Source organism: Pseudonocardia halophobica, from assembly GCF_050948485.1.
In the GTDB taxonomy this organism is placed as follows: domain Bacteria; phylum Actinomycetota; class Actinomycetes; order Mycobacteriales; family Pseudonocardiaceae; genus Pseudonocardia; species Pseudonocardia halophobica.
Genome location: NZ_CP192046.1, coordinates 3,567,253 through 3,624,030, shown reverse-complemented (window position 1 = coordinate 3,624,030; position 56,778 = coordinate 3,567,253). Strand labels below are relative to the sequence as shown.

Below are 56,778 nucleotides of genomic sequence, written 5' to 3'. Positions count from 1 at the left end.
CGGGTAGCCGTGCTGCCCGTATCCCTGGCCGGGCTGGCCCGGACCTCCCCCGTAGCCGGGCGGCGGGGCCTGCCCGTACCCCTGCGGAGGCGGCCCCTGGGCGTGTCCCGGTGGCGGGTAGCCGCCCGGCGGCTCCTGCCCGCCCGGCTGCGGCGGTGCCGAGCCGGGCTGCGGGGCGCCCTGCTCGCCGTGCTGGTGGCGGTCGTCACCCGACGGGTTGCTCATACCGCGCAAGGTAGAGGGTTTGCCCACGTCGGTCACCGGGTCGGAAGTCCTGTGATCGGTGTGCAACCTGATCGAGTCCGTCCCACCAGCTGGGAAGTCGTTTCCGGATCGCAGGACACGGGCGCAGTATCGGGACGGGCGCCGGTCCACCCGATCCCGCGCCCGTGCTCCGCGGACGACCCCCGCGGGACGGCCCGGCCCTCCCGGTGACCACCGGGAGCGCCCGGGCCCCCGCCCTTGATCCCCCTCTCCGCGAGGCCCACATGCCCGACACCGATCTCCGTCCCGCCCCGCCCGCCTCGTCTGCACGACCCCCGGTCGCGCTGGCCGCCCGGCTCGCCGGGATCCGCGGCTCCGCGATCCGGGACCTGCTCACCCTCACCGCGCGCGACGACGTGCTGAGCCTCGCCGGCGGCCTGCCCGCCGCCGACCTCATGCCGCGCGGGCGCATCGCCGCGGCCGCCGACCGGGCGCTCCGGTCCCCCGCCGCCGTGCAGTACTCCGAGACGGCCGGGCTCGGCCGGCTGCGCGAGGTCGTCGCCGCGCACGAGACCGGCCGGACGGGCCGCGCCGTCGCCCCCGCCGACGTCGTCGTGACGAGCGGGTCGCAGCAGGCCCTGGACCTGCTCGCCCGCGCCCTGCTCGACCCCGGCGACCCGGTGGCCGTCGAGGACCCGGTGTACGTCGGGGCGCTGCAGGTCCTGCAGGCCGCGGGCGCCGACGTGCACCCGTTCCCGCTCGACGCCGACGGGCTGCGCGTCGACCTGCTGGAGGAGCGGCTCGCGGCCGGGTTCCGGCCCCGCCTCGTGCACACCGTGTCCAGCTTCCACAATCCGCGCGGCGTGACGATGAGCCAGGAGCGCCGCCGGGCCCTGTGCGGGCTCGCCGAGCGGTACGGCTTCCTCGTCGTCGAGGACGACCCCTACGGTCTGCTGGCCTTCGACGGCGCGCCGCCGCTCCCGCTGGCCGCGCACGGCGACCACGTCGTGCGGCTGGGCAGCGCGTCGAAGGTCCTGGCCCCGTCACTGCGCGTCGGCTGGCTGGTCGCGCCGCCGGTGCTGGCCGCCGCCGTCGAACGGCTCAAGCAGTCCACGGACCTCTGCGGCTCCTCGCTCACCCAGATGATCACCGCGGAGCTGCTGGCCGACGAGGAGTGGTTCACCGCGCACGTCGACGGTGTCCGGCGGGAGAACCGGGGCCGGGCCGCGGCGCTCACCGCCGCGGTCGACGCCGAGTTCGGGTCGTCCGTCACCCGGTCCACCCCGACGGGGGGCATGTTCTGCTGGCTGGAGTTCGCCGACGGCACCGACACCGCGGAGCTCCTGCCGAGGGCCCTGGAGCACGGGGTCGGGTTCGTGCCCGGGAGCGCCTTCTCGGTGGACCCGGCCGCCGACGGCGGAACCGGCCTGCGGTCCGCCGCGCGGCTCTGCTTCGCGACCTACCCGCCCGATCAGCTGACCGAGGCCGTTCGGCGGCTCGCCCGGGCCGCCGACGGGCGGATCGCTGAGTAGGGTCGGGGACCGTGCGCGAGATCCTGGAACTGCTGGAGCGGGACGCGTCGCTGAGCCACGACACCCTGGCCACCATGACCGGTCGGCCCGTCGCGGAGGTGTCGGCCCAGATCGCGGCGTGGGAGAAGGCGGGCGTGATCCGCCGGTACAAGGCGGTGGTCGACTGGGAGAAGGTCGACGGCTCGGAGTCCACCGAGGTCACCGCGTTCATCGACGTGGCGGTCGCCCCCGCGCGGGGGGTCGGGTTCGACGACGTCGCGGAGCGGATCTCCCGGTTCGACGAGGTCCGCAGCTGCTACCTCGTCTCCGGGGGGCACGACCTGCGGTGCACGGTCGTCGGGCAGAACATCCGGGCGGTCAGCGACTTCGTGAGCCGCAAGCTCTCGACCATCGACCGGGTCACGGCCACCGCCACGCACTTCGTGCTCCACACGCACAAGCGCGACGGCGACACCTTCTTCGAGCCCGAGCCCGACCACCGGCTGCGGGTGACCCCGTGAGGACCGCCCGATGAAGCCGCTCAACGACGTCATCGCCGCCTGCCCGCCGTCGGGCATCCGGCGCTTCTTCGACATCGCCGCCGAGATGGATGACGTGATCTCCCTCGGCGTGGGCGAGCCGGACTTCGTCACGCCGTGGCGGATCCGCGAGGCCGGCATCTTCGCCCTCGAGCACGGCTACACCACCTACACCTCCAACGCGGGCCTGCCGGAGCTGCGCCGGCTGATCTGCGAGGACCTGGAGAAGCGCTACGCCGCGCAGTACGCGTGGGACACCGAGTGCCTGATCACCACCGGCGTGTCCGAGGGGCTGGACCTGGCCCTGCGGGTGCTGCTGAACCCCGGCGACGAGGTGATCGTGCCGGAGCCCTGCTACGTGGCCTACGAGCCGTGCGTGTCCTTCGCCGGCGGCACCCCGGTCCGGGTGGCCACGCGGTGGGAGGCGGACTTCGCGATCGACCCCGACGCGGTCGAGGCCGCGATCACCCCGCGCACGAAGGCGATCCTCATCGGCTCCCCCGCGAATCCGACGGGCGCGGTCCAACCGCGCGCGGCCCTGGAGGGCCTGGTCCGGCTGGCCGAGCGGCACGACCTCTACCTGATCTCCGACGAGATCTACGACCGGCTCACCTACGACGACACCCACGTCTGCCTGGGCGCGGTGCCCGGGGCGCGGGAGCGGACCGTGGTGCTGGGCGGGTTCTCCAAGGCCCAGGCGATGACGGGCTGGCGCGTCGGCTGGATCTGCGCGCCGCAGGCCGTGGCCGAGCTGTGCGTGCGGGTGCACCAGTACACGATGCTGTGCGCCCCGCACGTCTCGCAGATCGCCGCGGTGGAGGCGCTCAAGGAGGCCGAGGGCGACGTCCGCGAGATGGTCGCCGACTACGACCGCCGGCGCCGGGTGTTCGTGAAGGGCCTGCGCGAGATCGGGCTGGAGTGCCCGGAGCCCGGCGGCGCGTTCTACGCCTTCCCGTCCATCCGCTCGTCGGGGCTGGACTCGGAGACCTTCGCCGAGCGGCTGCTCCACGAGGAGAGCGTGGCCGTGGTGCCCGGCGACGTGTTCGGGCCCTCCGGCGAGGGGCACATCCGGTGCTCGTACGCCACGGCGCTGCCGCTGCTGGAGGAGGCGCTGGTGCGGATGGAGCGGTTCCTGGACTCGCTCCGGTAGCGGTATCGCGATCACAACAGTCGCCGGATCGCAACACTGTGCGGCGTGGCGTTCACAGCACGGCAACGCGACCGGTGCATCCTCCGGGGGCATGGACGGCACACCTGTCACCGCCCGCACCCTCCACTCCTGCACCGCCTGCGCCTGCCCGCGGACCGCGGCCGACGTTCGTGGTCTGGCCTGGAGCAGCCACCACGTCGACGGCGTGGTCGGCTGGCTCTGCGGGCCCTGCACCCGCGCGCACTTGTTCGAGATCGAGACGGGGCCACCGGTTCGCCCCGCCTCGCTCCCCCGGTCCGCCTAGGGAGGCTCACCTGCTCCGGTCAGGCGGCCCGCGCCCGCCCGCCCGTGAGCAGGCCGTGCAGGATCACCGGGCCCAGGTCGCGGCCGCGGCGCACCAGCCAGGGGGTGCCGCGAACCACGATCCACGCGGCCCGGTGGAACGCGGTGATCTCGCGTCCACCGCCGCAGGCGGTCGGCACCGGCGCGGGCACCGCGAAGCCCGCGCCCGCGAGCAGCTCGCCCGCGGCCCGGGCCAGCAACCGGTGCCCCAGCTCGGAGGGGTGCAGCCGGTCGACGCTCCACGCCGCGCGCTCGTAGCCGCCGGGGAGCAGGTGCAGGTCGAGCACCCCCACGGCCGGCCCGCCCGCGCCCGCGATCGCCCCGTCGATCGCCGTGTCGATCGCCGCGTTCAGGGCGGTCACCCGGGTCCGCAGCGCGGCGCGCAGCCGCCCGGGCAGCCGGAACACCCGGGTGTGGTCGTGGTAGCGCAGGACCACCGGGAACGTGCCTGCCGCGGCGAGCTCCGCCAGCGTCGCGGTGAGGTCGGCGCGGATGCCGTCCGGGTCGAAGTCCGAGCGCAGGGTGTCGTTCATGCCCGCGCAGATCACCGCGGCCTCGGGCCGGGCGGGCAGCACCGCGGCGAGCTGGGCCCCGCGGACGTCGGCCATCCGGGCGCCGGTGCGGGCGGGGTTGAGCAGCCGGGTCTCCGCGCCGAGGGCGTCCCGGAGCAGGACGGGGAAGCCCCGCCAGCCGCCGCCCGGCAGCGGGTCCCCCAGCCCGACGGCCGTCGAGTCGCCGAGTGTGGCCAGGTTCGAGACGGTCCGGGGCGTCGGGAGGGTCGCGGGGGTCGGGAGGGCACGGACGGGTCGCACGCTCTGCACGGACACGAGCGCATGATCGGGTCGCGAGGCTCCGTCGGGGTGTGCGCGTGGTGACGCGTCGCCGACGGCTCCGCGAACTCCACACCCTCGAACGCGTTATGGATCCACACTGCGCCCGAACCCGTCCTTCGGACGCGTCATGGATCCATGGTGCGACCCTGTCAGGCCGCTCAGACCCGGCTGCGGAAGGCGGGATAGACCGGTAGCCGGCCCGTGCCGTTGTCCGCCGGGTCGTCGAACCGCTGCTGCAGCGCGCCGGCCATCCGGTCGGCGAGCTCGACGGTGGCCGGCCGCCCGCCGTCCGCCGCCGCCCCCGCGAGCCGCCGCCAGTAGTCGGCCAGCGCGGCGCTGATCCGCGGCGACCGGCCGGGGTCGATCCCGATGCGCGACTCGCCGGCCACCGCGCGCGGCAGCAGCCACCACGTGCACAGCCAGACCCACAGCAGCTGGGCGTCGAGCAGGCGGGCCCGCAGGAGCGCAGGGTCGTCGAGGTCCGGCCACACCGTGGCGATCTCGTTGCGCCAGGCCTCGAGCATGGCGTCGGCCATGCCGTCGGGGAGCGCGAAGCTCGACTCGCAGGCCGGGAACGGGACGCGGAAGTACGCGGCGTCGAGCGCGACGTCGCGGAAGCAACCCCACTCGAAGTCGACGAACCGCACCCCGCGGCTGGTCACGAGGTTGTTGTCCGGGCAGGTGTCCGACGGGCTGAACGCGCGGTAGCGGGTGCCGCCCAGCAGCCGCGCGGTCTCCCGGGCCTCCGTCTCGGCCGCCGTGCTGACCGTCACGCCCAGCACCTCGGCGACCAGCTCGGGCACGCCCGCGAAGGCGGCGCGCGCCTCGTCCGCCACCGGATCGCGGCGGGCCTTCTCCCCCAGCCGGCGCAGCAGCGCGCCGAAGTCGTTCTCCCGGCCCGCGGTGGCGGCCTGCATCCGGCCGAGCGCCCGCGCCCAGCTCAGCAGGCACCGCTGCGCCGCAACGGGATCCGGCGCGAACAGCATGTCGGCCAGCGTGGAGCTGCGGCCCAGGTCCTCGAGCACCAGCAGCCGGGCCGCGGGGTCGTGCGCGATGAGCACCGGGCTGGGCCGGGCGTCGGCCGGGAGCGCGGTGAACAGCTGGCAGCTCGCGACCTCGAAGTGGAAGGGATCCGGCCGGTTCGCCTCGGGCTCGCCCACGTACTGCTTCACCACGAGGGTGCGCGGCAGCGAGAACGGGTTGCGCGCCACCCGGGCACGCGCCACCACCGACCGTTCGCTGCCACCGAGGTCCTCCGGGTCCGCGAGGACCACGGTGGCCCCGGCCCGCCGGGTGAGCAGGCGTTCCGCCGCGGCCAACGCGGTGAGCACGGGCCTGGGGAAGTCGGCCAGGTCGCGTGACATCAACCTCGACCCTACCCCGACGAGAGCGCCCGGCCGGCGTCCCTGCGCCGCCGGGAGCGTCGGGCCACGAGCAGCGCGAGGGCCGCCGCGACCACGATCCCGACCAGGTTCACCGCCAGCTGCAGCGCCGACAGCCCCGCCTCCCGCCACCGGCCCTCGACCGCCGCCACGGAGGCGAACGCGGCCGCGGGCACGGTGGTGACCGAGATGAACACGCCGACCAGGCTCGCCGCCTTCGCCGACGTGAGCGCCAGGATCCCGGCGAGGCCGGCCAGCACGGCGACGATCAGCGAGAACGGGCCGACCTCGTAGATGAACTCGACCTGGTCGAGGTGGTCGAGCGTGCTGCTCGACAGCAGCCCGGTGGCGTCGAACAGCAGCGTCGCCAGCGCCGTGATGGCCATGCCGAGCGGGAAGCCGACGAGCAGGGCGAGGCCGCCGCGCCGCAGGAGGTCGCGGCGGCGCAGCACCACCCCCACCGCCACGGCGGCCAGCGGACCGAACTCCGGCCCCAGCACCATCGCCCCGACGACCAGCACCGGCGAGTCCGTGATCGCGCCGATCGCGGCGAGCAGGCAGGCGATGGTGAGGAAGGCCTGGAAGGAGAAGCTCAACCGGGACTCCTCGCCGGTCCGGGCGATCAACTCGTCCCAGACGACGGCGTCGGAGCCCTCGCCGGGCGCGGCCTCCTCCGCCTCGTCCGCGGCGTCGGACAGGACGGTGTCGAGGACCTCGAGGGTCACCGCGCCGTCGTGGTCCAGCCCGAGGTCGCGGAGCCGGCCGAGCAGGGCGTCGGCGCACTCGCGGGCGACGTCCGCCTCGAGCACGTCGCCCGCCGGGCGCACCGCGGCGCCCGGCAGCACGATCAGGTGGGCGACGCCCGGTTCCTCCGCCAGCACCGCCCGGACCGCGTCCGTGCGGTCCGGCGGGCCGATCACGCGCAGGTGCAGCACGACCGGGACCGGGTCAGGCCCCGCCGCCCTCCGCGTCCTTCGCGGCGGCCTTCGCGTCCACCTTCTGGTCGGCCTGTGCCGCCGGCTTCGGCGGGACGGCGTCGACCCCGGCCTCCTTGCGCTGCTCCGGGGTGATCGGGGCGGGCGCCGCGGTGAGCGGGTCGTAGCCGCCGCCGGTCTTCGGGAAGGCGATGACCTCGCGGATCGAGTCCTCGCCGGCGAGCAGCGCGGTGATCCGGTCCCAGCCGAACGCGATGCCGCCGTGCGGGGGCGGGCCGTAGGCGAAGGCGTCGAGCAGGAAGCCGAACTTCTCCTGCGCCTCCTCCTCGGACAGGCCCATGATCTCGAAGACCCGCTTCTGGACGTCCGCCCGGTGGATACGGATGGAGCCGCCGCCGATCTCGTTGCCGTTGCAGACGATGTCGTAGGCGTAGGCCAGCGCGTTGCCCGGGTCGGACTCGAACTTGTCGATCCAGTCCGGGGTCGGCGAGGTGAAGGCGTGGTGCAGCGCCGTCCACTTGCCGTGCCCGACGGCGACGTCGTCCGTCTCGTCGGCCGCCTCGAACAGCGGGAAGTCCACGACCCAGACGAAGGACCAGGCGTTCTCGTCGATGGCCCCGATCCGCCGGGCGATCTCGCCGCGCGCGGCGCCGAGCAGGGCCCGGGCCTCGTTGGGGCGGCCGGCGGCGAAGAAGATGCAGTCGCCGGGGTTCGCCCCGACGGCGGCGGGCAGCCCCGCGCGCTCCTCCTCCGACAGGTTCTTGGTCACCGGGCCCTTCTCGGACACGGTGCCGTCCTCGTCGACCAGGACGTACGCGAGGCCGCGGGCGCCGCGCTGCTTGGCCCACTCCTGCCAGGCGTCGAGCTGCTTGCGCGGCTGCGAGGCCCCGCCGGGCATGACGACCGCGCCGACGTACGGGTTCTGGAACACCCGGAAGCTGGTCGAGGCGAAGTACTCGGTGAGCTCGGTGAGCTCGATGTCGAAGCGCAGGTCCGGCTTGTCCGAGCCGTAGCGGGACATGGCCTCGGCGTAGCTGATCCGCCGGATCGGGCGCGGGACCTCGTACCCGACCAGCGCCCACAGCGCGGCGAGGACCTCCTCGGACAGGGCGATCACGTCGTCCTGCTCGACGAAGCTCATCTCGATGTCGAGCTGGGTGAACTCCGGCTGCCGGTCGGCGCGGAAGTCCTCGTCCCGGTAGCAGCGCGCGATCTGGTAGTAGCGCTCCATGCCGGCGACCATGAGCAGCTGCTTGAACAGCTGCGGGCTCTGCGGCAGCGCGTACCAGGAGCCGGGCTTGAGCCGGGCCGGCACGAGGAAGTCCCGGGCGCCCTCGGGCGTGGAGCGGGTCAGCGTCGGCGTCTCGATCTCGACGAAGTCGTGCCCCTCGAGCACGGTGCGCGCGGCCTTGTTCACGGCGCTGCGCAGTCTGATCGCCGCGGCGGGCTCCGGGCGGCGCAGGTCGAGGTAGCGGTACCGGAGCCGGACCTCCTCGCCGACGCCGGTGTGCTCGTCGATCGGGAAGGGCAGCGGCGCGGACTCCGAGAGCACGACGAGGTCGGTGACCGTGACCTCGATGGCGCCGGTCGGCAGCTCGGGGTTCTCGTTGCCCGCCGGCCGCGCGACGACCTCGCCGGTCACCTGCAGGCAGAACTCGGAGCGCAGCCGGTGCGCGCGCTCGGCCATCTCGCCCTCGCGGAACACGATCTGGGCGGTGCCCGAGCTGTCCCGCAGGTCGACGAAGATCACACCGCCGTGATCGCGGCGACGGGCCACCCATCCGGCGAGGGTCACGGTCTGGCCGGCGTGCTCGGCACGCAGGGTGCCGACGGGGTGGGTTCGCATCACGGTCGTCGAGGTTATCCGGCCCCCTCCGGGGTCCGGCCAGCAGGTTTCCCTCCCGCGGTCGCAGTCCGCGGCGCGGCGGTCACCGCGGGGCCGGCGGGCCCGGGAGCGGCGCGGGGAGCGTGCGGCGACGGACAGACCGACGAGGCGATCAGAGCAGGGTGAGCTGCTCGACGACCGGGGCCGCCAGCCGTTCGGCGGGCGGTGCGCCGTGCGGGAAGCCGTCCCCACCGGTGCGCTGCACACCTGCGCTGCGGTCCAGCCCGTGCCGGCGCAGCAGCGGGCGGACCCGCTCGGCCAGCGCCCGCCGGTACTCCGGGTCGACGTAGGCCCCGCGCCGGTACAGCCGCTCGTACGCCGGCACGAGCGCCGGGTACTCCCGCGCGAGCCAGTCCATGAACCACTCCCGCGTGCCCGGGCGCAGGTGCAGGGCGAGCACGCTGACCCCGGACGCGCCGGCCGCCCGGACCCGCTCCAGCAGCGCGTCGAGCGCCTCGGCGGAGTCGGTGAGCAGCGGGAGCACCGGCGCGACCATCACGCCGCAGTCCAGGCCGGCGTCGGCGATCCGCTTCACCAGGTCGAGCCGGGCCGGCGGTGAGGGTGTGCCCGGCTCGAGCCGGGCCTGCAGCGCGCGGTCGGCGAGCGCGAGCGACACCCCGAGACCGACCGGCACCTCCCGCGCCGCGGCGGCGAGGTCGGGCAGGTCGCGGCCGAGCACGGTGCCCTTGGTCAGGATCGAGAACGGGGTGCCCGCCCGCGTGAGTGCCCGGATGATCTCCGGCATCAGCCGGTACCGGCCCTCCGCGCGTTGGTAGGGGTCGGTGTTGGTGCCCATCGCCACCGGTTCGCGGGCCCAGCTCGGGCGGACGAGCTCGCGCGCCAGCACCCGCCCGACGTTCACCTTCACCACGATCTGCGAGTCGAAGTCCGCTCCCGCGTCGAGGTCGAGGTAGGTGTGGGTGTTGCGCGCGAAGCAGTAGACGCAGGCGTGCGAGCAGCCCCGGTACGGGTTCACGGTCCAGCCGAAGGGCATCGGCGAGCTCCCCGGCACCCGGTTCAGCGCGGACTTCGCCTCCACCTCGTGGAACACCGTGCCCGCGAACTCCGGCGTGCGCACCGACCGCAGCAGGCCCCGCAGCCCGGGCAGGGCCGCCGCCTCCCCCACGCCGTCCGTCAGCACCTGCTGCCCGCTCCACCGCATCGACCTAGTCGAACACATGTTCGAGTTGCCCGCAACCGCCCTCGCCCATTCGGCGGGATCGGCCGCCGTCGGCCAGGCTGCCCCCATGAAGGCGAAGACGACGACGCTCGTGGTGACGGGGGTGTCGGGGGTCGGCAAGTCGACCGTCGCCGAGGAGCTCGTGCGGCGGACGGGCTGGGTCTTCGCCGAGGGCGACGACCTGCACCCCGAGGAGAACCGGCGCAAGATGGCCGCCGGCCACCCGCTGACGGACGACGACCGGTGGCCGTGGCTGCGCCGCGTCGCCGGCTGGATCGGCGAGCAGGAGGCGGCCGGCCGCAGCGCCGTCGTCACCTGCTCGGCGTTGCGCCGGAGGTACCGGGACGTGCTCGTCGAGGGGCACCCCTCCGTCCGGTTCGTGCACCTGCAGGCGTCGCCCGACGCCCTGGCCTCGCGGCTGGCCACCCGCCGCGGCCACTACATGCCCGGCTCGCTGCTGCAGAGCCAGCTGGACACGCTCGAGCCCCTGGAGCCCGGTGAGCCGGGCCGGGCGGTGAGCGGCGAGGGCGACCCCGGCGCCGTCGTCGACCGGGTCCTCGCCGAGCTCGCCCCGACCGGAGGTGTCGCATGACCACGTCGCCGGTGCTCGCGCAGGCCCAGGAGACCGCGCCGGCCGCGGGGGCGACGCAGCTCGTGATCGCCGCCCTGCTCGGGATCGCGGTGATCGTCCTGCTGATCACGTGGCTGCACGTCCACCCGTTCCTGGCGCTGATCGCGGGCACCGCGGTGCTCGGGGTCGTCGGGGGGCTCGGGCCCGGGAAGACCGTGGACAGCTTCACCGACGGTGTCGGCTCGACGGTGGGCGGTGTGGGCGTGCTCATCGCGCTCGGCGCCATGATCGGCGGCCTGCTGCGGGACTCCGGCGGCGCCGACCGGGTCGTCGAGGCCGTGACGAGCCGGGTCGGCCCCAAGGGGATGCCCTGGGCGCTCGCCGGTGTGGCGGCCCTGATCGGCATCCCGCTGTTCTTCGAGGTCGGCGTGGTGCTGCTGGTGCCGGTCGTGGTGCTGGTCGCGGCGCGCACCCGGCTGTCGGTCATCACCGTCGGCATCCCGGCCCTGGCCGGTCTGTCGGTCCTGCACGGGCTCGTCCCGCCGCACCCCGGCCCGCTGGTCGCGATCGACGCCCTCGGCGCGGATCTGGGCCTGACCCTGCTGTTCGGTCTGCTCGTGGCCATCCCGACGGTGGTCGTCGCCGGCCCACTGTTCGGGCGCGTCGCCGCGCGCTGGGTGCCGCTGCCACCGCCCCCGGCGAGCGCGGCGGTCGAGGGCGGGTCCGGCGTGGAGGGCCGGCCCGACCCGCCGGCCGACCGCGACGCCCCGGCGGACCGGGCCGACGGTGCCGACGGTCCGGCCGGGAGCAGCGGGACGGGGACGCGCACCGGCGAACGGACGGGCCGCCGGGTCAGTGTCGGCGCGGCGGTCGCCGTCGTGCTCACCCCCGTCGTCCTCATGCTCGTCCGGGCGATCGCCGAGATCGCGCTGCCCGAGGACAACGCGGTCCGGGGTGTCCTCGAGGTGCTCGGCGAGCCGATCGTCGCCCTGCTCGTCGGCGTGGTCGTCGCCATGCTCGCGTTGGGGCTGCCCTCCGGGATGGACCGGCGGGGGCTCACCGCCTCGGTCGGCGGCGCGCTGCCCGCGATCGCCGGGATCCTGCTCATCGTCGGTGCGGGCGGCGGGTTCAAGCAGACGCTCGTCGACGCCGGCGTCGGCACGCTGATCGGCCAGTGGGCCGGCGCGGCCAACCTGTCCCCGCTGATCCTCGGGTGGCTCGTCGCGGTCGCGATCCGGGTGGCGACGGGCTCGGCGACGGTCGCCACGATCACCGCGGCCGGGATCGTCGCACCGCTCGCCGCCGGGCTGCCGCCGGCGACAGTGGCACTCCTGGCCCTCGCCATCGGCGCCGGGTCGCTGTTCTTCTCGCACGTCAACGACGCCGGCTTCTGGCTGGTCAAGGAGTACTTCGGGCTCACGGTGGGGCAGACGATCAAGAGCTGGTCGGTGATGGAGACCGTCATCTCGGTCGTCGGCCTGCTGCTGGTGCTGCTGGTGTCGGTGTTCGTGTAGCGCGTCGGGAGCGGAGGGCGGTTGCCCGGCCCGCAGCGCGACGGGTGAGGATGCCGGGGTGGCCCCGCGCGACCCGTCGTCCGACAGCGGGCGGCATCGTGCCCCGGTGCAGGCCCCGGTCCGGGCCTCGGTCCGGGCTCGGGTCCCGCCGGAGACGGACGCGGAGCGCACCACCCCCCTCGCGCCGGTGGCGGCCGAGCCCACTCCCGCCCCACCCGCCGGGGCCCACGACCCGGAACCCGGCCACGAACACGACCGGGGACACGACCGGGGACACGGCCACGGGCACGGTCACGGACCCGCCACGCCCGCGGGCCGCCGCGTCCGGCTGCTGCTCGTCGGGCTGCTGGTGCCCTGTGCCCTCGCCACCCTCGTCGGGCTGGTGCTGCTCTGGCCCAGCGGCCCGTTGCCGCACAGCACCCAGCCGGCCGGCGAGGTGTTCGACGCCGAGGTGGTTGCCGCCCAGGCCAGTGACTGCTCCCCCGGCTCGGGCGACGGCGGCTGCGCGGGGCTGACCCTGCGGATGGACGGCGGCCCGCTGCCGGGCCGGGACCTGGTGCAGGTCGTGCCGGTCGAGCCGTCCACGCCGCGGTTCGCGGTCGGCGACCAGGTCCGGGTGGCGTACTCGGGCGGCGCGGCGACGGACCCGGGCTCCTACCAGGTCGTCGACTTCCAGCGCTCCGGCCCGCTGATCGCCCTGGCCGTCGCGTTCGCGCTGGCGGTGCTGCTGCTGGGCCGGTGGCGCGGGCTCGCCGCGCTGGTGGCGCTCGGGATGAGCCTGGTCGTGCTGGTGCTGTTCGTGCTGCCGGCGATCCTGGGCGGCGCGAGCCCGGTGTGGGTCGCGGTGGTCGGCGCCTGCCTGATCATGTTCGTGGTCCTCTACCTCACCCACGGCCTGTCGGCCCGGACCTCGGCCGCCGTGCTCGGCACCCTGGCGTCGCTCGGCCTGATCGCCCTGCTCAGCACGATGTTCTCGGCGCTCGCCCGGCTCACCGGCCTCGACGACACCACCGCCAGCCTCATCGCCACGCTCGGCGCGCCCGTCGACGCCCGGGGCCTGCTGCTCGCCGGGATCGTGATCGGCGCGCTCGGCGTGCTCGACGACGTCACGGTCACCCAGACCAGCGCCGTCTGGGAGCTGCGCGCGGCGAACCCGGCCCTGGGCGCCCGGGCGCTGTTCAGCGCCGGGATGCGGATCGGGCGGGACCACGTGTCGTCCGCGGTGAACACCCTCGTGCTCGCCTACGCGGGCGCGTCGCTGCCGCTGATGCTGCTGTTCACGGTGGCCGGGCGCGGCCCGGGCGATGTGCTGACCTCGCAGGACGTCGCCACCGAGATCGTCCGGACGCTCGTCGGCAGCATCGGGCTCGTCGCCTCCGTGCCGATCACGACGGGGCTCGCCGCGCTGGTCGCCAGCCGGGAGGAACCCGGTCGCCCACTCGGCCGCCGGACCCGCCGCGCCCGCTGAACCGCCTCAGGGCCGACGGGCCAGCAGGGTCGCCTCGCCGTCGCCCTCGCGGTGGTCGAGGATCTCGAGCTGCGGGAACGCCCGCGCCAGCTCGCCCGGGACCGCCCGGAAGCGACCGCCCTCGTCACCGACCTCGGACAGGACGGTGAGCACGAGCAGGCCGCCGGGCACGAGCGCGGCGGCGAGCGCCGGGTACAGCGCGGGGTCGCGGTAGCGCTGGCACACCACGAGGTCGTAGGGCCCCGCGAGGGGCAGCCCGGCCTCGAGGTCGGCCTCGAGGCCCCGCACGTTCCCTACCCCCTCGGCCGCGGCCAGCGCCCGGGCCGACGCGAGTCCGGCCCCCGAGACGTCGACCGCGTCGACCGTGAAGCCCTGGTGCGCCAGCCACACCGCGACCGCGCCGCGCCCGCAGGCGACGTCGAGCGCCCGCCCACCCGCCGGCAGCCCGCTCCGGTCCCTCGGCTCACCCCCGCCCGGGAGCAGCCCCAGCCGGCCCCGCAGCCCGTCCGGCGGCATCGGCGCGCCGACCCCGACCGCCGCGTGCCGGGCGTCCCACCGCTCCCGGTCGGTCGCGCTCATCCGCGCCCCCCGACGGGCGAACGGCGCTCTCGCTCACACGGGGCGAGCGAGAGCGCCGGTCGTCCGGGCATCAGGCCAGCTTCGCGACGAGCTCCGTCACGACGGAGTCGAGCGGCACCGCGCGCTGGTCGCCGGAGGCGAGGTCCTTCACGCCGACCGTGCCGGCCTCGAGGTCCCGTTCCCCCAGCACCAGCGCGAACCGGGCACCGGAGCGGTCCGCGGACTTCATCGCGCCCTTCAGGCCGCGCCTGCCGTAGGCCAGGTCCACGCGCACCCCGGCGCGGCGCAGCTCCGCCGCGATCACGACGAGTCGGCGCTTCGCGGCGTCGCCGAGTGGCACGCCGAACACCTCGGCGCGGGCCTCCGACCAGGGCTGCACGCCCTCGGCGCGGCAGGCCAGCAGCGTCCGGTCCACGCCGATGCCGAACCCGACGCCGGACAGCGGCTGGCCGCCCAGGGTCTCCATCAGGCCGTCGTACCGGCCGCCGCCGCCGATCCCGGACTGGGCGCCCAGGCCGTCGTGCACGAACTCGAAGGTCGTCTTGGTGTAGTAGTCCAGCCCGCGCACCATCCGCGGGTTGATCGTGTACGCCACCCCGAGATCGTCGAGGTGCGCCAGCACCGCGGCGTGGTGCTCGGCCGAGGTCGCGGACAGGTGGTCCAGCAGCAGCGGCGCGTCCTCGAGCTGCCGGCGCACCTGGGGCCGCTTGTCGTCGAGCACCCGCAGCGGGTTGATCCGCGCCCGGGCCCGCGTCGGCTCGTCCAGGTCCAGCCCGGCCAGGAACTCCTGCAGCCGCTCGCGGTAGGCCGGCCGGCACTCGGCGTCGCCCAGCGAGGTCAGCTCCAGCCGGTACCCGGTGAGCCCGAGCGCCTTGAACCCCTCGTCGGCGACGGCGACGACCTCGGCGTCGAGCGCCGGGTCGTCCACCCCGACGGCCTCCACGCCGACCTGCTGCAGCTGCCGGTACCGCCCGGCCTGCGGCCGCTCGTAGCGGAAGAACGGGCCGGCGTAGCGGAGCTTCACGGGCAGCCCGGCGCGGTCGAGGTTGTGCTCGATCACCGCCCGGACCACGCCCGCGGTGCCCTCCGGCCGCAGCGTGACGGACCGGTCGCCACGGTCGGCGAAGGTGTACATCTCCTTGCTGACCACGTCCGTCGACTCGCCGACGCCGCGCGCGAACAGTCCGGTGTCCTCGAAGATCGGCAGCTCGACGTACCCGTACCCGGCCCGCTCGGCCGCGCCCGCCAGCGTGTCCCGGACGTGCACGAACCCGGCCGACTCCGGCGGGTAGTACTCCGGGACGCCCTTGGGCGCCGCGAAGGCGCTGGTGCGCTGGACGCCCTCCTGCACCGCGCTCACAGCCCGCGCCCCGGGGCCGGGGTGGCGGCGGGATCGACGTCGGCGCCGCCGATGGTCTCGCCGAGACCCTGCAGGAACGGGTTGGACACCCGCTCCCGGCCCACGGTCGTCGTCGGGCCGTGGCCGGGGAGGACGACGCCCGAGTCCGGCCGGCCGAGCAGCCGCTCCCGGATGCTCTCCAGCAGCTGGCGGTGTGAGCCGCCGGGCAGGTCCGTCCGCCCGATCGAGCCCGCGAAGAGCGTGTCGCCCGCGAGGATCACCTCGGTCCCGTCCTCCGTCTCAGTCGTGAACACCACCGAGCCCTGAGTGTGGCCCGGGGTGTGGTCGACCCGCAGCCGCATTCCGGCGAGCTCCAGCTCGCTGCGGTCGCTCAGCGTGCGCACCTCGCGCGGCTCCTTCAGCTCCAGCCGGCCGCCGAAGAACGCGGCGGACTCCGACGAGATGCCCTTCATCGGGTCGGCGAGCAGCTCCCGGTCGTCCGGATGGATCCACGCCGGGATGTCCGAGCCGTCGCACACCGGCTGGACGCTGAAGGTGTGGTCGAAATGGCCGTGGGTCAGCAGCACCGCCACCGGGGTCAGCCGGTGCTCCGCGAGCACGGCCTCCAGCGGTTCGACGGCGTCCTGCCCGGGGTCGACGACCACGCACGCCTCGCCGGCGCCACGGGCGACGACGTAGCAGTTGGTCTGGAACGCTCCTGCGGGGAATCCTGCGACGAGCACGCGACCAGCCTAGACGTGCCTGCACACGGCCCTCTCAGGAACGGTCGATACCCTCCCCCGGCGATCCATTCGACCGGGAGGACGACGCACACCGTGGCCACGAACCAGATGCGGCGGGAGGCGGCCAAGCGCAAGCTGGCCAATCAGCAGGCGCGGCGCGCCGAACGGGCCCGCAGGCAGAAGCGGGTCGCCGTGATCAGCTCCGCGGCGGCCGTGGTGGTCGTGGTCGTCGCGGTGGTACTGCTCACCACCGCGCCGTGGAAGTCCGACCCGGCCCAGCCGGCCGCGCAGGCCGCGGCCCCGCCCGGCACCGTGAACTGCCAGTACCCGTCGGACGGCGCCGCCGCGAAGCCGGCGAACGCCCCGCAGGCGGACGCGGTCAGCAACCAGGGCACCGTCCCGGTCTCCCTGACGACGTCGGCGGGCCCGATCGGGCTCACGCTGAACCGGGCCGAGGCGCCCTGCACCGTGAACAGCTTCACCTCGCTGGCGAGCCAGGGGTACTTCGACGACACCCCCTGCCACCGGCTCACCACGAGCGAAGGCCTGAAGGTGCTGCAGTGCGGCGACCCGAGCGGCCAGGGCACGGGCGGCCCCGGCTACACGATCGCCGACGAGCCGCCGACGAACCTGGCTCCGGCGGGCCAGTCCGGTGCGGTGATCTACCCGCGCGGCACGATCGCGATGGCCAAGACCTCCGCCCCGAACTCGGGCGGCAGCCAGTTCTTCCTGGTCTACGCCGACTCGACGCTCCCGCCGGACTACACCGTGTTCGGCACGATCGACGAGGCCGGCCTGGCGACCGTCGACAAGGTCGCCGGGGCGGGCACGGACGACAGCAACGGCCCCGGCGACGGCAAGCCGAAGACCCCGGTCACCATCCAGACCGCCACGGTCGCGGCCTGACCCACCTGATCACCGGGAGCTGAGGGCTCCGCCGGACCTCCGGCGGGGCCCTCAGCTCCTTCTCGGCGGGATCAGCTGGCGCTGGTGACGCGGTAGACGTCGTAGACGCCCTCCACGTTGCGCACGGCGTGCAGGACGTGCCCGAGGTGCTTCGGGTCGCCCATCTCGAAGGAGAAGCGCGACACGGCCACGCGGTCCCGCGAGGTGGTGACGGACGCGGAGAGGATGTTGACCTTCTCGTCCGCCAGCACCTTCGTGACGTCGGACAGCAGGCGGTGCCGGTCGAGCGCCTCGACCTGGATCGCCACCAGGAACACCGATGCCGGCGACACCGACCACGCGACGTCGACGAGCCGCTCGCTGCGGGCCTTGAGGTCCGCGGCGTTGGTGCAGTCCGTGCGGTGCACCGAGACCGCACCGCCGCGGGTGACGAACCCGAGGATCTCGTCCCCGGGGACGGGCGTGCAGCAGCGGGCGAGCTTGCAGTAGACGTCGCCCAGCTGCTTGCCGTCCTCGCCGGTCAGCACCACACCGGCGTCGCCCGAGGGCCGCCGCACCCGCACGGTCGACGGGGTGGCCCGCTCGGCGAGCTCCTCCTCGGCGTCCTCCATCCCGCCGAGCAGCGCGACCAGCCGCTGCACGACGTGCCGGGCGCTGGCCTGCCCCTCCCCGATCGCGGCATAGAGCGCCGAGATCTCGGAGTAGTGCATCTCGCGGGACAGCGCGGCCATCGCGTCGGCGGACACCAGGCGCTGCAGCGGCATGCCCGTGCGCCGGGCCTCCCGCGTGATCGCCTCCTTGCCCTCCTCGATGGCCTCCTCGCGGCGCTCCTTGGCGAACCACTGCTTGATCTTGTTCTTGGCGCGCGGCGACTTGACGAAGCCCAGCCAGTCCCGGCTCGGCCCGGCGCCCTCGGCCTTCGACGTGAAGATCTCGACGACGTCGCCGGACTCCAGCGTGCGCTCGAGCGCGACCAGCCGGCCGTTGACCCGGGAGCCGATGCAGCGGTTGCCGACCTCGGTGTGCACGGCGTACGCGAAGTCGACCGGGGTGGACCCGACCGGCAGCGTGACGACGTCGCCCTTCGGCGTGAAGACGAACAGCTCCTTGGCCGCGAGGTCGTAGCGCAGCGACTCCAGGAAGTCCCCGGGGTCCGCGGCCTCGCGCTGCCAGTCGAGCAGCTGCCGCATCCAGGACATCTCGTCGATCTCGACGGTGCCGTTGGCGCCGTTCTGCCCGCGGGTCTCCTTGTAGCGCCAGTGCGCCGCGATGCCGTACTCGGCCGTGCGGTGCATCTCGTGCGTGCGGATCTGCACCTCGAGCGGCTTGCCGTCCGGCCCGATCACCGTGGTGTGCAGCGACTGGTACACGCCGAACCGCGGCTGGGCGATGTAGTCCTTGAACCGGCCGGGCATCGGCTGCCACAGCGCGTGGACCATGCCCATCGCCGCGTAGCAGTCCCGCACCTCGTCGACCAGGACGCGCACGCCGACGAGGTCGTGGATGTCGTCGAACTCGCGGCCCTTGACGATCATCTTGCGGTAGATCGAGTAGTAGTGCTTCGGCCTGCCCTCGACCGTGCCGCTGACCCGGGCGGCCTCCAGCTGCCGCGACACCTCGTCGATGACCTGCTTGAGGTAGGTGTCCCGGGACGGGGCGCGGGTGGCGACGAGCCGGACGATCTCCTCGTACTTCTTCGGGTGCAGGATCGCGAAGGACAGGTCCTCCAGCTCCCATTTGATCGTCGCCATGCCCAGGCGGTGTGCCAGCGGCGCCATGACCTCGAGGGTCTCGCGCGCCTTCTTCGCCTGCTTCTCCGGCGGCAGGAAGCGCATGGTGCGCATGTTGTGCAGCCGGTCCGAGAGCTTGATCACCAGCACTCGGGGGTCGCGCGCCATGGCCACGACCATCTTCCGGATGGTCTCGGCCTCCGCCGCGGTGCCGAACTCGACCTTGTCCAGCTTGGTCACGCCGTCGACGAGGTGCGCGACCTCCTCGCCGAAGTCCGTGCTGAGCCGCTCGAGCGAGTAGTCGGTGTCCTCGACGGTGTCGTGCAGCAGCGCCGCGACCAGCGTGGTGGTGTCCATGCCGAGCTCGGCGAGGATCGTGGCCACGGCCAGCGGGTGCGTGATGTACGGGTCACCGGACTTGCGCTTCTGCCCGGCGTGCTTCTGCTCCGCGACGTCGTACGCGCGCTGCAGCAGCACCAGGTCGGCCTTGGGGTGCAGCGCCCGGTGCACGCTCGCCAGCGGCTCGAGGACGGGCTTGACGATGGCGACCCGCTGCGGCGTCATCCGCCGGGCGATGCGCGCCCGGACCCGGCGCGTGGCCGAGGGGCGGGCCGGGTCCTGCGCCGCCGTCTGGACGGCGGTCCGCGACGCGCCGGAGGGCGCCTCCGCGGGTGCGGGTGCGTTCTGCTGGACGTCCGTCACCGGGCCTGCTCCGCTCCTGTCACCACCTACCGAAGGATAACCCTCCGGTAGCCCGGAGGAATGCTCGCCTAGTAGGTGAGCAGGGCGTGCACGTCGATCCCGGTGAGCCGCTCGCGGCCCCTCAGCGCCGCCAGCTCGACGACCGTGCCGAAACCCGTGATCTCGGCCCCGACGTCCGTGAGCAGCCCGCAGGCCGCCGCGGCGGTGCCGCCGGTGGCGAGCACGTCGTCGACGACGAAGACCCGGGCCCCGGGCTCGACGGTGCCCGCGGGCAGCTCCAGCGTGGCCGTGCCGTACTCGAGCTGGTAGGTCCGCGACCCGGCGACGGCCGGCAGCTTGCCCGCCTTGCGCACCGGGACGACCCCGGTGCCCGCGACCAGCGCGACCGCGGCACCGATCAGGAAGCCGCGGGCCTCGACGCCGGCGATCAGGTCGGCGGCGCCCGCGGAGGCCGCGAGCTCGGTGGTCAGGATGGCGAACGCCTCCGCATCCGCCAATGCCGGCGTGAGGTCGCGGAACAGCACGCCCGGCTCCGGGTAGTCCGGCACCGCCCGGACCAGCTCCCGGACCTTCTCGAGCTCCAGCACGGACTCGTCGACCTCGAGCGGGTCGGCCGGGCGGTCCGACGCCGCGCTCACCGGCGCCGCTTCCCGCTCGGCCGCCCGGACGCCGCCCGGTTCTGGCCCGCCCGGTTCTGGCCCGCCTTGCCCTGCGGCCGGCCCGGCCGCGCCCGGTCCGGGGCGCTGGCCGCCGCGGCCATCGCGCGCTCGCGGCGCAGCTCGCGGGCCAGGGCCTCGTCGTCCGTGGTGTCGAGGTCCTCGTCGCCGGTGTCCCCGGACTGCGCGGCGGCGGCCCGGGCCCGGCGGGCGGCGACCCGCTCGGCCTGCTTGCGGAACCGCGGGTCGCGCATCTTGAGGTCGACCAGCAGCGGGGTGGCCAGCAGCAGCGAGGACAGGGCGCCCGCGATGATGCCGACCAGCTGCACCAGCGCCAGGTCGGCGAGCGTGCCGACGCCGAGCAGCCCCACGCCGACCACCATCAGCCCGATCACCGGCAGCACCGCGATCAGCGACGTGTTGATCGAGCGCATCAGCGTCTGGTTGACGGCCAGGTTGGCCTGCTCGCCGTACGTCCGGCGGGTCAGGTTGAGCAGCCCGCGGGTGTTCTCCTTGACCTTGTCGAACACCACGACCGTGTCGTAGAGCGAGAAGCCGAGGATCGTCAGCAGGCCGATGACCGTGGACGGGGTGACCTCGAAGCCGATCAGCGAGTAGATGCCCGCAGTGACGACGACGTCGTGCACCAGCGCCACGAGCGCCGCGATCGCCATGGCCCGTTCGAAGTAGAAGGCCAGGAAGATCGTGACGAGCACCAGGAACACGGCCAGGGCGATCAGCGCCTGGCGGGTGATCTCCCCGCCCCAGGTGCCGCTCACCGCGCTGTCGCTGATCACCTGCTCGGAGGGCTGTCCGCCGGCGTCGAGCGGCTGGAGCTGCTGGAACACCGCGTCCTTGAACGAGGCGATCTGCGCCGGGTTGAGCGGCTCCGACCGGACGAGGATCGTGGCCGAGCCGCCGGCGCCGGCCGACTGGGTCGACGCCGGCTCCTCGCCGACCGAGGACCGGAAGACCTCCTCGACCTGCTGCGTGGTGATCGTGCCCTTGGCCCCCGAGGCGGGCATCTGGAACTGCGAGCCGCCGGTGAAGTCGATGCCGAGGTTGAAGCCGCGGATCGCGATCGACAGCACGCAGACCAGCACCAGCACGCCGAAGGAGACGTACCAGGTCTTGCGGTGGCCGACGACGTCGAACGCCCCGGTGCCCGTGTACAGCCGGCTGAGTACCCCGCGCTTGCGGGCGGCGCCGGCCCCGTTCGTCCCGACCATGCCTCAGGCCCCCTTGCTCGTGCCGGACCCGCTGCCGGCGGTCTCGCGCGGTTGCCGCCGCCGCTGCGCGCCGATCTTCGCCACGGCGCCGAGCCCGGACAACGTCGGGCTGCCGAAGATCTTCGAGTTCGACGCCAGCGCGACCAGCGGGTGCGTGACCAGGAAGACGACGACCAGGTCCAGGACCGTCGACATGCCGAGGGTGAACGCGAAGCCCTTCACCTGCCCGACGGCCAGGATGTACAGCACTGCGGCCGCCAGGAAGCTCACGGCGTCGGCGGTGAGGATCGTGCGCCGCGCCCGCACCCAGGCCCGCGGGACGGCCGAGCGGAACGAGCGGCCCTCGCGGACCTCGTCCTTCAGCCGTTCGAAGAAGATCACGAACGAGTCCGCGGTGATGCCGATCGCGACGATGAACCCGGCGACGCCGGCGAGGTCCAGGGTGAACCCGATCCAGCGCCCGAGCAGCACCAGCACCGCGTAGACCACGAGGCCGGACAGCACCAGCGACAGGATCGTGAGCACGCCCAGCACGCGGTAGTAGAAGAGGCAGTAGACGAACACGAGGACCAGGCCGATGGCGCCCGCGATCAGGCCGGCCTCCAGCGAGGCGAGCCCGAGCGTGGCGGACACGGTCTGCGCGTCGGACGCCTCGAAGGACAGCGGCAGCGAGCCGTACCGCAGGATGCCCGCGAGGTCCTGCGCCTGCTGCTGGTTGAAGTTGCCGCTGACCTGGGTGTTCCCGTACAGCGCACCCTGGATCGTCGGGGCCGAGACGACCTCGCCGTCGAGCACGAAGGCGGCCTGCTCGCCGATGTGCGCCGCGGTGTAGTCGCCCCAGGCCTTCGAACCGTCCGCCTTGAAGCTGAGGTCGACGACGTAGCCGACGCCCTGCTGGTTCTGCGAGGCCTGCGCCGACGCGATCTGGGTGCCCTCGACGACCGTGGGCCCGAGGATGTACTTCGCGGTCTTGTCCTGGTCGCAGGTCACCAGGGGCAGCGACGAGTCGTCGTAGCCCCGCAGCGGGTCCGGCGCGTTGCAGTCGAGCGCGAGGAGCGCCTGCTGCTGGATCACCTGGTCGGTGCTCTGCCGGGTGGCCTTCGCCTCGGCGATCGCGGCGGCCTTCGCCGGGTCCTCGCCGCCGCCCGGCGGCGGGGTCGGCTGCTGCTGCGCCGGCGCCAGAGCGGTGCTGTAGGAGACCGGGGCGACCGCGCCGTCGACGACGGGGCCGGTGCCCTGGCTCTGCGGTTGGGCGCCGCCGCCGGACGGGGCCGGGGCGGTGCTCTCCCCGCCAGGCGGGGTCGTGCCGCCGGTGTCCTGCCCGGCCGGCGGCGTGGTCGCGCCGCCGGTGCCCTGCCCGGCCGGCGGCGCGGCGGGGGTGGCGGCGATGGGCTGGCCGACGACCGGGCGGATGCGCAGCTGCGCGGTCTGCCCGAGCGAGCGGGCCTGCTCACCCTGGTCGCCGGGCACCGTGATGGTGATGTTGTTCCCGTCGAGCACCACCTCGGCGCCGCTCACGCCCAGGCCGTTGACGCGCTGCTCGATGATCGCCTGCGCCTGCACAAGCTGGTCGCGCGGCGGGACCTGGCCCGACTCCGTGCGTGCGGTCAGGGTGACCCGGGTACCGCCCTGCAGGTCGATGCCCAGCTTCGGGGCGAAGGACCGGTCGCCGGTGAAGGCGACCAGCGCGTACAGCACCACGACGATGCCCGCGAACCCCGCGAGGTACCGCCAGGGGCGGATCCGCCCCGGGGTCGTTGCCACTCTCTCTGCTCTCCTGGCGTCACGGCCCGGTCACGCGTCGGCGGACGGCCTGTCCGGTCCCGTCCGCGGCTTGGCCGCGGCCCGGTGTTCCCGCACGATGCTGCACCATCCGGCGCAGCGGGCCGACGGCGGCCCCGCCGTGGGCGATCCGGTTACTTCTTCTCGTCCGCGGTGGAGTCGGCGGGGGTGTCCGAGACCGTCCCGTTGGCGCTCGGCGTCCCGTTCGCGCTGGTGACGCCGCCCGCCGGGAGCTCGCCGGTGGTCGCGGCGCCGGTCGCGGCCGGGGTCTCGCCGGCCTCGTCGGCGTGCTCGGCGTGGTCGTCCTGGGCGACCTTGTCCCGGACGGCCGCGCGCAGCCAGGTGGTGACGACGCCGTCGGCGATCTCGAGGTCGATCGTGTCCTCGTAGGAGGCGTCGACGACCGTGCCGCGCAGCCCCGAGGTGGTGGTCACGACGTCGCCCTCGGCGAGCGCGCTCTGCATCGCCTGGGTCGCCGCCATCTGCCGCTTCTGCTTGCGACCCGACAGGAAGATCGGGATGAAGAGCAGCAGGATGAGGATCGGGAACAGCAGGCTCAGGTCCATGATGTCGTGTTTCTCCGTTTCTCGGGCAGGTCGGACGGCCGAGTCTGCCAGTCGGGTCCGACACCCGGTCGGTCGACCCGGCGTCGTGACGGCCCCGTGACGTGCGGTTTCCGTGCGGGGCCCGCCGGGTGCGCCCCCGGCGCCGCTCCGCCCCCGATCGAGACCGCGTTCAGAACAGCGCCGGCGGCACCTCGCCGCCGGACTCCGGCGGCCGCAGGCCGAGATGGCTCCAGGCCGCGGGCGTGGCGACACGACCCCGCGGCGTCCGGGCCAGCATCCCGGCCCGCACCAGGTAGGGCTCGCAGACCTCCTCGACGGTACCGGGTTCCTCGCCCACCGCCACTGCCAGCGTGGACACGCCCACCGGGCCTCCCCCGAACGTCCGTACGAGTGCCCCCAACACGGCCCTGTCGAGCCGGTCGAGGCCGAGCTCGTCGACGTCGTAGACCGCGAGCGCGTCCCGGGCGACGGACCGGGTGACGGCTCCGTCGGCGCGAACCTCGGCGAAGTCCCGGACCCGGCGCAGCAGCCGGTTCGCGATGCGGGGCGTGCCGCGGGAGCGCCGGGCGATCTCGGTGGCGCCGTCCGGCTTCAGGTCGACGTCGAGGATCACGGCGGCCCGGCGGAGCACGAGCTCCAGCTCGTCCGGCTCGTAGAACTCCATGTGCGCGGTGAAGCCGAAGCGGTCCCGGAGCGGGCCGGTGAGCGCGCCGGCCCGGGTGGTGGCGCCGACCAGCGTGAACGGTGCGATGTCGAGCGGGATGGACGTGGCGCCCGGGCCCTTGCCGACCACGACGTCCACCCGGAAGTCCTCCATCGCGAGGTAGAGCATCTCCTCGGCGGGGCGGGCGATCCGGTGGATCTCGTCGATGAACAGCACGTCGCCGGGGACGAGGTTGGACAGCATGGCCGCGAGGTCGCCGGCGCGCTCCAGCGCGGGGCCGCTCGTCAACCGGATCGCCGCACCCATCTCGGCCGCGACGATCATGGAGAGGCTGGTCTTGCCCAGGCCCGGCGGGCCGGAGAGCAGGATGTGGTCGGGCGGGTCGCCGCGCCGGCGGGCGCCCTCCAGCACCAGCTCCAGCTGCTCGCGTACCCGCGGCTGCCCGATGAACTCGGCGAGCCGGCGGGGACGCAGCGAGTTCTCGACGTCGAGGTCCTCGGGGACCGCCTCGGCGGCGACGTCCCGCAGGTCCCCCGGCTCGTACTCGGTCACCGGCTCGGTCACCTGCTCCGGCCCAGGCCGGCCAGCGCCGCGCGGAGCAGCTGCGAGGCCTCGGCCTCGGGCCTGTCGGCGAGCACGGCGTCGACCGCCTGCTCCGCGGGCTTGAGCGTGAAGCCGAGGCCGACCAGCGCCTCGACGACCTGGTCGCGGACCGGCGAGGCACCGTTGCCGGCGGTGGCCGGGAGGGCGGCGCCCGCCGCGGTGACCGGTGCGGGTGCGACGACGACCTTGTCCCGCAGCTCCACCACGAGCCGCTCGGCGCTCTTCCTGCCGACGCCCGGGATGCGGGTCAGCGTGGTCAGGTCGCCGTCGTGCAGAGCGCGGCGCAGCACCTCCGGCTCCAGGACGGCGATCGTGGCGAGCGCGAGCCGCGGGCCGATCCCGCTCACCGTCTGCAGCAGCAGGAACAGCTCCCGCTCGTCCGCGTCGGCGAAGCCGAACAGGGTCAGCGACTCCTCGCGCACGATCAACGTGGTGGACAGCCGGGCCTCGGTGCCGCGGCGCAGGCCCGCCAGCGTGGCCGGGGCGCAGAACACCGCCAGCCCGACGCCGCCGACCTCGACCACGGCGTGGTCCAGCCCGATCTCCAGCACGGGCCCGCGCACGGACGCGATCACGGCACTCCCCCGCTCCTGCGAACAGTCGTTCGAGGCCGAAGGCTACCGGGACCCACCGACACCCCCGCCCGCTCCCCCGCCCCTCGGCGTGTCCCGCCCGCACCCCCCGGCGAGTCGCGCTCTCACCCTCCGCGAGTCGCGAGCTCTGGCACCGCGAGTCGCGAGCTCTGGCACCGCGAGTCGGCACTTCCGGCTGGCCGAGTTGCACATGCCGGGTCTCCCGGGATCGCACATCCGCTCGCTGCGGAGTGCCGACTCGCGGGACGGGGGGTCAGCGGCGTGGGCGGGCGGCGGACTCGGCGAGCCGCTGCTTCTCCAGCTGCTGCAGCTGCTTCCGGCGCTCCTTCTGCGCCGCGGCGAGGCGGGCCTTGTGCGCCTTCGCGATCTCGGCGGCCCGGCGCTCCGCCTCCGCCATGCGGGTCATCATCGGAGCCCGCCAGCAGTGGCAGATCGCGAGGGCGAGGGCGTCGGCGGCGTCGGCCGGCCTCGGCGCCTCGGCCAGCCCGAGCACCCGCGTGACCATGGTCGTGACCTGCGCCTTGTCCGCGCGGCCCGCCCCCGTGACGGCGGCCTTGACCTCGCTCGGGGTGTGGAAGGCCACCGGCAGCCCGGCCCGGGCGGCCACGAGCGCGACGACGCCGCTGGCCTGCGCGGTCCCCATCACGGTGCGGACGTTGTGCTGGCTGAACACCCGCTCGACGGCGACGACGTCCGGCCGGTGCCGGGCGATCCAGCGCTCCACCTCGTCGGCGACCACGAGGAGCCGCCGGTCCACCGGCAGGTCGACGTCGCTGCGCACGACGCCGACGTCGACGCACGCCACCTGGCGGCCGCCGTCGCCGTCGACCACGCCGAGGCCGCACCGGGTCAGCCCCGGGTCGACTCCGAGCACCCGCACGCGCGCTCCCCTCACCGGTCCGCGCCGCACGCTACCGGCGCGGCACCCGGCCCCCGCGTGCGGCGCGCCGCCCCGCGGCCGAGACGGTCACCACGGGGCGGGAGCTCAGGCCGGGTGCCGCTGGCAGAGGCTGAACCAGTTGCCCGAGTCGTCGACGAACACGGCCTCGATGCCGTACGGCCGCTCGGCCGGCGGCTGCAGGAACTCGACCCCGCGCCCGGCGAGCTCGGCGTGGGTGGCGTGGCAGTCGTCCGTCGCCATCACGCCCGTGCCGAGCGCCCCCTTCGCGACGAGCTCGCGGATCTGGCCCGCCGTCGACGGGTCGTGGCCCATCGCCGGGTCGGCGAGGATCAGCTCCTGGTCGGGGCGGCCCGGCGGGCCGACGGTCAGCCAGCGGATCCCGCCCTCGGACTCCGGGCCCATCACCACATCGGTGCGCACCTCGAAGCCGAGCTTGCCGGTGTAGAAGCTCCTGGCGGAGTCCTGGTCGAGGACCCAGACGGTGGTGTGGGACATGCGGTCGATCACGGTGTTCCCTCCTCGGTGGATCGGTCGGGAGAACGGTAGGACCGCTCGGCGTCCGGAGGCTTCTCCGTGCTTGCGGTGTCCGGCGGGCGCGGTGCCGGCGGGCGCGTCCAGCTCATGAGGACGCAGCCGGGGATGGGGGGCGGACCGCCCCGGCGGACGTGCTCGTCCCGGTACGCGGTCGGGCTCAGGCCGACCAGCTCGGTGAAGCGGCTGCTGAAGGAGCCGAGGCTGGTGAAGCCGACGAGGTGGCAGATCTCGGTCACTGTGAGGTTCGCCGAACGCAGCAGGTCCTTGGCCCGCTCCACCCGTCGCCGGGTCAGGTAGGCCGCGGGCGTCTCGCCGTACGCCGTGCGGAAGGCGCGGGCGAAGTGGAAGCGCGAGAAGCCCGCGGCCGCGGCCATGGCGTCGAGGTCCAGCGGCTCGGCGTAGTCGCGGTCGATCAGGTCGCGGGCCCGCCGGACGTACGCGACCGCGGGCCGGGGCGTGCCGCGGGTCATGCCGTCATCGTCCCAGGTCGGCCCGCTCCGCGGGCATCATCGGGGTGTGCAGGAGATCGCCGCGCAGGACGCGACCGAGGCGCCGGTGGACATCGCCGTCGAGATCGTCGAGCTGGTCGCCTCGCCCGTGCACGCGTACGAGGGCCGCCCGGCGGACGGGCCGCGGCCGGACCCCGAGGACCCGCGGCAGGACCGGATCGAGGTCCGGGCCGGGCTCGGCGTCGTCGGCGACCGGTACTTCAACCACGCGGCGCACCGGCGCGCGGCGGTGACCCTGCTGTCGGCGGAGGCGCTCGAGGCCGTCGCGACCGATCTCGGCGTGCCGCGCTTCGACCCCGTCCTGGCGCGCCGGACCGTCGTCCTGCGCGGGGCCGCGGTCGACGCCTTGGCCGGCACCGGCGCCGGGTTCACTCTCGACTCCGGCGACGGTCCCGTCCGGTTCCGGGCGCACCGCGCGGCGCACCCCTGCCGCTGGATGGACGTCGTGCTGGCACCCGGGGCCTTCAAGGCCCTCCGCGGGCGCGGTGGCGTGCGCTGCGAGCCGCTGTCCGACGGCGTGCTCCGCCGGGGCGCCGCCACCCTCGCCGTGCCGGCCGAGCTGGCCGCCCTCGTCGCCCGTCCAGCACGCTGAGGTACGTCGAACTGCGTACTACCGCCGCCCGACGATGAGTGTGACGCTCGGCACACTTCGATCTCAGGGAGGTCCCCATGCGGGCGGTGCGGCTGCACTCCTACGGCGAACCACCCCAGCTCGACGAGGTGCCCGAACCGGAGCCGACCCGCCCGCACGAGGTGGTGGTCCGGATCGCCGGCGCCGGCCTCTGCCGCACCGACCTGCACATCCGCGACGGGTGGTTCGCCCCGGCCGTGCCGACGGACCTCCCGCTCACGCTGGGCCACGAGAACACCGGGGTGGTCGAGGCGGTCGGGGCGGAGGTGCAGGCCGTGGCGCCGGGTGACACCGTCATCTGCCATCCCCAGCAGAGCTGCGGCACGTGCGCGGCCTGCCGCACCGGCGACGACATGCGCTGCGCCCGCGGCCTCTCCTTCACCGGCCTCACCCGGGCCGGCGGGTTCGCGGACCTTCTCCTCACCACCGAGCGCGGTGTCCTCCCGTTGCCCACGGGCCTCGATCCCGTCGGCCTCGCCCCGCACGCCGACGCCGGGCTCACGGCGATGCACGTCGCCCGCAAGGCCGTGCCCCTGCTCGGCCCGGGGACCACGGTCGCGGTGGTCGGTGTCGGCGGGCTCGGCCACATCGGCATCCAGTGCCTGCGCGCGCTGACCGCGGCCACGATCGTCGCCGTCGATCCCGATCCCGAGGCCCGCGCGTTGGCCACCGAGTCCGGGGCGCACCACGTGCTGCCGGTCGACGGCCGGGAGGTCGACGGCGTCCGCGACCTCACCGACGGGGCCGGAGCGCACGCCGTGATCGACTTCGTGGGCGAGGGCGACGCCGTCGGCACCGCGCTGGCGATGGTGCGGCCGCGCGGCACGTACTTCGTCGTCGGCTATGGCGGGGAGCTGCGGGTGCCGACCTTCGCCCTGGTCCTGCCCGAGATCAGCGTGGTCGGCAACGCCGTCGGGACGTTCGACGACCTCCGTGAGCTCGTCGCGCTCGCGGCGGCCGGCGGGGTGACGGTGCGGGCCCGCCGGTACCCCCTCGACGCCTTCGCCGACGCCTTCGCGGACCTCGAGCACGGTCGGATGCACGGCCGGGGCGTGCTGGTGCCCTGAGGCCGGGCGCGACTCGCGGGTCAGGTGCTCTCGGGCTCCGCGCGCTCGTGCTCGGTGGTGCGGGCGGTGGTGGGGGCGAGGGCGGCCACCGGGCCGGCGAGCCACTGCCGAACCTCACGGCGGGCGCGCAGGCGCACGACCGGCAGGTCGGGCCTGCGCTCCTGCACCTCCCCGACCCGGACGGCGGTCTTGCCGTGGGTGCGCCACGCCCACCGGACGATGTGGTCCGGGTCGGTGAGGAAGGTCCGGAACGGCGGCTCCACGTTGCCGTTCCACAGCTCCTGACGGCGGATCCGCCGCGTGACGGTCCGCGGCACGACCTGCCGCATCACCACCGCGCGCGGCAGGTCGAGCCACACCAGCAGCTCGGCGCGCGGCAGCACGAGCGGCCGGGCCGCGGAGTAGCCGTACTCGGTGATCCACTGCTCGCCGCCGGCCAGCGTCGCGACGTCGGCGGCGAACTCGGGCCGCGGCACCCAGTCCGGCCCGTGGAACAGACCGTCGAGTTCGGTGTAGGGCAGCCCCAGCCGCGCCTCGAGCGCGCGGCCGAGGGTGGACTTGCCGGAGCCGGAGCATCCGGTGACGAGGATGCGGCGGAGCCCCGCGGGCAAGGGGTCCGAGGGGCCGAGCAGCACCGCGCCATCCTGCTGGGCCGCGCCCGGCCCCGCACCCGGGTTTCCGATCAGTGCTGTCCGATCAGTGCTGTCCGATCAGTGCTTCTCGATCAGTGCGCCGCGTCGTCCCAGCTGCGGCCGTACCCGACCGACACCTCGAGCGGCACCGACAGCGTCTCGGCCGCGCCCATCTCCCGGCGCACCAGCTCCTCGACGGCCTCGCGCTCGCCCTCCGCGACCTCGAGCACCAGCTCGTCGTGCACCTGGAGCAGCATCCGGCTGCGCAGCGAGGCCGCGGACAGGGCGGTGTGCACGTTGAGCATCGCGACCTTGATGATGTCCGCCGCGCTGCCCTGGATCGGCGCGTTGAGGGCCATTCGCTCGGCCATCTCGCGGCGCTGCCGGTTGTCGCTGGTCAGGTCGGGCAGGTAGCGCCGCCGGCCCAGCATGGTGGCGGTGTAGCCCTCCTTGCGGGCCACGTCGACGATCGAGCGCAGGTAGTCCCGCACGCCGCCGAAGGTCTCGAAGTAGTCCTCCATCAGGGCGCGGGCCTCCTCGGTGGAGATCCGCAGCTGCCCGGAGAGCCCGAACGCCGACAGCCCGTAGGCCAGGCCGTAGTTCATCGCCTTGATCTTGGCGCGCTGCTCGGGGGTGACCTCGTCCGCCGCCACGCCGAACACCTTCGACGCGGTCTCCGAGTGGAAGTCCCGCTTCGAGTTGAACGCCTCGATCAGCGCCTCGTCCTCGGACAGGTGCGCCATGATCCGCATCTCGATCTGGCTGTAGTCGGCGGTCATCAGCTCGCCGTAGCCCTCGCCGACCACGAAGGTCTCGCGGATCCGCCGGCCCGCGGCGGTGCGGATCGGCACGTTCTGCAGGTTCGGGTCGGTCGACGACAGCCGGCCGGTCGCCGCGATCGTCTGGCTGTACGTGGTGTGGATCCGCCCGTCGGCCGCGATCGACTTGAGCAGCCCGTCGACCGTGACCTTGAGCCGCGTGGCGTCCCGGTGCTGCAGCAGGTGCATGAGGAACGGGTGCTCGGTCTGCTCGTAGAGGCTCTGGAGAGCGTCCGCGTCCGTGGTGTAGCCGGTCTTGGTGCGCTTGGTCTTCGGCATGCTCAGCTCGTCGAACAGCACGACCTGCAGCTGCTTCGGCGAGCCGAGGTTGATCTCCTTGCCGATCACCTCGTAGGCGGCGCGCGCGGCCTCCTTCACCTGGGCCGCGAACTCGGACTCGAGCGACTCCAGGTGGTCCCGGTCCACGGCGATGCCCGCGGCCTCGAGGTCGGCGAGCACGAACGCCAGCGGCTGCTCAAGCTCGAGCAGCAGCCGGGTCTGCTCCTTCTCGGCCAGCTCGGCGCCCAGTGCGTCGGCCAGCTCGGCCACCGCCGACGCCGACACCATCTCGGTCTCGGCGTGCTTCGCGTCGGCCTCCTCCTCGCCGCCCAGCAGGGACAGCTGGCCGTCGCCCTCGCCGCCCTCCATCGCGAGTTCGCGGCGCAGGTAGCGCAGGGCCAGGTCGGCGAGGTCGAAGCTGCGCTGCCCGGGCCGCGCGAGGTATGCGGCGAGCGCGGTGTCGCTGGTCAGGCCCGCGAGCGTCCAGCCCCGGGCGCGCAGCCCGTGCAGCACCGCCTTGACGTCGTGCGACGCCTTGGGCACGGCCGGGTCGGCCAGCCACTCCCCCAGGGCCGCCTCGTCGTCCGGCTCCAGCAGCCGGACGTCCACGTACCCGGCCACGGGGACGCCGGCATCGGCGCCTTCGGCCCGGTCCTCCAGCGTCGGCTCGCCGGTGGCCAGCGCGATCCCGGTGAAGTCCCGCTCGGTGACCCCGCCGGCGACCCCGGAGAACGCGACGCCGACCCGCCGCCCGTCGCGCGCGTGCTCGGCGAGCCAGGTGCGCACGGTGCCCGGCGCGACGGTCCCGCCCTGCACGTCGAAGCCCGACTCGGCCTCCGGCTCGGCGCTCTGCAACGTGGCGAACAGCCGCTCGCGCAGCACCCGGAACTCCAGCTCGTCGAACAGCCGGTGCACCGCGTCCCGGTCCCAGGGCCGGACCTCGAGCTCCGCGGGCACGCTGTCGAGCGGCACGTCCCGCACCAGCTCGGTGAGCTGGCGGTTCATCAGGACGTTGGCCAGGTTGGCGCGCAGCGCGTCGCCCGCCTTGCCCTTCACCTCGTCCACCCGGTCGGTGAGCTCGCCGAGCGAGCCGAACTCGCGGACCCACTTGGCCGCCGTCTTCTCCCCCACGCCCGGGATGTTCGGCAGGTTGTCGCTGGGGTCGCCGCGCAGCGCCGCGAAGTCCGGGTACTGGGTCGGGGTGAGCCCGTACCGCTTGTCGACCTCCGCCGGGTCGATGCGCCCCAGGTCCGACACGCCCCGCTTCGGGTACAGCACCGTGACGTTGTCGGTGACCAGCTGGAACGCGTCCCGGTCGCCGGTGGTGATGAGCACCTCGAAGCCCTGCGACTCGGCCTGCGTGGCCAGCGTGGCGATGATGTCGTCCGCCTCGAAGCCCTCGACCGCGAACACCGGGATGTTCAGCGCGCGCAGGACCTCCTTGATGAGGTCGACCTGGCCGCGGAAGTCGTCCGGCGTGCTGGTGCGGTTCGCCTTGTAGTCCGCGTACCGCTCCGCCCGGAACGTCTTGCGCGAGACGTCGAACGCCACGGCCAGGTGCGTCGGCTGCTCGTCGCGGAGCTGGTTGATGAGCATCGACGTGAAGCCGTAGACGGCGTTCGTGGTCTGCCCCGTGCCCGTGCGGAAGTTCTCCGCGGGCAGGGCGAAGAACGCCCGGTAGGCGAGGGAGTGACCGTCGAGGAGCAGCAGCCGCCTGCCCTCGGGCGCGGCGGTCTTCCCGGTGCTCGCGGCGGACTTCCCGGCGGCCGGTGTGGCGGGTGACTTCGTGGCGGGGCTCATCGGGGGCGAGTCTAGGACCGGGCACCGACAGTTCCCGGCGAGCCTCCGCCTCGGCCCGACCCCGTCCCCGATCGGGCGAGCAGTGGGCGGGCCCGGGCCCCGCCGGGACCCGTCCTCAGCCGAGCCGCACCCACTCCCCGCGCGAGGGGACCCCGGCCCCGGTCAGCAGGAACAGCAGGTACCAGCCCGGCGGCGCGTGCTCCGGCCCCGGCAGCCGGACGGTCAACCGGACCGAGCCCCGGGCGAGGATCGGCAGGTCGACGAGCCGCTGCTCGACGTCGGCGGAGTGGGTCGTGGCGCCGGGCCGCACGAGGGCGGCGGAGGCGATCGCGCCGGGGTCCCCGGTCGAGACGTCGAGCGTCCCGCCGAAGTCGACGGCCGTCTCCGCGGGCACGCACCCCGGCGGCGTCCCGCGGAACAGGTAGGGCGGCCAGTAGACCTCGATGCGCAGCTCCTCGGTCTTGCGCGCGGGGTTCGAGCCCGCGGTGACCACCCGGCCGTCGGGCATCAGCAGGGCGACGGAGTGGTAGAGCCGCGGGACGCGCGAGGTCGCGCCCATCGCCCAGGTGCCGCTCGCGGGGACGTAGATCTCGGCCTCGAGGGCCGCGTCGGCGGCGGACTCCTCCATCATCGCGCCACCGTTGACCAGCACCGTCCGGTCCGGCAGCAGCGTCGCGCAGAGGTGCATCCGCGGCATGGCCAGCGAGCCGGTCGCGACGTACCGGGGCGCGGCGGCCTTCAGGTCCACCACCGCGGCGGAGCCGGTCGCGCCGGTCATGTCGTGCATGTCCCACGGGCCGCCGCCCACGATCATCACCCGCTGGTCCTGCACGGGCGGCAGCAGCACGCTCGCCGCCTGGTTGCGGGCCTGCGGCACCGGCAGGCCGTCGACCGGCACCGTCGCGTTCGTCGCGAGGTCCCACAGCGCCGGCCGCTCGCCGTTGTTCGGCCCGTACTGGCCGCCCGAGTAGAAGACCCGCCCGTCCTCGAGCAGGAACAGGTGCCCGTACATCGGCCAGTTCGGCGAGGTCGGCAGCGTGGTCCAGCCGGTTCCGTCCCGGTAGACCTCCGGGTGGATGTTGAGCTGCGAGGTGCCGTCGAGCCCGGAGACCGCGAGGACCCGGCCGTCGGAGAGCGCCACCAGCGTCGGGTACCAGCGGCCGCCGGCCATGTCCGGCACCGCCTCCCACGCCCCCGTCGCGCCGGTCGGCGAGCCCGGGTCGGGCGCACCCTTGTCCTGTCGAACACCACGGCCTGGCGCAGGCCCAGGAACGGGTCGTACCGCTCCGTCCCGCCCGCCGCGAGCAGCCGGCCGTCGGCCAGGAAGGCGTGCCCGCAGCAGAACAGGTCGACGGGCGTCGCCGGCCTGCTCAGCGCGCTCGACGGGTAGTGCCACACCGCCGTGCCGAAGCGCCCGGCGGCGGCGTTGTCCGGGTCGTTGCTCGAGCCCGCGAAGAACGCGACCGAGCCGGTGTGCAGCAGCGCCGCGTGGACCGCCAGCACCCCGGAGTCCCGCTCGAGCAGCCGCCAGACGCCCATCTCGGCGCCCATGTCCCGGTCCGTCATCAGGTCCGACACCCGGTACCAGCCGCTGCTCCCGCCGACCGGGGCGTCGACGGCCAGCGTGAACAGGTGCGGCATGCCTCGGGCGCCCAGGGAGACGACGGCGAGGGCGGCGTCGGAGTTCTCCCAGAACCCCCAGCCGGGCAGCCGCTCCCACGGTCCCCAGCCGTCGGTGCTGCGGCCGTCCTCGAGCCGCCAGCCGACACTGACGTAGCCGACGTTCTCCCCCGCCGGGTTGTCCACGACGAGGACCACCAGCTCCGGCCTGCCGTCGCCGTCGAGGTCGGTGACGGCCAGCCCGGCGCCCTGGTTCTCCCAGCCCCACCAGGCCGGGACCTCGGCCCAGTCCCGCCACTCGGTGACGACGCCGTCCGGCCCGAGCGGGCCGCTGCGGTAGAAGCCGTGGTTCTGCCCGTCGGGGGCGTCGACGGACAGCACGACGAGATCCGGCCGCCCGTCCCCGTCGACGTCGGCCACCGCGATGTCCGCGCCCGCGTTCTGCCAGCCCGTCCAGTCCGGGATCGCGGTCCAGCCGGTCCAGCCACCGGTGACCTCGCCGTCCGCGCCGAGGTCCCGGCCGATCCGGTAGAAGCCGCCGTTCGGCCCGTCCGGCGCGTCGACCGTGAACACGACCAGGTCGAGCGACCCGGTGCCGGTGACGTCGGCGAGCGCGATCCCCGCGCCCTGGTTCTCCCAGAACCCCCAGTCCGGCACCGGCCGCCACGGGCTCCACGGCCCGGTCAGGGCACCGTCGTCCGTCAGCCCGTGGCCGACCCGGTACCTGCCGGCGTTCGCGCCCGGCGGCGCGTCGACCACGAGGACGACGACGGAGCGGCCGCCGTCACCGGCGAGGTCGCCGACCGCGACCCCGGCGCCCGCCGAGGCGCCCGCGAACCAGTCCGGAACCGCGGTGAAGTCCGTGTCCACGTGCCCTCCCGGTGGTCACTACGGAACCAGAGGTGCCGGTCACAGGACGTGATACCGCGGTTCGGCCGTCACGCCAACTCCTCCGGCGACGGGCCGAGCATCTCGCGCACCGCCTCGCAGCCCTCCTCGGTGATCAGCTGGTCGACGTACTGCTCACGGAGGATCTTGAACTCCGGTGGCTCGTCCTCGTGCACGACGATCCGGCCCGCCCCGTGCTGCGCGGCCAGCGCGTTCACGGCCTCCTTGATGTCGTGGAACGACGCGTCCAGCTCGTCGGCCAGCTCGCGCATCCGCTTGATCATCCGTGCCTCCGGTTCCGCCGTCGCTGTGCGCCGGTCCGTCTCGCGCCGCCCGTCCTGGTCCGGATAGCCCGCCGCGGCCCCGCCGACCCCTCGGGATTGTCGGGCCCGCGGGCGCGGAGGTCACCGCCGGAACGGCCCTGAGAACGACGACGGCGCCGCCCCCGGACGGGGGACGGCGCCGTCGGACGGACGGAGGGTGAGCCGACCTCAGGCGTTGACCTCCTCGAGGACCTCGTCGCTCACGTCGAAGTTGGCGTAGACGTTCTGGACCTCGTCCGAGTCCTCGAGCGCCTCGATCAGCCGGAAGACCTTCTTGGCGGCCTCGGCGTCGAGCTCGACCTGCATCGACGGCAGGAAGGTCGGGTCGGCCGAGTCGTAGTCGATCCCCGCCTCCTGCAGCGCGGTGCGCACCGCGATCAGGTCGGTGGCCTCGGAGACGACCTCGAAGCTCTCGCCCAGGTCGTTGACCTCCTCGGCGCCCGCCTCGAGGACGGCCATGAGCACGTCGTCCTCCGAGAGGTCGTTCTTCGGCAGCACCACGACGCCCTTGCGCGTGAACAGGTAGGCGACGGAGCCCGGGTCGGCCATGGTGCCGCCGTTGCGCGTCATCGCCGTGCGCACCTCGGTGGCCGCGCGGTTGCGGTTGTCCGTGAGGCACTCGATCAGCAGCGCGACGCCGTTGGGGCCGTAGCCCTCGTAGGTGATCGTCTGGTAGTCCGCGCCGCCGGCGTCGGCACCCGAGCCGCGCTTGACCGCGCGGTCGATGTTGTCGTTGGGCACGGAGCTCTTCTTCGCCTTCTGGATGGCGTCGTAGAGCGTGGGGTTGCCGTCGGGGTCACCGCCGCCGGTCCGGGCCGCGACCTCGATGTTCTTGATCAGCTTGGCGAACATCTTGCCCCGGCGGGCGTCGATGACGGCCTTCTTGTGCTTCGTCGTCGCCCATTTGGAGTGGCCACTCATCGGCTGCCCCGTCCTTCCTGAACTCGCGCGTGTGCCCGCTGCGCGGCGCCTGGCAGGACGGGCACGCAGGGCCCGCACGAGGCCCTGCCGGATCCCACCGATGGTACCGACGGGCCCGTCACCGGCACGAACACCCCACGTGCGGCCGTGTTCATCACACGCCGGGCCGGGTTCGTTACGGATCAGGTGGGTAACTCACCGGCATCGGTGAAAGAGCGGGCCGGGCGTTCACGTTCCGGGCAGCTCGTGCGATGTCACCGGTGAGGGACGCCGAGGGGGTGCGAGATGGGCAGGCACAGCATGCGGGGCCGCGAGCGGTCCGCCGCGCGGCTCGGATGGGCCGCGGCGGGCGCCGCCGTGCTCGCCACCGGAGGCACGGCCGCCGCGACGGTGCTCACCGGCACCGCCACCGCGGACACTCCGCTGACCGTCACGATCACGGGGGCACCGGCCCCTCTCTACACGTGTGACCTGCAGTCCCCGCCGGAGTTCGGCGACCCGGCGAACCCGGACGAGATCACCAACCGGGCCTGCGGGTACGTCGACGACCGGGGCCGGCAGCGCTCGTTCGACCCGTGGATCGACGGCCAGCTGCTCGACGCCGAGGGGCGCTGACGAGGTCGCTGATCCCGGCTCAGCCCGGCCCGCGCTCGCGGAAGGCCGCCAGCAGGGTGGAGGTCGCCTCGGGCGACAGGGTCTCGACGGGCACGTGGCCGAGCACGCGGATCGTCGCCCGCATCTGGGCCAGGTAGGCCGCGCAGCCGGGACACAACGCGAGGTGGGCCTCGATCACCGCGGCGTCGTGCGCGGGGAGCGCCCCCTCCAGGTAGTCGGTGAGGACCTCGACGAGCTCGGCGCAGGCGAGCCGGACGGCCGCGTCGTGCAGGGCGTCGGGCGTGGTCCCGGGATCCCGCGGGCCGCTCATGCGATCGCCTCCTCGAGCAGGCCGCGCAGTCGGGTCCGGGCGCGGTGCAGCAGCACCCGCTGGTTGGCCGGGGTGAGGTCGAGCAGCGTGCACACCTCCTCGGCGTCGAACCCGTGGACGTCCCGCAGCTCGACGACGGCGCGTTGCCGGTCGGGGAGCTCGGCCAGGGCGCGTCCCAGGAGACCACGGAACTCGGCGGCGAGCACCTCGGGCTCCGGGCCCCACTCCGCTGGGGCCGCCTCGTCCCGCCAGTGCCCGGGGTACTCGTCGTCCTCGCCACGGAACCGGCGCGGGTCCACACCCGGGCGCTCGAGCTCGAGGACCCGGCCGGCCTCGGCCCGGCCGCGGCGGCGCGCGGTGTTCACCAGGATGGTGAAGATCCAGGTCTTGAGCGATGCCCGGGCCGCGAAGCCGTCGAGTCCGCGCAGCACGGCCAGCCAGGCGTCCTGCACGACCTCCTCCGCCGACGCGTGCGTGCGCACGTGCGCCCGCGCCACCCTCAGCATGGCCGGCGACCAGAGCCGGACGACCTCCGCGAAGGCCTGCTCGTCGCCCCCGCGCAGGCGCTCGACCAGCTCCGGGTCCGCAACCGGCACGGGGGCACGGTAGCCGCCTCACGCCGGGGCGGGAACGCGTCGCGGCAGGAGCGCGAGGGCGAGCGCGGGCAGCACCAGGACCGACACGAGACCGGCGGCGACCAGCGCTGCCCCGGTCGCCGGGTCGAGCAGACCCATCTCCTCGCCGATCTGCGCGGCCGCCAGGAGGAAGGGCAGGGAGGTCGCCTGGAGCAGGCCCACGGCCAGCAGCTCACGACGGTCGAGCTCGCGGCGGAACGCGAGCGCGGGCAGGCCCCGCACGACCAGCAGCGCGGCCAGGAACAGCGGCACCGCGGCCAGGGCGGCCGGGTGCTCGACCAGCCCGCGCAGGTCCAGGGTGAGCCCGCTCGTCACGAAGAACACCGGCACGAGCAGGCCGAACCCGACCGCCTCGAGCTTGACCGGGTACCGCGGGTGGCTCCGCTCGGGATCCGGGTCGAGCGCGCGCACGAGCAGCCCGGCGAGGAAGGCGCCGAGGATGGCCTCGAAGCCGAGCGCCTCGGCCGCGAGCGTCAGCCCCGCCACCAGCAGCACGGTCAGCCGGACCCGCAGTTGTGCGCTCGTGTCGGCCAGCCGCATGACCAGCGCGGACACCCGCGTCGAATGTTCCGCCCCGAGCACGACCAGCCCGACGGCGACGAGGCCGGCGAGCAGCAGGACCAGGAGCAGCAGCCGCCCGCCGAGCGGGGTGTCCCCGCCCGCCAGCCCGACCGACAGCAGCACGACCGCGGCGACCTCGCCGGCCGAGGCGCCGGCGATCGCCAGCCGCCCGACGGGCCGGTCGCGCACGCCCGCGTCGCCGAGGACCGGCACGACGAGCCCGAGCGAGGTCGCCAGCAGCGCGACCCCGACCAGCGCGGCCCCACGGACACCGGCGGCCTGCAGCACCGCCGCGACCACGGCGGCGAGGACGACCGACACGCCGAGCGAGAGGGCGACCCGGCGACCGGGACCGCCGCGGAAGCGCCTGAGGTCGACCTCGGTCCCGGCGAGGAAGAGCAGGAAGGCCAGCCCGAACAGGGCGAACGCCCGTACGGTCGCGTCGGGTTCGATCCAGCCCAGCACCGCCGGGCCCAGCACGATCCCCGCGACGATCTCCAGCAGGGGTCCGGGCAGCGGCAGCGCCGGGACCAGGCCGAGCAGCAGCGGGACGCCCGCGGCGACGGCCAGCACGAGCACCAGGTTCACCGACATCGCACGGCCCTCACACCAGCTCGCCGTCGGTGTGCACGTGCAGCAGGGCCGGGCCCTCGGCGGCGAACAGCTCCTTCATCCCCGCGCCGAGCTCGTCGGCCCGGTGGACCGGGATGCCGGTGGCGCCGCAGAGCCGGGCGTAGCCGGCGAAGTCCGGGTTGACCAGGGAGGTCTGCCAGACCGGGAGGTCGCCGGCCAGCTGCTCCTTGCTGATCTTGCCCAGGGCCCCGTTGTCGAGCAGCACGTGTTTGACCGGGATCCCGTACTTGACCGCGGTCGTGAGCTCGGCGAGGTACTGGCCGAAGCCGCCGTCGCCGGTCACCGCCACGACGGGACGCCGCGGATCCGCCGCCCACGCCCCCAGCGCGGCGGGGTAGCCGAAGCCGATCGACCCGAGGTAGCCCGACATCAGTGCCGGTTGCCCGGCGCTCTCGAAGTACCGGCCGAAGCTGTAGGCGTGGTTGCCGACGTCCACCGTGATCACGGCGTCGGCCGGGCAGTGCGTGGACAACGCCGCGAACACCGCCGCCGACGCGACCCCGCGACCCCGGTCGTCGGCCGCGCGGCGCGCCTTCTCCGCCCGCCAGATCGCCCACCGGGCGGCGACGTCCGGGCGCTGGTCCGCGGCGATCGTCTCACCGAGCCGGGCGGCGAGGGCCCGGACCGTGACGGCGGAGTCGCCGAGCAGCCCGATCTCCACGCCGTGGAAGCGCCCGATGGCCGAGGGCGTGTCGTCGACCTGCACGATCGGCTTGTACGGGGCGATCCCGGTGTGGTTGGCGAACGACGCCCCGACGACCAGGAGCAGGTCGGCCTCGTTCATCAGCCACGACGCGACGGGCGTGCCGGAGCGGCCGAGCACCCCGGCGCCGAGCGGGTGGGTGTCGGGCACGAGGCCCTTGGCGCGGAAGGTGGTGAGCACCGGTGCGCCGAGCCCCTCGGCGAGGGCCCGCAGGTCGGCCGCGGCGTCCCGCGCCCCCTGCCCGGCGATGATCACCGGACGGCGGGCGGCGGCCAGGCGCTCGACCGCCGCGGCCAGCTCCGCCTCGGGCGGGGCGACCGCGAGATCGGCGCGGCGGCCGGCAGGCGCGCCGGCCCGGGCGTCGGAGGGCAGGTCCTGCACCTCGTCGGGCAGGACGAGGTGGGCGACGCCGCGGCCGTCGACCGCGTGCTTGACGGCGGTGGCGGCCAGCTCGGCGTGGTCGGAGCCGGCGTGCACGGTGACGGTGGAGACCGCCACGTCCCGGAAGGCGGCGGAGAGGTCGAGGTCCTGGAAGGCGCCGCGGCCCAGCACCGACGACGGGACCTGGCCGGAGATCGCGAGCACCGGCGCGCCGTCGAGCTTCGCGTCGTACAACCCGGTGAGCAGGTTCGTCGAGCCGGGGCCGGCGATGGCGAGGCAGGCGGCGGGGCGGCCGGTGAGCTTGCCGTAGGCGGAGGCGGCGAAGGCCGCCGCGCCCTCGTGCCGGATGCCGACGTAGCGCAGCTCGTCGCGGGCCTCGGCCCGGCGCAGCGCCTCGGCGAACCCGAGGTTCGAGTGCCCGACCATGCCGAACACGGTGTCGACGCCCCAGGCCACCAGCGTCTCCACCAGCACGTCGGACACGCTGCGCGGCCGCTCGGTGCGCTCGGGCAGGGCGACCCAGACGGAGTCGCCGCGCTGCTCGACCGGGAAGGCGACGGGGGCGTCGGAGAAGCCCTCGGGCGGCCGCCCGGTCGTCGGGTCGTAGTCGTAGCCGTGCCACGGGCAGCGGAGCAGGCCGCTCTCGATCGCCCCCTCCCCCAGCGGTCCGCCCTGGTGCGGGCAGTGGTTGTCCAGCGCGCCGATGCGCCCGCCGCAGCGGGACACGGCCAGCGTCCGGCCGTCGACGACCGCGGTGCGCACCCGACCCTCGTCGGGCAGCTCGTCGAGCTCGTACCAGCAGGTCATCGGGTCACCCCCGCGTAGTGGACGCCGACCAGCTCGGCGACGTCGCGTTTCCAGCTCGTGAGGTCCTTCGGCGTGAAGTGCGACAGGGAGTCGTGCCCGCAGGCCCGCGCGAGCACCACCATCAGGTCCGTCATGGCGCCCAGCAGCCGGGTCAGCTGCTCGGCCGCGCGCTGCACCGGCAGCCGCGCGCGCAGGTGCGGCTTCTGGGTGGCGATGCCCATCGGGCAGTTGTCGGTGTGGCAGGCGCGCATGCCCACGCAGCCGATGGCCTGCAGCGCCACGTTCGACACGGCGATCGCGTCGGCACCCAGGGCCAGGGCCTTGACCATGTCCTGGGCCCGCCGGAACCCGCCGGTCGCGACGAGCGTGACGTCCCGGGCCCCGGCCAGGTCGAGGTGCCGGCGGGCGCGGGCCAGCGCGGCCATGGTCGGCACGCTGATCGTGTCGCGGAAGATCGTCGGTGCCGCGCCCGTGCCGCCGCCGCGGCCGTCGAGGATGACGTAGTCGACACCGAGGTCGAGCGCGGCGTCGAGATCGGCCTCGATGTGCTGGGCCGACATCTTCACGCCCACCGGGATGCCGCCGGACCGCTTCCGGACCTGGTCGACCAGGGCCCGGGCGTCGAGCAGCGTGGTCCAGTCGGTGAACCGCGCCGGCGACACCGCCGCCGTGCCCTCGGGAAGGCCGCGGACCTCCGCGATCCGCCCGACGACCTTGTGGCCGGGCAGGTGCCCGCCGGTGCCGGTCTTCGCCCCCTGGCCGAGCTTGAGGTGCAGCGCCTGGACCCGGTCCAGGCAGGCCTCGTCCCAGCCGAACCGGCCCGACGCCAGCTCGTACAGGTAGCGCGAGCACTCGGCCAGCTCCTCGGGCAACATCCCGCCCTCACCCGAGCAGATCGCCGTCCCGGCGCCCTCTGCCCCGCGGGCCAGGGCGGTCTTCGCCTCGGCCGAGATCGCACCGAAGCTCATGTCCGACACGAACAGCGGGATCGCCAGGCGCAACGGCCGCGCGGCGGCCGGGCCGATCGTGACCGCGGTGTCCACCGGCTCGTCGTCCAGCATCGGGAAGCGGTGCAGCTGCGCGGTGAGGACCTGCAGGTCGTCCCAGGACGGCAGCTCCGGCCGGGGCACGCCCATTGCCGCGACCTGTCCGTGCACCCCCGACAGCCCGTGCCGGGCCAGCCGGTGGATCTCGCCGACGTAGGGCTCCTCCGGGCTGTCCTGGTGGGGGTCGTCGAAGAGCCGGTCGTAGGTGGAGACGACACGCCGTTCCGGCCGCATCGCCCGGTAGTCCGCGAGCTCGGCCTTGTCCACCAGCACCTCGTCGTCGACGACGTGGCACGAGAATTTGTAGAGCCGCTCCGTCGGGTTGTAGGCCGAGACCCCCGTGTCGAGCCGGTAGTCCCAGCCGTGCACCCCGCAGACCAGGTTCGGGCCCTCGACGCGGCCGTCCGCGAGCAGCGCGCCGCGGTGCGGGCAGCGGCCCTCGAACACGTGCGCCTCGCCGCCGCGACGCACGACGACCAGGTCGATGCCGTCGGCCTCGGCACCGACGGGCACGTCCTCGGCCAGCCCGTCCCAACGGATGATCGGCAGGAAGTTCGTGTCCATGTAACGCTCCCGGCTCCGTCCGACACTGGTGGGGACACAGAGCACGCCGGACGGGCGGGCGTTACACGATCGGCACGACGGGTGGGAGGACGGCATGGACGAGCGGATCCTGGTGGCGACGCGGCGGGCGCTGCACGCGGTGGCGGAGTCGGTGGTCGCGGGCCCGCAGTACCGGACCGACGGCACCATCCGGCTGAAGGTGACGCCCGGCGGGTTCGGCGGCACCCTCTCCACGCTGCGGGTCGAGCACACCGAGCTGGTCTGGCGGGGCGGTCGCGCCCCGCTCGCCGGCACGTGCCGGCAGCTCGCCGAGGCGGCGGGGGTGCAGGTCGGGCCGCCCGAGGGGCTCTACGCCGACGGCTCGGGCGTCGGCCCGGACGAGCCGTTCGCCCCCGACCCGATCGCGGTGGAGCACCTCGCGGACTGGTTCGCCCGGGGCGACGCCGCGCTGCGGACGCTCGGCGACCCGGTGCTCTGGCCCGAGCACTTCGACCTGGGGGTGACGGCGGACCGGGTCAACTACGGGGTCTCCCCCGGCGACGCGGCCCACCCGGCCCCGTACGCCTACGTCGGACCGTGGGAGCCCCGGCGCGGGGAGTTCTGGAACGCCCCGTTCGGCGCGCTGCGGCCGGCCTCGGAGCTGCCGGACGTCGACGCCCTCGCCGCCTTCCTGGCCGAGGGCCGGGCGGCCGCCGGGCGGGACCCCGTCGCGACGGGCTGACCCGCGCGGTCAGGTCTGCCGGACGACGTCGGCGAAGAGGGCGTGCACCCGACCGTCGCCGGTGAGCTCCGGGTGGAACGCGGTGGCGATCACCGTGCCCTGCCGGACCGCGACCGGGCGGCCCGCGGCGGCGCCGGGGTCCTTCCCCGTGCTCGTGACGGGCGGGACCGCGGCGAGCACCTCGACGTCGTCGCCGGTCTTCTCGACCCACGGCGCCCGGATGAACACGGCGCGGACCGGGCCGCCCTCGACGCCGGTGAAGGCGAGGTCGGTCTCGAACGAGTCGACCTGGCGGCCGAAGGCGTTGCGCCGCACGACGACGTCCAGCCCGCCGAGCTGCTTCTGGTCCGGCCGGCCGTCGAGCACCTCGCCGGCGAGCAGGATCATCCCGGCGCAGGAGCCGTAGGCGGGCATGCCGTCGGCGATCCGGTCCCGCAGCGGGTCGAGCAGCTCGAAGACCTCGAGGAGCCGGCTCATCGTGGTCGACTCGCCGCCCGGGATCACCAGCCCGTCGACCGCGGCCAGCTCGGCCGGGCGGCGGACCGGCACGGCCTTCGCACCGGTCGCCTCGAGGGCGGCGGCGTGCTCGCGGACGTCGCCCTGGAGGGCCAGGACGCCGATCGTCGGGACGGCTCCGGTCACTGCTCGATCACCACCTCTACCAGGGTAGACGGTGATGCGGCCCACCCGCCGGTCACTGCCCGGCGGCCACCTCGCCCGCCCGCGCGGCCTCCTGCGCGGCGTGCCGGACGGCCTCGGCGACCGCGGGGGCCACCGACGGGTCGAACACGCTGGGCACGATGAAGCTGGCGTTGGGCTCGTGCACCACGTCCGCGATCGCCGCCGCGGCCGCGAGCAGCATCCGGTCGGTGATGTCGTGGGCCTGCGCGTCGAGCAGCCCGCGGAACACCCCGGGGAACGCGAGCACGTTGTTGATCTGGTTCGGGTAGTCCGAGCGGCCCGTGGCGACCACGGCCGCGTGGTGCATCGCGACCGACGGGTCGATCTCCGGGTCCGGGTTGGCCAGCGCGAACACGATCGCGTCGTCGGCCATCGTGGCCAGCTCCTCGACCCCGAACAGGTTCGGCGCGGAGACGCCGATGAACACGTCCGCGCCGACCAGCGCGTCGGCCAGCGATCCCTGCCTGCCCCGGTGGTTGGTCTGCTCGGCGATCGAGGCCAGGTTGTCGTCGAGGCCCGCACGGCCGGAGTGCACGATCCCGTCGATGTCGACGGCGAGCACGTCGCCCGGCTTCTCCGAGGCCAGCAGCCGGATGATCGCCGACCCGGCCGCGCCCACCCCGCACACCACGATCGTGCAGTCGGTGATCTTCTTGCCGACCACGCGCAGCGCGTTGCGCAGCGCCCCGAGGACGACGACGGCGGTGCCGTGCTGGTCGTCGTGGAAGACCGGGATGTCGAGCATCTCGCGCAGCCGGCGCTCGATCTCGAAGCAGCGCGGCGCGGCGATGTCCTCCAGGTTGATCCCGCCGTACGCCGGGGCGATCACCTCGACGGTGCGGATGATCTCCTCGGTGTCCTGGGTGTCCAGCGCGACCGGCCAGGCGTCGACCCCGGCGAACCGCTTGAACAGCGCCGCCTTGCCCTCCATGACCGGCATCGCCGCGGCGGCGCCGAGGTTGCCCAGCCCCAGGACCGCGGAGCCGTCGGTGACCACGGCGACGGTGTTGCGCTTGATCGTGAGCCGGCGCGCGTCGGACGGGTTCGCCGCGATCGCCTGGCAGACCCGGGCGACGCCGGGGGTGTAGGCGCGGGAGAGGTCGTCGCGGTTGCGCAGCGCGACCTTCGACTGCACCTCGAGCTTGCCGCCGAGGTGGATCAGGAAGGTCCGGTCGGACACCTTGCGCACGTGCACGCCGGGCACCGCGCCGAGCGCGGCGGTGATCTCCTCGGCGTGGTCGGAGTTGAGGGCGTTGCAGGAGATGTCGACGACGATCGTGGCCGTCCGGGCCTCGACGACGTCGAACGCGGTCACGACCCCGCCGACGTTGCCGACCGCCACGGCCAGATCCCCGGCGGCGCTGGCGGAGGCCGGGGCCTCGACGCGGACGGTGATGGCGTATCCGGGACCGGGTATGGGCACGGCCAGGGACCCTACTCGCGCGCGCCGTGTGATCCCGCGCGCGCCGCCACCGGATTGGGCAAGGCTTGAGGCGGACCCTGTGCGCGGGGTTGTGCCCGCGCGACGAGGGGAGTGGAATCGGCTGTGACCCGCAGCACATCGGAGTGCACCCCAGCGGAGGTGGTCGCAATGACCGTCAGATCAGACCCCAAGACCGGCCAGCGCGGAGCATCAGACGGGATCGGGGCGCCGGTCACCGATCCCTCGCTCATCCGGAACGTCGCCCTCGTCGGGCCGTCCGGGTCGGGGAAGACGACGCTGGTGGAGGCGCTGCTCGCGCACACCGGCGTGATCCCCCGGCAGGGCAGCGTGCTCGACGGGACGACCGTGTGCGACCACGACCCTGCCGCCGTCCGCCAGCACCGTTCCGTCACGCTCGCCGTCGCGCCGCTGCGGCACGGCGAGCTCAAGATCAATCTCATCGACACGCCCGGCTACGGGGACTTCGTCGGGGAGCTGCGCGCCGGCCTGCGGGCCGCGGACGCCGCGCTCTTCGTCGTCCCGGCGATCGCGGGCGCGGACGGCGAGGGCATCGACGCCGGGACGATCGCGCTGTGGCAGGAGTGCGCCGCCGTCGGGACGCCCCGGGCGCTCGTCGTCGCGCGGTGCGACCAGGCGCGGGCCGACGTCGAGGCGACCCAGATCGCCTGCCAGGAGGCGTTCGGCGGGGTCGCGCCGCTCTACCTGCCCATCGACGGCGGCCTGTACGGCCTGCTGAGCCAGACCCCCGAGGGCGCGGCGCCGGCCGGGGCGGAGGAGGCCCGGGCCACGCTGATCGAGGGGATCATCGAGCAGTCCGAGGACGAGACGCTCATGGAGCGCTACCTCGGCGGCGAGGACATCGACACCGCGGTGCTGATCGACGACCTGGAGACGGCCGTCGCGCGCGGCGCCTTCCACCCCGTCGTGCCGGTCTGCTCGGCCAGCGGCGTCGGTCTCGACGCACTGCTCGAACTGCTCGCGGGCGGGTTCCCGTCCCCGCTGGAACGCCCCCTGCCGATGGTGTCGACGATCGACGGCGGCGCGCACGACGCGCTCACCGTGGACCCCGGCGGCCCGCTGGCCGCCGAGGTCGTGCGCACCTCGGCCGACGCGTACGTCGGTCGGGTCTCGCTGGTCCGGGTGTTCTCCGGGACGTTGCGGCCGGACACGTCCGTGCACGTCAGCGGGCACGTCCCCGCCCCGCGGACCAGTCCGGAGGACGCGAGCGCGTTCCCGCCCGGCCACGACTCGGACGACCGGCTCAGCCACCTGTACACCCCGCTCGGCTCCACGCTGCAGGAGACGGAGACCTGCGTGGCCGGCGACATCTGCGCGCTGACCAAGCTGTCCGGGGCCGAGACAGGCGACACCGTGTCCGACGCCGAGCACCCGCTGCTGCTGCGGGCCTGGGACCTGCCGGAACCGTTGCTGCCGATCGCCGTCGTGGCGAAGGACCGCAGCGACGAGGACGCGCTCGCCCGCACGCTCGGCAAGCTGGTCGCGGCGGACCCGGGGCTGATCCTGGAGCGCAACCCGGAGACCCACCAGACGGTGCTGTGGTGCACCGGCGAGGCGCACGCGGATGTCGTGCTGTCCCGGCTGCGCGAGGCCGGGGCCAACGTCGACACCGAGCCGGTGCGGGTGCCGATGCGGGTCACGCTCGACCACAAGGCGAGGGTGACCGGCAGGCACGTCAAGCAGTCCGGCGGGCACGGCCAGTACGCGATCTGCCACGTCGAGTTCGAGCCGCTCCCCCGCGGGTCCGGCTTCGAGTTCAAGTCCGCCGTGGTCGGCGGGTCGGTGCCGACGCAGTACGTCCCGAGCGTCGAGAAGGGCATCCGGGCGCAGCTCGAGCGGGGCCTCACCGCGCCGTCGGAGGGCCCGGACGCGCCGCCGCACCCCGTCGTCGACATCCGGGCGACGCTCGTCGACGGCAAGGCGCACAGCGTCGACTCGTCCGACGCCGCCTTCCAGACCGCCGGGGCGCTCGCGCTCCGGGAGGCCGCCGAGGCCTGCGGGGTGACGCTGCTGGAGCAGGTCGACGAGGTCGCCGTCACGATCCTCGACGACCACCTCGGGGTCGTGCTCGGCGACCTGTCGTCGCGCCGCGGGCGGGTGCTGGGCACCGAGCCGACGGACACGGCGGGGCGCACCGTGGTCCGCGCCGAGGTGCCGTCCGAGGAGCTGCTGCGCTACGCGGTGGACCTGCGGGCGATGACCTCCGGGACGGCCACGTTCACGCGGGCCTTCGCGCGGTACGGGGAGAAGTAGCGGCCGGCCGTCGCGAGCGGCGCCGGCGGGCGCCGCTCGCGACGGCTCGTGGCGGACCCGCCGGGACCGTCGGGGGTCGGTCCGGTCGGGCGCAGCCGTTGCGGGGGAGCGGACGGCTGCGGCGAATGCTCTCGGTGACGCCCGTGCCCCGTCAATCCGCGAAATCTCACGCTACGCAGTGGTAACGAAAGATGCAGGCGCAACGATCTCGCGTCGGGTAACAGCGTTACGGTGGATCATCCTCCGCCGTTCGGCTGCTGATGCTGGCCCGCGCGGCGCTCCGCCTCGTAGGCCACCATCCGGGCCATCACACCGAAGATCAGGTCGTGCCCCGGCTTCTGCGCGTACCAGTAGACGCGCCCCGCGAGCCCCCGGGGACGGAACGTGACGGTCTGCGTATAGCGGCTCGCCCCGTCGCCGGCGGGTTCGACCGTCATCCGCAGCCGCGCGACCCCCGGCAGCCGCGTCTCCGCGCGCAGCGCGAGGGCGTGCCCCTGGTCGACCTCCTCGACCCGCCACCAGTCGACCGGTGCGCCCGGCTCGAGCCGCTCGGGCCGGCCGCGCCGCAGCCCGACGCCGCCCACCAGGCCGTCGAGCCGCTGCCGCAGCGCCCACGCCCCGGGCACGGTGTGCCAGCCCTCGTCGCCGCCCAGCCCCGCGACCACGGACCACAGGACCTCGGGCGGCGCGTCGACCTCCTCGACGTGCCGGCCGGTCAGCGCGGGCGGGCCGGACCCCTCCGGGTCGGTGGCCGCCGCGCCCGCCGACCCCTCCTCGGCGAGGGCCCGGCGCACCGCTTCGCGGTACGGCGTCCGGCCGCCGGGCGGGTCCCCGACCAGCGCGGACAGGTCCGACTCACGACAGACGAGGTCGTAGGCCATCGACTCGAGCAGCGGCCCGGCGAGCTCGCGGTCGACCGGCGTGAGCGCCTCGACCGCCCGCGCGCCCAGCCGCGGCGCGGCGAGCGGGACCGGCACGGTGAGGGCGCGGGCCAGCCCGGCCTCGCGGGCGTACCCGCGCAGCAGCTCGACGTAGCTGGGCGCTTCCGGCCCGCCGACGTCGAACGCCCGGTTCACCTCCGGCGGCAGCCGCAGGCAGGCGGTGAGCCAGTACAGGACGTCGTCGATCGCGATCGGCTGGATGCGGTTCCACGCCTGGTCCGGCAGCGGGAGGACCGGCGGGCCGCCGAGGACCGTCTCGGCGAGGTGCCGGATCATCTCGAAGCTCGCCGACCCCCGGCCGACGACGATCCCGGCCTGCAGCACCGCCGTGGGCACCGCGCCGGCCAGCAGGATCTCGCCGACCTCGTGGCGCGACCCGAGATGGGCGGAGTTGGCCTCGCCGGTGGGCTGCAGCCCGCCCAGGTAGACGATCCGCCGCACGCCCCCGGCCTCGGCCGCCGCGGCGAGCGTGTGGGCCGCGACCCGGTCGCGGTCGGCGAAGTCCGGCCCGTCCATGGAGTGCACGAGGTGGACGACGGCCTCGACACCGCGACACGCCTCCCCGGTGGGGGCGGCATCGCCGACGCTCCCCCGCACGACCTCCACCCGGTCGGCGAAGCCGGTCCGCGCCAGCCGCTCCGGCGACCGCACGAGACAGCGGACGGCGTGCCCCTCCGCGAGCAGCCGCGGCACCAGCCTCGCGCCGACGTAGCCGGTCGCTCCGATCACGAGAACTCGCACGGGCCCGATCGTCCCCGATCACCGGCCGGACCGCTCGTCCCCGCCCGCCGGACCTCCGGCGCCACGATCGGGCTACCGGGCGCGGCGGTATCCGATGATCACACCCCCATGGGGTATGTCTGATTCATGGTCCCACCACGCACCCTCCACCGCCTCGTCCTCCCGGCGCTGGCCGTCCTGTCCGTCGCGCTCGTCGGCTGTTCGTCGCCGTCCCAGACGCCGTCGACCGAGACCGGCACGCCGGCCGCGACGACGGCCCCGGCCGCCCCGGCGGCCCCGGCCGCGAGCGGCTCCGCCGGGGACGACGTCGACGTCGAGGCGACGTTCGCCAGCACCGGCGACGCGATCACCTACAACCCCCAGCTGGTGCCGGCCGGCGCCACGGCGAAGGTCACGTCGTCGACTGAGGGCACCAGCTCCACCGTCACCCTCGCGGTCACGGGCCTGGTGCCGAACCGCACGTACGGCTCCCACGCCCACCAGAAGCCGTGCGGCCCCGCCGCCGCGGACTCCGGCCCGCACTTCCAGCACGTCGCCGACCCGGTGAGCCCGAGCGTCGACCCGGCCTACGCCAACCCGCAGAACGAGGTGTGGCTGGACTTCACCACGGACGCGCAGGGCGCCGCCTCGGTCACCGCCACGCAGGCCCAGTGGGCGTTCACCGACCAGGCCGCGCCGCAGTCCGTCGTGATCCACGCGATGAAGACGGCGACGGAGCCGGGCAAGGCCGGGACCGCGGGTGACCGGGTCGGCTGCGTGACCGTCGACTTCGCCTGACGGACTCCTTCGCTCGCACGCTCAGAGCGGGTGGGAGCCCGTCACCGCGACGAGCTCGCTCGTGTGGCTGCCCGCCACGCCGACGTCCGGCGGCCGGGGCCGGAACCCGGGCAGCCCGTCGAGCCCGTCGGACCCGTCGGTGACCTGCAGGCGCAGGTCACCGGCGGGCACGTCGCGCAGGGTGAGGCGGAGTTCCAGGCCCTCGGGCGGCGGGGCGTGGAACAACAGGTCGAGGCGGCCGTCGCGGACGGGCACGGGCGTGCCCGCCACCCCTGTCCCGATCTCGGCCGCGGTGACCACGCCGCCCTCGCTGCGCAGGGCCACGAAGCGGACCGTGCGCTGCGGGCTGATCCGCGCGGTGACCGACCGGCCCTCGCGGGTCGCGGTCACGGTCGCGGGCGGCAGGTCCGCCGGGAGCGCCGGGCCGGTCGCGTAGGTACCCCCGAACCCGGGCAGGTCGAGCTCCTCGCTCCCGTCGACGTGGCCGGCGGTCCACGGCCCGGGCCGGGCCTCCGCGCTGACCCAGCGGGCCGAGTGTGCGTCGGCGTCGAGCAGGTACACGAGCTGGCTCGGGGCGGGCTGCGTGGCGTCGAAGGCATTGCGCGCGAAGCCGGTGGCGCCGAGGACGAGCGCGGCCGCCAGGGCCACGGCGGGCGTGAGCCGCGGGACCGGCAGGAGGTCCAGCAGCGGGACGAGCGCGACGCCGAGCAGCACCGTCATGAAGGCCGGGACCGCGGCGACGGACAGGCCCAGCGCCGGCAGGAACAGTACGGCCGTCGGAACCAGGACCAGCACGGCGACCACTCCCGCCAGGGCCGCGGCGATCCGGCCGCCGATCATGCCCGCGACGCCGCCCGCCAACGCCGGCAGGGCGGTCAGGTAGGAGCCGCCGGGCGTCGCCACCGCCAGGAGCACGCCCAGTACCGCGAGCCACGCCAGCCCGCCGACGGCCAGCGCCGTCGTCCCGATCCGGTTGCGCAGCAGGGCGAACCACGCCAGCACCACGGCCGCGACCAGGCAGGCCAGGGCGACCCGGTCCCAACCCGGCTGCCACGGGTCGCGCAGCGCCGCATAGCCCGGGCGCAGCGTCGTCAGCCCGAACCACACCAGCTGCGCGAGCGCCGGTGCGACGACGAGCGGGACCAGCCCGGCGGCCGCCCCGGCCAGCAGCTGCCGCCCCGTCGTCCGCCCCCAGCGGAGCGCGACCAGGGCGAAGCCCGCGACCGCGACGACGGCGAGGACCGCGAGCGGCACGACCAGCGCGCCCGGGTAGCGGACGAGCAGGCCCACGACCGGGAAGTACGTCGCGTCGGCCGACTCCGCGCGCACGGCGGCGAGGTCGACGGTCCCGAGCCGCGACACCAGTGCCGTCGTGTTGTCCAGGTGCATCTGCAGCGACCCGAGGTCCATCCGCGCCGGAACGTCCTGCGGTGCGTGGTAGGCCGCGCTGCCGTCGATGTACGCGCTGTTCAGCCCGGTGAAGCGGCCGGCGTCGCGGAAGGGGCTGAAGTCGGTGTCGTTCGGCAGGATCCGGTAGACCTCCCCCGCGAAGCTCGTCGCGACGGGGTGCGGGGCCGCCGCCGCGAACTCCCGCACCACGGCGCCGTTGCCCGGCGTGGTCTCGAACATGATCACGGGGCCGGACGTGCCGCGGGCCTCGACGTTGAGCACGACCCCGCCGCCGGCTGCCTCCGGCGCCTCCGCGACGAACGCCTCCGCCCCGCACAGGCAGGCCTCCTCGGCGTCCGTCGAGACCAGGACGACGTCGTTGCGGGGCGGGTGGGCCCGCAGCCACCGGGCCGTCTCGAGCAGGGTCGCAGTCCCCGCGCCGTCGTCGTTGGCGCCGGGGCCGGACTGGACGGAGTCGTGGTGCGCCACGAGGAACACCCGCCCGGTCGAGGCCGTCCCGGGCACCGTCGTGATCACGTTGCGGACGCGGGCGGCGGCCGCCGTCCTGTCGCCGAGAGACCCGGCGTTGACGCCGATCGTGTCCTGCACCCGCGATGCGAACCCCATGTCCCGCAGGGTGGTCAGCACGTACTCGCGCACGGCGTCGTTGGCGGGCGAGCCGGCGACATGCGGGCGCACGGCGATGCGCTCCACGTCGGCGAAGGCCCGGGCGGCGGACGGCCCGGCCGCGGCGGGGTCGCGCTCGGGCGTGGGCGGAAGGATCGTGACGACGGCGGCGACGCCGGCCGCGACGACCAGGAGCCAGGCGAGGAGCGGGGCGAGCGGGCGCGGCACGCGCGCAGTCTCGCGGCTCCGTCCCGATCTTGCGAGTCAGACATCCCATGACGTAGTGGTGTCAAGCGGCGGTGGTGTGGTGGTGGGCCCAGGCGGTGGTCTCGTTGTAGCGGGTGCGGGTCTTGAGGCAGCCGTGCAGTATTCCGACCAGCCGGTTGCCGAGCTGTCGTAGCGCGGCGTTGTGTCCGATGCTGCGAGCGCGGAGGGCGTCGTAGTAGGCGCGGGCACCTGGTGAGGCCCTCAGGGCGCAGAACGCCCATCGATGGACGGCGTCACCGATGCGGCGGTTGCGGGCGTAGCGGGCCAACACGACGGTCTTGCGCCCGGACGCGCGGGTGATCGGGGACGTTCCGCGTAGTTCTTGCGGGCCTTGGCGTCGCGGTAGCGGTGCGGGTCGTCTCCGAACTCGGCGAGCACCCGGGCCCCGAGAGTCACACCGAGGCCCGGAAGGCTGGCGTAGATCTCAGCGTCCGGGTGCCGGCCAAACCCTGACCGATCACCTCTTCCAGTCCCGGCAGCTGCCCGGACAGCGCCGTGAGCAGCCGGGCCTGGGTCAACGCGATCGTCGCGTACGCCGACTCGACCGCAGGCGGCTGGCGCAGCACCGGCGCGCGCAGCGCCGTCTGGATCGCCTCGGCGCGGGCATCGACGTTGCGGCGGCGGTGCCTCTTCAGGATCGCCGCGATCTTCGCCCTCGACAGCCGGGCGGCCCGGTCGGGGTCCGGGGCCCGCTCGAGCAGCTCGACCGCGTCCGGATCGGTCAGCTCCAACCTGCCCGCGACCAGGGCGTCGAGCAGCCCCGGGTGGTACTCCCGCAGCGCTTGGCGCAGCCGCTGCAGGTGCCGGGTCCGGTCCCAGATCAGGCTCTGGTGCGTCCGGGCGACCAGCTTGAGCGCCTCGACCTGCGCGCTGTCCCCGGCCACCGGGCGGTGATGCTCGCGGTCGAGGCGAACGATCTCGGCCAGCACGTGCGCGTCCCCGGCATCGGACTTCGCCCCGGAGGTGGAGTGCCGCTCGCGGTAGCGGGCCACCGACATCGGGTTGAGCGCGAACACCCGGTAGCCGGCCGCGAGCAGCGCGGTGACCCACGGGCCGCGGTCGGTCTCGATGCCCACCACCACCGCCCCGTCGGCGAGCATCCCGGTCTGCGGGTCGAGGTCGGTGTCGTCGAGATGCTCGGCGAGCATCTCGTGCAGCCGGGACATCCCGGCCATGCCCTCCGGCAGCCGCGCTCGCCCGAGTCGTTTCCCGGCCTCGTCGACGATCTCCACGTCGTGGTGATCCTCGGCCCAGTCGTCACCGACGAACAGCAACGGCCCCACCGCCTCCCGCTTGGTCCTTCGTCGACGGCAGCGTGGAGCAGGACCCGCGACCTAATGGTCAAGTGCTCACCGACCCCGACGAGCTCGAGGGCCGGGGCACGTCATCCCATCAGCGGTTCGACCTGCTCGCGACCAGCGGGCGCACGATCTGACTCTAGAGCTCAACGCTCCGGCGACGAGAGTGCTGACCCGCTGGCCGCTACCAGCGCCGAGCCTGGCACAACCCCAGCTCGACAGAACCCATTAGGCGACCCCGAGGGTGCGCAGGCCCGCCGTGGTTCCCGCGGCCAGCACCACGACCAGCACGAACGGCACCTTCAGCCACGCCGCCACCCCACCGACGAGGACGCCTGCGGGCCGGGCCCAGCCGGCGAACCCGCCGGCCTCCGTCAGCGCGGCGGTCGCGACCAGGGCGACCAGCAGGGCGGTCGCCCCGAGGTCGGTGAGCCGGGCGAGCCGCGCCGGGAGCGTGACCCTGTCGCGCAACAGGATGCCGGCGAGCCGGACGAGGTAGGTGCCGGCGGCGAGGGCGAGGACGGCGGCCCAGGTCATCGCTCCGCCTCCGTCCGGCCGGCGAGGACCAGGGCCAGGAGCGCGACCAGGACCGGCAACCCGGGCGGGAGGAAGGGCGTGGCGGCGAGCGCGACGACGGCCGCGCCGAGGCCGACCCGGCGGGCGTCGGACGCGCGCAGCGAGGGCAGCAGGAGCGCGAGCAGGGCGGCCGGGAAGGCCGCGTCGACCCCGAACGACGCGGGGTCCGGCACGGCCGACCCGGCGAGCAGGCCGACGACGGTGCCGGCGTTCCAGCCGACGAACAGCAGTGCTCCGCACGTCCGGTACGCCGCCCGGGCGCGTGGGCCATTGCCCCGCGCGCGGGCGAAGGCGACGTTCTCGTCGATCAGGATGTGGGCGCCGAGGAGCCGGGCCGGCAGCGTCCGGCCCGCGAGGTCGCCGATCGCCAGCCCGAACGGCAGGTGCCGCAGGTTCAGCAGCAGCCCGGCCGCCACCGCGGCGATCGGTGCCCCGCCCGCGGCGACCACCGCGACCGCCAGGAACTGCGAGCCGCCCGCGAAGACCAGCACCGACATGGCCACGGTCAGCACCGGGGGCACCCCCGCGGCCGCTGCCAGGGCACCGAAGGACATTCCGACGACCGTGATCGCCGCCCCGAGCGCCAGGGCGTCCCGGAGGTCGCCGCGCTCCAGAGCCGTTCGCCGCGCCGAACACATGGCCGTTAGGATGAACACCGTCGAGGCGTTCGTCAAACCGGATAAGGAGACCGATGAACCGAACGGAGGGGACGCCGCTCGCGGCCATCGCCTCTGCGGTGCGGCGCGAGCGGACCCGGCGCGAGCTGTCGCTCGGCGAGCTCGCACGGCGGGCGGGGATCGCCAAGTCGACGCTGTCGCAGCTCGAGGCGGGCGCCGGGAACCCGAGCGTCGAGACCCTGTGGGCGATCGCCGTCGTGCTCGACGTCCCGTTCTCCCGGCTGGTCGACCCGCCCGCGCGGGCCGTGCGGGTGGTGCGGGCCGGGGAGGGTGTGGTGATCCCGAGCGAGCACTCGCCCTTCACCGGCACCCTGCTCGCGGCCTGTCCGCCCGGGGCCCGCCGGGACCTGCACGTGATCACCGCCGAACCCGGCCCGGCCCGCGCCGCGCACGCCCACATCCCCGGCACGACCGAGCACATGGTCGTCACGGCGGGGCGCTGGCTGGCGGGGCCGGAGGGCGAGGAGGTGGAACTGGGCCTCGGGGACTACGCCTGCTTCCCCGGCGACCGTCCCCACGCCTACCAGGCCCTCGAACCCGGCACCGCCGCGGTGTTGGTGATGGAGTACGTGTAGCCGTCACTCCCGCGCGTCGCACTACAGCCCCCGCGAGTCGGGAGATCCGGCACCGCGAGTCGGGAGCTCTGGCACCGCGAGTCGGGAGTTCCGGCACCGCGAGTCGGGAGTTCCGGCACCGCGAGTCGGGAGTTCCGGCACCGCGAGTCGGGAGATCCGGCACCGCGGGTCGGGAGTCTCGGGCGACCGAGTCGGCGATCTCGGGAGGCGAGGGGCGCGACGAAGCGGCCGCCCGGGTCGGACGGCCCCTCCGCATGCGTGTCAGCCCGCACGGACCGCGTTCGGCACCAGCCCCCGCCTCGGGTCCGACGTGTCGGTCGCCCCGGGATCGACGCCGGCCGGGCCGAGCAGGGCGTCCGGGGCGCCCTCGGTCAGCCGACCCTGCGGCGCCACCGCCTCGACGGCCTCGCCAGCCAGATCCACAGCACCCTCCGCGGTCGCAGTCGCGCGGTCCGCGACACCCTCGGCCGCACCGACTCCGCTCGCGATCGGCGCACGGGCGACGTCGGAGGCACCCTCCACGGCCTTGCCGGCGCTGTCGTGCGCCAGGTCTTTGGCGTGCGTGACCTCGCCCTCGGCGGCCTCGGTGCCGTTGAGCGGGTACTGCTTGATCCAGTCGATCTGCATCTCGGACCGCTTCACGTCGCCGCCGCCCTCCGGGAACCAGTCGAGCTGGACCGTGAGGTGCATCGGGCCGGGCGGGAGGATCGAGGTGTCGTCCGTGCGCCACCACTCCTTGCCGTCGACGAACGCGGCGATGTGGTCGGGGGTCCACTCGACCGCCCAGTTGTGCCACTGGGTGGCGTCGACGTCGACGCTGCCCTGGACCTGCTGGTTGTCCTCGCCGTAGTGCAGGAACATGTCCGTGGACCGGCGCTTCGAGTCCGACATCTCCATGAAGTCGACCTCGCCGCCCACGGGCCAGTTCTCCGCGTCGGGCCACAGCAGCAGGAGCGCGTGGTAGCTCGGGTCGGCCACCGGCGCCTTCACCCGGCCCTCCCAGCGGCCG

Annotated in this window: 52 protein-coding genes and 1 pseudogene (2 of these 53 cut by a window edge); 15 read left to right on the top strand and 38 right to left on the bottom strand. The window is 74.6% G+C overall.

What is annotated here, in order from left to right:
- Positions 1-225: the 5' portion of a hypothetical protein gene (locus ACQP04_RS17430; protein WP_433508080.1), read on the bottom strand. The gene continues 948 nt to the left of window position 1, outside the view; only the first 225 of its 1,173 coding nucleotides appear in the window; its start codon is at positions 223-225; its stop codon lies beyond the left edge, outside the window.
- 263 nt (positions 226-488) lie between these two features.
- On the opposite strand from ACQP04_RS17430, the gene ACQP04_RS17425 reads away from it, so the two are divergent.
- The 4 genes from ACQP04_RS17425 to ACQP04_RS17410 all read left to right on the top strand — a co-directional run bounded on the left by ACQP04_RS17425 (position 489) and on the right by ACQP04_RS17410 (position 3,708).
- Positions 489-1,736 carry a PLP-dependent aminotransferase family protein gene (locus tag ACQP04_RS17425; protein WP_433508079.1) on the top strand — a complete coding sequence of 416 codons (1,248 nt, stop codon included), beginning with the start codon at positions 489-491 and terminating at the stop codon, positions 1,734-1,736.
- Between the two features lie 11 nt (positions 1,737-1,747).
- Positions 1,748-2,236, top strand: coding sequence for an Lrp/AsnC family transcriptional regulator (locus ACQP04_RS17420; protein ID WP_433508078.1), 489 nt, complete (start codon positions 1,748-1,750; stop codon positions 2,234-2,236).
- A gap of 10 nt (positions 2,237-2,246) precedes the next feature.
- The gene (locus ACQP04_RS17415) at positions 2,247-3,404 is read left to right on the top strand and encodes an aminotransferase class I/II-fold pyridoxal phosphate-dependent enzyme (RefSeq protein WP_433508077.1); all 1,158 of its coding nucleotides are present in this window, start codon (positions 2,247-2,249) and stop codon (positions 3,402-3,404) included.
- 91 nt (positions 3,405-3,495) lie between these two features.
- Positions 3,496-3,708: a hypothetical protein gene (locus tag ACQP04_RS17410; protein ID WP_433508076.1), complete on the top strand. Its 213-nt coding sequence runs from the start codon at positions 3,496-3,498 to the stop codon at positions 3,706-3,708.
- 19 nt (positions 3,709-3,727) lie between these two features.
- Here ACQP04_RS17410 and ACQP04_RS17405 read toward each other — a convergent pair whose 3' ends face one another.
- The 5 genes from ACQP04_RS17405 to ACQP04_RS17385 form a co-directional block, all read right to left on the bottom strand.
- Entirely contained in the window at positions 3,728-4,573 is an 846-nt protein-coding gene (locus ACQP04_RS17405) for a GDSL-type esterase/lipase family protein (RefSeq protein ID WP_433508075.1), read from the bottom strand.
- A 164-nt stretch (positions 4,574-4,737) separates the two neighbouring features.
- Positions 4,738-5,943 carry a hypothetical protein gene (locus ACQP04_RS17400; RefSeq protein WP_433508074.1) on the bottom strand — a complete coding sequence of 402 codons (1,206 nt, stop codon included), beginning with the start codon at positions 5,941-5,943 and terminating at the stop codon, positions 4,738-4,740.
- An 11-nt stretch (positions 5,944-5,954) separates the two neighbouring features.
- Positions 5,955-6,896 carry a DUF389 domain-containing protein gene (locus ACQP04_RS17395; protein WP_433508073.1) on the bottom strand — a complete coding sequence of 314 codons (942 nt, stop codon included), beginning with the start codon at positions 6,894-6,896 and terminating at the stop codon, positions 5,955-5,957.
- Positions 6,897-6,909: 13 nt separating this feature from the next.
- On the bottom strand, positions 6,910-8,745 hold the full coding sequence (gene aspS / locus ACQP04_RS17390) for an aspartate--tRNA ligase (protein WP_433508072.1): 1,836 nt from the start codon (positions 8,743-8,745) through the stop codon (positions 6,910-6,912).
- 148 nt (positions 8,746-8,893) lie between these two features.
- Positions 8,894-9,943, bottom strand: a complete 1,050-nt coding sequence (locus ACQP04_RS17385; RefSeq protein ID WP_433508071.1) for an Rv2578c family radical SAM protein — start codon at positions 9,941-9,943, stop codon at positions 8,894-8,896.
- 85 nt (positions 9,944-10,028) lie between these two features.
- Here ACQP04_RS17385 and ACQP04_RS17380 point away from each other — a divergent pair, with 85 nt between their 5' ends.
- The 3 genes from ACQP04_RS17380 (at position 10,029) to ACQP04_RS17370 (ending at position 13,514) form a co-directional block, all read left to right on the top strand.
- Positions 10,029-10,553 carry a gluconokinase gene (locus tag ACQP04_RS17380; RefSeq protein WP_433508070.1) on the top strand — a complete coding sequence of 175 codons (525 nt, stop codon included), beginning with the start codon at positions 10,029-10,031 and terminating at the stop codon, positions 10,551-10,553.
- Positions 10,550-12,046, top strand: coding sequence for a gluconate transporter (locus ACQP04_RS17375; protein WP_433508069.1), 1,497 nt, complete (start codon positions 10,550-10,552; stop codon positions 12,044-12,046). The genes ACQP04_RS17380 and ACQP04_RS17375 overlap by 4 nt, the downstream gene beginning before the upstream one ends.
- A gap of 106 nt (positions 12,047-12,152) precedes the next feature.
- Complete coding sequence (locus ACQP04_RS17370; RefSeq protein WP_433508068.1) at positions 12,153-13,514, top strand: YibE/F family protein; 1,362 nt, start codon at positions 12,153-12,155, stop codon at positions 13,512-13,514.
- 6 nt (positions 13,515-13,520) lie between these two features.
- Here ACQP04_RS17370 and ACQP04_RS17365 read toward each other — a convergent pair whose 3' ends face one another.
- From ACQP04_RS17365 to ACQP04_RS17355, 3 genes are all read right to left on the bottom strand, one after another.
- Complete coding sequence (locus tag ACQP04_RS17365) at positions 13,521-14,093, bottom strand: class I SAM-dependent methyltransferase (RefSeq protein WP_433508067.1); 573 nt, start codon at positions 14,091-14,093, stop codon at positions 13,521-13,523.
- 70 nt (positions 14,094-14,163) lie between these two features.
- Positions 14,164-15,444, bottom strand: coding sequence for a histidine--tRNA ligase (gene hisS / locus ACQP04_RS17360; RefSeq protein ID WP_433508383.1), 1,281 nt, complete (start codon positions 15,442-15,444; stop codon positions 14,164-14,166).
- Positions 15,445-15,449: 5 nt separating this feature from the next.
- A complete protein-coding gene (locus ACQP04_RS17355) occupies positions 15,450-16,175 on the bottom strand; it encodes an MBL fold metallo-hydrolase (protein ID WP_433508066.1) in 726 nt (241 codons plus the stop codon).
- Positions 16,176-16,268: 93 nt separating this feature from the next.
- On the opposite strand from ACQP04_RS17355, the gene ACQP04_RS17350 reads away from it, so the two are divergent.
- Positions 16,269-17,081, top strand: a complete 813-nt coding sequence (locus tag ACQP04_RS17350; protein ID WP_433508065.1) for a peptidylprolyl isomerase — start codon at positions 16,269-16,271, stop codon at positions 17,079-17,081.
- Between the two features lie 71 nt (positions 17,082-17,152).
- Here ACQP04_RS17350 and ACQP04_RS17345 read toward each other — a convergent pair whose 3' ends face one another.
- The 10 genes from ACQP04_RS17345 to ACQP04_RS17300 all read right to left on the bottom strand — a co-directional run bounded on the left by ACQP04_RS17345 (position 17,153) and on the right by ACQP04_RS17300 (position 27,511).
- Entirely contained in the window at positions 17,153-19,513 is a 2,361-nt protein-coding gene (locus ACQP04_RS17345; RefSeq protein WP_433508064.1) for a RelA/SpoT family protein, read from the bottom strand.
- Between the two features lie 68 nt (positions 19,514-19,581).
- A complete protein-coding gene (locus ACQP04_RS17340) occupies positions 19,582-20,097 on the bottom strand; it encodes an adenine phosphoribosyltransferase (RefSeq protein WP_037044576.1) in 516 nt (171 codons plus the stop codon).
- A gap of 50 nt (positions 20,098-20,147) precedes the next feature.
- Complete coding sequence (secF, locus tag ACQP04_RS17335) at positions 20,148-21,398, bottom strand: protein translocase subunit SecF (protein ID WP_433508063.1); 1,251 nt, start codon at positions 21,396-21,398, stop codon at positions 20,148-20,150.
- 3 nt (positions 21,399-21,401) lie between these two features.
- Complete coding sequence (secD, locus tag ACQP04_RS17330) at positions 21,402-23,162, bottom strand: protein translocase subunit SecD (protein ID WP_433508062.1); 1,761 nt, start codon at positions 23,160-23,162, stop codon at positions 21,402-21,404.
- Between the two features lie 152 nt (positions 23,163-23,314).
- A complete protein-coding gene (gene yajC, locus ACQP04_RS17325) occupies positions 23,315-23,746 on the bottom strand; it encodes a preprotein translocase subunit YajC (RefSeq protein ID WP_433508061.1) in 432 nt (143 codons plus the stop codon).
- A 169-nt stretch (positions 23,747-23,915) separates the two neighbouring features.
- Positions 23,916-24,962 (bottom strand): Holliday junction branch migration DNA helicase RuvB, encoded by a 1,047-nt coding sequence (gene ruvB, locus ACQP04_RS17320; RefSeq protein WP_433508060.1) that lies wholly within the window; start codon positions 24,960-24,962, stop codon positions 23,916-23,918.
- Between the two features lie 8 nt (positions 24,963-24,970).
- On the bottom strand, positions 24,971-25,588 hold the full coding sequence (gene ruvA / locus ACQP04_RS17315; RefSeq protein ID WP_433508059.1) for a Holliday junction branch migration protein RuvA: 618 nt from the start codon (positions 25,586-25,588) through the stop codon (positions 24,971-24,973).
- A gap of 271 nt (positions 25,589-25,859) precedes the next feature.
- A complete protein-coding gene (gene ruvC, locus ACQP04_RS17310; protein ID WP_433508058.1) occupies positions 25,860-26,486 on the bottom strand; it encodes a crossover junction endodeoxyribonuclease RuvC in 627 nt (208 codons plus the stop codon).
- Between the two features lie 105 nt (positions 26,487-26,591).
- The gene (locus tag ACQP04_RS17305; RefSeq protein WP_433508057.1) at positions 26,592-27,014 is read right to left on the bottom strand and encodes a VOC family protein; all 423 of its coding nucleotides are present in this window, start codon (positions 27,012-27,014) and stop codon (positions 26,592-26,594) included.
- On the bottom strand, positions 27,011-27,511 hold the full coding sequence (locus ACQP04_RS17300; protein ID WP_433508056.1) for a helix-turn-helix transcriptional regulator: 501 nt from the start codon (positions 27,509-27,511) through the stop codon (positions 27,011-27,013). The genes ACQP04_RS17305 and ACQP04_RS17300 overlap by 4 nt, the downstream gene beginning before the upstream one ends.
- 46 nt (positions 27,512-27,557) lie before the next feature.
- On the opposite strand from ACQP04_RS17300, the gene ACQP04_RS17295 reads away from it, so the two are divergent.
- Together ACQP04_RS17295 and ACQP04_RS17290 are read left to right on the top strand one after the other, a co-directional pair.
- A complete protein-coding gene (locus ACQP04_RS17295) occupies positions 27,558-28,142 on the top strand; it encodes a molybdenum cofactor biosysynthesis protein (protein ID WP_433508055.1) in 585 nt (194 codons plus the stop codon).
- A gap of 77 nt (positions 28,143-28,219) precedes the next feature.
- Positions 28,220-29,248, top strand: a complete 1,029-nt coding sequence (locus tag ACQP04_RS17290) for an NAD(P)-dependent alcohol dehydrogenase (protein ID WP_433508054.1) — start codon at positions 28,220-28,222, stop codon at positions 29,246-29,248.
- A gap of 20 nt (positions 29,249-29,268) precedes the next feature.
- Here the strand turns inward: ACQP04_RS17290 and ACQP04_RS17285 are convergent, their stop codons facing one another.
- The 6 genes from ACQP04_RS17285 to ACQP04_RS17260 form a co-directional block, all read right to left on the bottom strand.
- On the bottom strand, positions 29,269-29,883 hold the full coding sequence (locus tag ACQP04_RS17285; RefSeq protein WP_433508053.1) for an AAA family ATPase: 615 nt from the start codon (positions 29,881-29,883) through the stop codon (positions 29,269-29,271).
- Positions 29,884-29,972: 89 nt separating this feature from the next.
- Positions 29,973-32,777, bottom strand: a complete 2,805-nt coding sequence (gene polA, locus ACQP04_RS17280) for a DNA polymerase I (protein WP_433508052.1) — start codon at positions 32,775-32,777, stop codon at positions 29,973-29,975.
- Positions 32,778-32,892: 115 nt separating this feature from the next.
- Positions 32,893-33,675 carry a galactose oxidase-like domain-containing protein gene (locus ACQP04_RS17275; protein WP_433508051.1) on the bottom strand — a complete coding sequence of 261 codons (783 nt, stop codon included), beginning with the start codon at positions 33,673-33,675 and terminating at the stop codon, positions 32,893-32,895.
- Positions 33,591-35,267, bottom strand: a complete 1,677-nt coding sequence (locus ACQP04_RS17270) for a hypothetical protein (protein WP_433508050.1) — start codon at positions 35,265-35,267, stop codon at positions 33,591-33,593. Before ACQP04_RS17270 ends, ACQP04_RS17275 begins: the two co-directional genes overlap by 85 nt.
- A gap of 68 nt (positions 35,268-35,335) precedes the next feature.
- Positions 35,336-35,569, bottom strand: a complete 234-nt coding sequence (locus ACQP04_RS17265; RefSeq protein ID WP_433508049.1) for a hypothetical protein — start codon at positions 35,567-35,569, stop codon at positions 35,336-35,338.
- Positions 35,570-35,776: 207 nt separating this feature from the next.
- Entirely contained in the window at positions 35,777-36,529 is a 753-nt protein-coding gene (locus ACQP04_RS17260; RefSeq protein WP_433508048.1) for a YebC/PmpR family DNA-binding transcriptional regulator, read from the bottom strand.
- 285 nt (positions 36,530-36,814) lie between these two features.
- Between ACQP04_RS17260 and ACQP04_RS17255 the strand changes: the two genes are divergently transcribed.
- The gene (locus ACQP04_RS17255; RefSeq protein WP_433508047.1) at positions 36,815-37,144 is read left to right on the top strand and encodes a hypothetical protein; all 330 of its coding nucleotides are present in this window, start codon (positions 36,815-36,817) and stop codon (positions 37,142-37,144) included.
- Between the two features lie 19 nt (positions 37,145-37,163).
- Here the strand turns inward: ACQP04_RS17255 and ACQP04_RS17250 are convergent, their stop codons facing one another.
- From ACQP04_RS17250 to ACQP04_RS17230, 5 genes are read right to left on the bottom strand one after another with little or no spacing between them, the layout of a single operon-like run.
- Positions 37,164-37,454, bottom strand: coding sequence for an anti-sigma factor family protein (locus ACQP04_RS17250; RefSeq protein ID WP_433508046.1), 291 nt, complete (start codon positions 37,452-37,454; stop codon positions 37,164-37,166).
- The gene (locus tag ACQP04_RS17245) at positions 37,451-38,050 is read right to left on the bottom strand and encodes an RNA polymerase sigma factor (RefSeq protein WP_433508045.1); all 600 of its coding nucleotides are present in this window, start codon (positions 38,048-38,050) and stop codon (positions 37,451-37,453) included. Before ACQP04_RS17245 ends, ACQP04_RS17250 begins: the two co-directional genes overlap by 4 nt.
- Positions 38,051-38,068: 18 nt before the next feature.
- Positions 38,069-39,244 (bottom strand): cation:proton antiporter, encoded by a 1,176-nt coding sequence (locus ACQP04_RS17240; protein WP_433508044.1) that lies wholly within the window; start codon positions 39,242-39,244, stop codon positions 38,069-38,071.
- A 10-nt stretch (positions 39,245-39,254) separates the two neighbouring features.
- Positions 39,255-41,174 (bottom strand): thiamine pyrophosphate-binding protein, encoded by a 1,920-nt coding sequence (locus tag ACQP04_RS17235; RefSeq protein ID WP_433508043.1) that lies wholly within the window; start codon positions 41,172-41,174, stop codon positions 39,255-39,257.
- A complete protein-coding gene (locus tag ACQP04_RS17230; protein ID WP_433508042.1) occupies positions 41,171-42,784 on the bottom strand; it encodes a glutamate synthase-related protein in 1,614 nt (537 codons plus the stop codon). Before ACQP04_RS17230 ends, ACQP04_RS17235 begins: the two co-directional genes overlap by 4 nt.
- Before the next feature lie 94 nt (positions 42,785-42,878).
- Here ACQP04_RS17230 and ACQP04_RS17225 point away from each other — a divergent pair, with 94 nt between their 5' ends.
- Entirely contained in the window at positions 42,879-43,505 is a 627-nt protein-coding gene (locus ACQP04_RS17225) for a hypothetical protein (RefSeq protein WP_433508041.1), read from the top strand.
- Between the two features lie 9 nt (positions 43,506-43,514).
- On the opposite strand, the gene pdxT is transcribed toward ACQP04_RS17225, so the two are convergent.
- Together pdxT and ACQP04_RS17215 are read right to left on the bottom strand one after the other, a co-directional pair.
- Positions 43,515-44,147, bottom strand: a complete 633-nt coding sequence (gene pdxT / locus ACQP04_RS17220; protein WP_433508040.1) for a pyridoxal 5'-phosphate synthase glutaminase subunit PdxT — start codon at positions 44,145-44,147, stop codon at positions 43,515-43,517.
- A 52-nt stretch (positions 44,148-44,199) separates the two neighbouring features.
- A complete protein-coding gene (locus ACQP04_RS17215) occupies positions 44,200-45,609 on the bottom strand; it encodes an NAD-dependent malic enzyme (protein WP_433508039.1) in 1,410 nt (469 codons plus the stop codon).
- Between the two features lie 168 nt (positions 45,610-45,777).
- Here ACQP04_RS17215 and ACQP04_RS17210 point away from each other — a divergent pair, with 168 nt between their 5' ends.
- Positions 45,778-47,901 (top strand): elongation factor G-like protein EF-G2, encoded by a 2,124-nt coding sequence (locus tag ACQP04_RS17210; RefSeq protein WP_433508038.1) that lies wholly within the window; start codon positions 45,778-45,780, stop codon positions 47,899-47,901.
- A 236-nt stretch (positions 47,902-48,137) separates the two neighbouring features.
- Here ACQP04_RS17210 and ACQP04_RS17205 read toward each other — a convergent pair whose 3' ends face one another.
- On the bottom strand, positions 48,138-49,583 hold the full coding sequence (locus ACQP04_RS17205; protein ID WP_433508037.1) for an SDR family oxidoreductase: 1,446 nt from the start codon (positions 49,581-49,583) through the stop codon (positions 48,138-48,140).
- Between the two features lie 126 nt (positions 49,584-49,709).
- Between ACQP04_RS17205 and ACQP04_RS17200 the strand changes: the two genes are divergently transcribed.
- Positions 49,710-50,360, top strand: a complete 651-nt coding sequence (locus tag ACQP04_RS17200) for a superoxide dismutase family protein (protein ID WP_433508036.1) — start codon at positions 49,710-49,712, stop codon at positions 50,358-50,360.
- 21 nt (positions 50,361-50,381) lie between these two features.
- Here the strand turns inward: ACQP04_RS17200 and ACQP04_RS17195 are convergent, their stop codons facing one another.
- From ACQP04_RS17195 to ACQP04_RS17180, 4 genes and pseudogenes are all read right to left on the bottom strand, one after another.
- Positions 50,382-52,604, bottom strand: coding sequence for a M28 family peptidase (locus ACQP04_RS17195; RefSeq protein WP_433508035.1), 2,223 nt, complete (start codon positions 52,602-52,604; stop codon positions 50,382-50,384).
- Between the two features lie 61 nt (positions 52,605-52,665).
- Positions 52,666-53,917, bottom strand: a pseudogene (locus ACQP04_RS17190) (IS110 family transposase).
- A 252-nt stretch (positions 53,918-54,169) separates the two neighbouring features.
- Positions 54,170-54,478, bottom strand: coding sequence for an AzlD domain-containing protein (locus ACQP04_RS17185; RefSeq protein ID WP_433508034.1), 309 nt, complete (start codon positions 54,476-54,478; stop codon positions 54,170-54,172).
- Complete coding sequence (locus ACQP04_RS17180; protein WP_433508033.1) at positions 54,475-55,155, bottom strand: AzlC family ABC transporter permease; 681 nt, start codon at positions 55,153-55,155, stop codon at positions 54,475-54,477. The genes ACQP04_RS17185 and ACQP04_RS17180 overlap by 4 nt, the downstream gene beginning before the upstream one ends.
- A gap of 53 nt (positions 55,156-55,208) precedes the next feature.
- On the opposite strand from ACQP04_RS17180, the gene ACQP04_RS17175 reads away from it, so the two are divergent.
- Positions 55,209-55,769 carry a helix-turn-helix domain-containing protein gene (locus ACQP04_RS17175; protein WP_433508032.1) on the top strand — a complete coding sequence of 187 codons (561 nt, stop codon included), beginning with the start codon at positions 55,209-55,211 and terminating at the stop codon, positions 55,767-55,769.
- Between the two features lie 261 nt (positions 55,770-56,030).
- Here ACQP04_RS17175 and ACQP04_RS17170 read toward each other — a convergent pair whose 3' ends face one another.
- On the bottom strand, positions 56,031-56,778 hold the 3' portion of the coding sequence (locus tag ACQP04_RS17170; protein ID WP_433508031.1) for a glycoside hydrolase family 16 protein. It continues 206 nt past the right edge of the window; only the last 748 of its 954 coding nucleotides appear in the window; its start codon lies beyond the right edge, outside the window; the stop codon is at positions 56,031-56,033.

What these genes read in the sequence shown, in the direction of transcription:
- ACQP04_RS17425 (WP_433508079.1), top strand. Translation starts at nt 489, where the DNA reads ATGCCCGACACCGATCTCCGTCCCGCCCCGCCCGCCTCGTCTGCACGA.
- ACQP04_RS17415 (WP_433508077.1), top strand. Translation starts at nt 2,247, where the DNA reads ATGAAGCCGCTCAACGACGTCATCGCCGCCTGCCCGCCGTCGGGCATC.
- ACQP04_RS17410 (WP_433508076.1), top strand. Translation starts at nt 3,496, where the DNA reads ATGGACGGCACACCTGTCACCGCCCGCACCCTCCACTCCTGCACCGCC.
- ACQP04_RS17400 (WP_433508074.1), bottom strand. Translation starts at nt 5,943, where the DNA reads ATGTCACGCGACCTGGCCGACTTCCCCAGGCCCGTGCTCACCGCGTTG.
- ACQP04_RS17385 (WP_433508071.1), bottom strand. Translation starts at nt 9,943, where the DNA reads ATGCGGTGGAGCGGGCAGCAGGTGCTGACGGACGGCGTGGGGGAGGCG.
- ACQP04_RS17380 (WP_433508070.1), top strand. Translation starts at nt 10,029, where the DNA reads ATGAAGGCGAAGACGACGACGCTCGTGGTGACGGGGGTGTCGGGGGTC.
- ACQP04_RS17375 (WP_433508069.1), top strand. Translation starts at nt 10,550, where the DNA reads ATGACCACGTCGCCGGTGCTCGCGCAGGCCCAGGAGACCGCGCCGGCC.
- ACQP04_RS17365 (WP_433508067.1), bottom strand. Translation starts at nt 14,093, where the DNA reads ATGAGCGCGACCGACCGGGAGCGGTGGGACGCCCGGCACGCGGCGGTC.
- secF (WP_433508063.1), bottom strand. Translation starts at nt 21,398, where the DNA reads ATGGTCGGGACGAACGGGGCCGGCGCCGCCCGCAAGCGCGGGGTACTC.
- yajC (WP_433508061.1), bottom strand. Translation starts at nt 23,746, where the DNA reads ATGGACCTGAGCCTGCTGTTCCCGATCCTCATCCTGCTGCTCTTCATC.
- ACQP04_RS17300 (WP_433508056.1), bottom strand. Translation starts at nt 27,511, where the DNA reads ATGACCCGCGGCACGCCCCGGCCCGCGGTCGCGTACGTCCGGCGGGCC.
- ACQP04_RS17290 (WP_433508054.1), top strand. Translation starts at nt 28,220, where the DNA reads ATGCGGGCGGTGCGGCTGCACTCCTACGGCGAACCACCCCAGCTCGAC.
- polA (WP_433508052.1), bottom strand. Translation starts at nt 32,777, where the DNA reads ATGAGCCCCGCCACGAAGTCACCCGCCACACCGGCCGCCGGGAAGTCC.
- ACQP04_RS17265 (WP_433508049.1), bottom strand. Translation starts at nt 35,569, where the DNA reads ATGATCAAGCGGATGCGCGAGCTGGCCGACGAGCTGGACGCGTCGTTC.
- ACQP04_RS17260 (WP_433508048.1), bottom strand. Translation starts at nt 36,529, where the DNA reads ATGAGTGGCCACTCCAAATGGGCGACGACGAAGCACAAGAAGGCCGTC.
- ACQP04_RS17255 (WP_433508047.1), top strand. Translation starts at nt 36,815, where the DNA reads ATGGGCAGGCACAGCATGCGGGGCCGCGAGCGGTCCGCCGCGCGGCTC.
- ACQP04_RS17250 (WP_433508046.1), bottom strand. Translation starts at nt 37,454, where the DNA reads ATGAGCGGCCCGCGGGATCCCGGGACCACGCCCGACGCCCTGCACGAC.
- ACQP04_RS17240 (WP_433508044.1), bottom strand. Translation starts at nt 39,244, where the DNA reads ATGTCGGTGAACCTGGTGCTCGTGCTGGCCGTCGCCGCGGGCGTCCCG.
- ACQP04_RS17235 (WP_433508043.1), bottom strand. Translation starts at nt 41,174, where the DNA reads ATGACCTGCTGGTACGAGCTCGACGAGCTGCCCGACGAGGGTCGGGTG.
- ACQP04_RS17230 (WP_433508042.1), bottom strand. Translation starts at nt 42,784, where the DNA reads ATGGACACGAACTTCCTGCCGATCATCCGTTGGGACGGGCTGGCCGAG.
- ACQP04_RS17225 (WP_433508041.1), top strand. Translation starts at nt 42,879, where the DNA reads ATGGACGAGCGGATCCTGGTGGCGACGCGGCGGGCGCTGCACGCGGTG.
- ACQP04_RS17210 (WP_433508038.1), top strand. Translation starts at nt 45,778, where the DNA reads ATGACCGTCAGATCAGACCCCAAGACCGGCCAGCGCGGAGCATCAGAC.
- ACQP04_RS17200 (WP_433508036.1), top strand. Translation starts at nt 49,710, where the DNA reads ATGGTCCCACCACGCACCCTCCACCGCCTCGTCCTCCCGGCGCTGGCC.
- ACQP04_RS17185 (WP_433508034.1), bottom strand. Translation starts at nt 54,478, where the DNA reads ATGACCTGGGCCGCCGTCCTCGCCCTCGCCGCCGGCACCTACCTCGTC.
- ACQP04_RS17180 (WP_433508033.1), bottom strand. Translation starts at nt 55,155, where the DNA reads ATGTGTTCGGCGCGGCGAACGGCTCTGGAGCGCGGCGACCTCCGGGAC.
- ACQP04_RS17175 (WP_433508032.1), top strand. Translation starts at nt 55,209, where the DNA reads ATGAACCGAACGGAGGGGACGCCGCTCGCGGCCATCGCCTCTGCGGTG.